We start from the raw sequence: 57,671 nt of genomic DNA on the forward strand, positions 1-57,671 counted from the left end.
GACGCTTCCTTCGGTCCCGTTTCACCGGGGCCCTCCGGGCGCTTCCCTTCGTGTTTCTTTGTCTTGCTGTCCTGCGTTTCCGACTCTATCAGACTTTTTCGTGTCCGATTCCCTGTCGAAGCGGGTCAAGCGGTTTTGCTGCTTTTCGCTTTCCAGGTCTTCGCTTTCGCGTTTTCCCTTTCGGCGAGTCCGACTCTATCAGGCCTTTTCCGTCTCCCTGACCACGTCCCTCGGGCATGCCAAAGAGAGGTTCAGGGTTAGGATTTGGGCTTGAAGGTTGCCGCCGACCCCCGACTCAAAGTCGCGTTGGGGTCAGGCAGGAGTACGACAGTACAGGCCGCCGGGGACCGAGGCAAATCGCTTGCGGTGCACCCCTAGGGCTGTCAACCGGGCGGTCTCGGGCGGAACCGGGACTTCATATGACTTACTCTGCTGAGCAGTACGCCGTCCCCACATCAGCCGCGGCGGCGACACCTGAATCTCCACCCCCTGGGAGGCTCCCCATGACCAACGTGACGTCCCCTCTTGCTGGACGCGCCATCGGACTCACCGCGGTTCCCGACCCGGTCTTCTCCGGCGCGATGGTCGGTCCCGGCACCGCCATCGACCCCGTACGTGAGCCCTCCGAGGCCGTGTCCCCGGTCGACGGCATCGTCGTCTCTCTTCACCCCCACGCGTTCGTCGTCGTCGACGCCGACGGGCACGGGGTGCTGACGCACCTCGGTATCGACACCGTCCAGCTCAACGGCGAGGGCTTCGAGCTTCTCGTCAACAAGGGGGACACGGTGACCCGGGGCCAGAGCATCGTGCGCTGGGACCCGGCCGGCGTCGAGGCGGCCGGCAAGTCACCCATCTGCCCGATCGTGGCCCTGGAGGCCACCGCCGAGTCGCTCTCCGATGTCCGTGAGGACGGGGACGTGAAGGTCGGCGACACGCTGTTCGGCTGGCAGTAACGCCTCGGGCGCAGTGACCAGCCAGTTGCACAACCACCGCGGTGACTCGGTCACCGCACAACCGGAGACGGGTGAAATGGAGACAACGCTGCGAGGCGTCGGCGTGAGCCACGGTGTGGCCATCGGCGAGGTTCGGCACATGGGAACGGCGGTGCTGGAGCCGCCCGCCAAATCGATTCCCGCCGAGGAGGCCGGTCGCGAACAGGGGCGTGCCCGGCAGGCGGTGGAGGCGGTCGCGGCCGATCTGATCGCGCGCGGCAATCTGGCCGGCGGCGAGGCACAGCACGTGCTCGAGGCGCAGGCCATGATGGCCCAGGACCCCGAGCTGATGTCCGATGTCGACCGGCGTATCGCGGTGGGCAGCACCGCTGAGCGCGCGGTGTACGACGCGTTCGCCGCGTACCGGGCGCTGCTCGCCAATGCCGGGGAGTACCTGGCGGGGCGGGTCGCGGACCTCGACGACGTACGGAACCGGATCGTGGCGCGGCTGCTCGGTGTGCCGATGCCCGGGGTTCCGGACAGCGACGAGCCGTACGTGCTCATCGCGCGCGATCTTGCGCCGGCGGACACGGCGCTGCTCGACCCGACTCTGGTGCTCGGCTTCGTCACCGAGGAGGGCGGGCCTACCAGCCACAGCGCCATCCTGGCGCGGGCGCTCGGCGTTCCCGCCGTGGTGGCTCTGCCGGGCGCCGGTGAGCTGGCCGAGGGCACGGTCGTGGCCGTGGACGGCAGCACCGGTGAGATCTTCGTCGATCCGAGCGCGGAGAAGCGGGCCGAGATGGAGGCCGCCGCTGCCGCTCGTAAGGCTGCGTTGTCCGCCTCGACCGGTCCGGGTGCCACGTCGGACGGGCACAAGGTGCCGCTGCTCGCCAATGTCGGCGGTCCGGCCGATGTGCCCGCGGCGGTCGAGGCGGGGGCCGAGGGTGTCGGGCTGTTCCGCACCGAGTTCCTCTTCCTGGACGACAGCAAGCAGGCTCCTTCCGAGGAGAAGCAGGTCGCGGCCTACCGTGCGGTGCTGGAGGCGTTCCCTGAGGGGCGTGTCGTCGTACGCGTACTGGACGCCGGCGCCGACAAGCCGCTGGACTTCCTGACGCCGGCCGACGAGCCGAACCCGGCGCTCGGTGTCCGGGGGCTGCGCAGCCTGCTGGACCACCCGGACGTGCTGCGTACCCAGCTCACCGCGCTGGCGAAGGCCGCCGAGGGTCTGCCGGTGTACCTGGAGGTCATGGCGCCCATGGTGGCCGACCGCATCGACGCCAAGGCGTTCGCGGACGCGTGCCGTGAGGCGGGGTTGCAGGCGAAGTTCGGCGCGATGGTGGAGATTCCGTCCGCCGCTCTGCGGGCACGGTCGATCCTCCAGGAGGTCGAGTTCCTTTCGCTGGGCACCAACGACCTGGCGCAGTACACCTTCGCGGCCGACCGTCAGGTGGGTGCGGTGTCGCGGCTCCAGGACCCGTGGCAGCCGGCGCTGCTGGATCTCGTCGCGCTGTCCGCCGAGGCGGCTCGTGCCGAGGGCAAGAGCTGTGGGGTCTGTGGTGAGGCTGCCGCGGATCCTCTGCTGGCCTGTGTGCTGACGGGTCTGGGTGTCACCTCGCTCTCCATGGGTGCCGCGTCCATTCCTTATGTGCGCGCCACACTGGCCAAGTACACGCTGGCCCAGTGCGAGCGTGCGGCCAACGCCGCGCGGTCGGCCGACTCCGCCGAAGAGGCGCGCAACGCGGCTCAGGCTGTGCTGTCCGGCGAGTAGCCGGTGTGAGTTGTTCGTCGGAGGGGCTTCCCGCCTGGTGGTGGGGAGCCCCTCCTGTCGTGTGCGCCGTCCTCGTCAGTGGTGCCTTTCCGCGGGGTCGGCTCCGATGTCGAATCCCGCGCTGTACTCCACGCCGGATTCCGGGGAGACGGGATCTCCGGTCTCGGCGTCGGTGCAGTAGGCGTTGAAGACCTCGCCGGCGGTGAGCGGGGCGAGGGCGCCGTACGCCAGTCGCCAGCCGTGGACGCGGTCCGGGCTGTCGGGGGTGCTGGTGCGGAGGACCACTCCCCCGGGCGACTCCAGGGCGATCGCCACCGCGAGCACCGTGGCGAACTCCGCTCCTTCCGAGGTGTCCAGGCGGACCGGGCCCGTGGTGTCGCGGTGGGTGTGGAGCACCGCCAGGAGCTGGTCGTTCTCCGTCGGGGTGGAGCAGACCAGATGGTGGGTGCCCGGTCCGGCCGCTTCCAGCAAGCGGGTCAGGAGGTGGGAGGCCCGGTCGAACGCGGCGCGTCCGATGTCCTGGCCGCAGTCCACGCAGGCGCCGAGGTCGGCGAGGAGAAGTGTGGCGTACTCCCACGTGGCCTGGCGGACCGCGCGGGAGACCAGGAGCGGGATGAGGTCGGTCAGGCGTTGGCCGGTGTAGGCGACGGTGGCTCCGGCGGCGGCGATCTCGGCGGTGAAGCGGCTGCGGCTCGTGCCGGTGTCCGCGTCGAGTCCGGACTCCGCGCAGAACTCCGCGTAGTCCTCGGGGTCGAAGAGGGCGATCGTGGTGTGCATGCCCTGGGCGGCCAGTGAGGTGAGCAGGCCTTCGACCTGGTGCAGGTAGGCGGCGTGGTCGTCGAAGGGGAAGGTGCGGTAACGGCGCATGGCCGCGAAGTCCTGGACGTCGACCAGGAGGCCGATGGTGCTGGGGGCTTCGCGGCGCAATGTGCGGCGGAGGGTGGTGTCCTGTTTGGTGCTGGGTTTGATGCGGTGCTTCGCGTTGTGTGCGGAGCCGTGTTCGGTGTTCTTCTGCTGCGCCATGTGTCCCCCTGTGCGCGGTGAATCCTTGCTCACTCAGCGTAGTCAGGGGGACTGACAATCGGTCAGCTACGGCGGCTCGCGGCCAGTTCGGCGTAGAAGTGGAGCAGGTCGAGGTTGTCGACCGAGCCCGGGTTGACCGCCTTGGCCAGCTCGGTGCCCTGGAGCAGGCGCTTGACCGGGACCTCGATGCGCTTGCCGGTGAGGGTGTGCGGGATGGCGGGGACCTCGATGACCTCGTCCGGTACGTGGCGCGGGGAGAGGTTCTCGCGGATGGTCGCCTTGATCGCGGCCCGCAGGTCGTCGTCGAGGGTGGCGCCTTCCGTGAGGTGGACGAAGAGCGGCATCCAGTAGCCGCCGTCCGGCTCTTCCAGGCCGATGACGAGGGACTCGCGGATCTCGGGAAGCCGTTCGACGGCCTCGTAGATGTCGGCGGAGCCCATGCGGACGCCCTGGCGGTTGAGGGTGGAGTCGGAGCGGCCGTGGATGATCACCGAGCCGTGGTCGGTGAGGGTGATCCAGTCGCCGTGGCGCCAGACGCCGGGGTACATGTCGAAGTAGCTGTCGTGGTAGCGGCTGCCGTCGGGGTCGTTCCAGAAGCGGATCGGCATGGAGGGGAGCGGGTTGGTGACGACCAGTTCGCCGACCTCGTCGGTGAGCGGTTTGCCGGACGGGTCCCAGGACTGGAGGTCGGTGCCGAGGCAGGGGGCCTGGAGTTCGCCGATGTGGACCGGGAGGGTGGGAACGGCTCCGGCGAAGCAGGAGCAGACGTCGGTGCCGCCGCTGACGGAGGCGATCCAGAGGTCCTCGGCCACCTCGTCGTGGAGCCAGCGGAAGCCGTCGGGCGGGAGCGGCGAGCCGGTGGTGGCCACGCACTGGACACGGGAGAGGTCGAAGTCGCGGCCGGGGTGGATGTCGGCCTTGCGGCAGGCCATGACATACGCGGCGGAGGTGCCGTAGAGGGTGGCGCCGGTCTGTTCGGCGATCCGCCACTGGGCGCTGACGTCCGGGTAGCCGGGGCTGCCGTCGTACAGGACGACGGTGGTGCCGGTGAGGAGGCCGGAGACGAGGAAGTTCCACATCATCCAGCCGGTGGAGGTGTACCAGAAGAAGCGGTCCTCGGGGCCGAGGTCGCAGTGCAGGCCGAGCTGCTTGAAGTGTTCGAGCAGGATGCCGCCCTGGGACTGGACGATGGCCTTGGGCAGGCCGGTGGTGCCGGAGGAGTAGAGGACCCAGAGCGGGTGGTCGAAGGGGACCTGTTCGAAGACGGGCTCGGTGTCGGCGGAGGTGAGGGCGGCCCAGGCGAGGGCGCCTTCGGGGGCGTCGGTGCCGAGCAGCGGGATGTGGACGACGGCGCGGAGGGTGGGCAGCTCGCGGCGGAGTTCGGCGACGGTCTCCGTACGGTCGTGCTCCTTGCCGCCGTAGCGGTAGCCGTCGACGGTGAAGAGGACGACGGGTTCGATCTGCTGGAACCGGTCGAGGACGCTGCGGGCGCCGAAGTCGGGGGCGCAGGAGGTCCAGACGCCGCCGACGGCCGCGGTGGCGAGGAAGGCGACGACGGCCTGCGGGATGTTGGGGAGGTAGCCGCTGACGCGGTCGCCGGGGGTGACGCCGAGGGCGCGGAGTTCGGCGGCGAGGGCGCCGACCTGGCGGCGGAGGTCGGACCAGCTGATGGGGACCTGGGTGTGCGTCTCGTCGACGTACAGGAGGGCGGGGCTGTCGGCGCGGGCCGGGTCCTCGGCGGTGCGCAGGGCGTGTTCCGCGTAGTTGAGGGTGGCGCCGGGGAACCAGGTGGCGCCGGGCATGGTGCGCTCGCCCAGGACGCTCTCGTACGGCGTCGAGAAGCGGATGTCGAACCACTCGGCGACGGCCTGCCAGAAGGTGTCGAGCTCGTCGACGGACCAGCGGTGCAGGGCCGCGTACCCGCCGTCGGCCGGGGCTCCGAAGCGGCTCGCGGCCCAGCTCTGGAAGCGGGTCACGGCCGCGGCCTCGATGCGCTCGGGGCTGGGCTGCCAGAGGGGGGCGTCGGGCGTGGCTGCGGTCATGGGGCGGCTCCCTGGCTGGACGGGTACGCGGGTGGCGTGTCGGCGCGCACGGGCTGGGGTGTGCGCGTGAGCGGCTGACACGGACGATGCCATGTGATCGTCTGCGGCACCAGGGTCACCCGGCGTGATGCGGGCTTCGATTCCTCGGCCGGGGTGTCGGCCGAGGCGAGTGAACGGGAGTTGAACGGGAGGTTCTGCGGTCCTGGCGGGTGGCATGGTGTGCGCCATGGACGGTCGTGACCTGGTGCGTCGGGTGAGGTTGGTCGGTTCGGTACGGGGGCTGCGCACGGTGCGCGCGGCCTGGCGGCGCCGGTCGGCGGATGCGCGTGCGCTGCCTCCGCGCGGTGCGGAGCGGGCCCGGGTGCCCGGGGCTCTGGTGGGGGCTGAGCCGGGTCCCGGCGGGGGTGTGGTGCGGTTCGCCCGTTCGGAGCTGCGGATCCGGGTGGCGGTGGGCGGGGCGGTGTTCTGGGCGTGGGACGGGGCGGATCCGCTGCCGTCGTACGCGCTGGCGGGTGAGGTGCCGGGGCCGGATCCGCGGGCGGTGCTGGAGCCGGGCAAGGACGGCGGCTGGCAGGTGGTCTCCGAGCGGCTGACCGTGGTGGTGTCGCGGACCGGTGCGGTGGAGCTGCGGACGCCGGGTGGGGTGCTGCTGCGCCGGGAGCTGCCGCCGCGCTGGTGGGAGCCGGTGGGCGGGGGTGCGGTGCGGTGGGTGCAGCGGTCGGAGGTGCCGGCGGACGCGCGGTTCTTCGGGCTCGGCGGGCGGGCGTCGGGGCCCCGGCTGCGGGACGGGGCGTACGGGCTGTGGAACACGGACCCGGGCGGGCGGTTCGGTCCGGGGGACGATCCGCTGTATCTGACGATGCCCGTGCAGGTGGTGGTGTCGGACGCCGGGACTCATCTGGCGTTCCACGACAACACCTGGGCGGGTCGGGTGGTGGTGCGTGAGGGCGAGGAGGGCGCGGGCTCGGGGCACGACCGGCCGGGGACGTGCGAGGTGCGGATGGACGGCGGGCCGCTGCGGTGCTGGGTGGTGGCGGGGACGCCGGCCCGGGTGCTGCGGGGGTGGACGGCACTGACGGGGGCGCCGGCGGTGCCGCCGTCGTGGGCGCTGGGGCCGCAGCACGCGCGGTGGGGGTTCGGGAGTGAGCGGGAGGTACGGCGGGTGGTGGCCGGGTACCGGGAGCGGGGGCTTCCGCTGTCGGTGCTGCATCTGGACATCGACCACTACGACGGGCACCGGGTGTTCACGGTGGACCGGGGGCGGTTCCCCTCGCTGCCCGGGCTGGCGAAGGAGTTGCGCGAGGAGGGCGTGCGGCTGGTGTCGATCGTGGATCCGGCGGTGAAGGCGGCGCCGGGTGACGCGGTGTTCGACGCGGGTGTGGCGCTCGGGGAGCGTGGGGCGTACGTCCGGGACGCGCGGGGGCGGGTGGTGGTGGGCGAGGTGTGGCCCGGGGCCTGCGCCTATCCGGATTTCACCGATCCGGTTGTGCGGGAATGGTGGGGATCTCTGTACGAGGAGCGGCTCGCGCAGGGCTTCTCGGGGGTCTGGCACGACATGAACGAGCCGGTGTCGTTCACCGCGTTCGGGGACCCGTCGCTGCCGCGTTCGGCCCGGCATGTGCTGGAGGGCGCGGGCGGCGACCATCGCGAGGCGCACAACGTGTACGGGCTGGCGATGGCGCGTGCCGGGTACGAGGGTCTGCTCCGGCTGCGTCCCGAGGAGCGGCCGTTCCTGTTCTCGCGGTCGGGGTGGGCGGGGATGCAGAGATACGGGGGCACCTGGTCCGGTGATGTGTCGACCGGGTGGCCGGGGCTGCGGGCCTCGCTCTCGCTGGTGCTGGGTCTCGGGCTGTGCGGGGTGCCGTACTCGGGTCCGGATGTGGGCGGGTTCGACGGGTTCCCGTCGCCGGAGCTGTATCTGCGGTGGTTCCAGCTGGGCGCGTACCTGCCGTTGTTCCGGACGCATTCGGCGATCGACGCGGGGCGCCGGGAGCCGTGGGAGTTCGGGCCCGAGGTGCTGGAGCACGCGCGGGCGGCGCTGGTGGAGCGGGAGCGGCTGCACCCGTACTTCGTGACACTGTCGCACGTGGCGCGGCTGTCGGGGGCGCCCTATGTGCGGCCGGTGTGGTGGGCAGCGCCGGGCGACCGGGCGTTGCGGGGGTGCGAGGACGCGTTCCTGCTGGGCGATGCGCTGCTGGTGGCGCCGGTGATGGAGGCCGGGGCGGACCGGCGGGTGGTGCGGCTGCCCCGGGGGCGCTGGTACGACACGGTGACCGGGCGGGCGTACGAGGGGCCGGGGCCGGTGGTGGTCGAGGCGCCGCTCTCCCGGATTCCGGTGCTGGCGCGGGCGGGGGCGGTCGTTCCGGTGCGGGACGCGGACGGGGAGCTGGAGCTGGAGGTGTGGGCGCCGGCTCCGGGGCGGACCGGGGGCGGTCTTGTGGTCCGGGACCCGGGTGACGGGTGGGCGGAGGCCGAGGTGGAGCGGTATGTGTCGCGGTGGGAGGGGGACCGCGTGGTGGTGGAGCGGGACGGTGGGTCCGGGGCGGGGGCGGTGGGGCTGCCGGTGCGGGTTCGGGGGGCGGTGGTGGAGGGGTAGGGGGCTTCGGCGGGGCGCGTTCGTCGGATCCCCCGGGGCGAAGCCGCCGGGGCGGATCCCTGGGGCGGATCCCCTGAGGCGGATCACTGTGCGCCTCAGCCGTAGCGGCCCGCGAACCAGGCGTTCGCCGCTTCCGTGTGCAGCGGGAAGGTCAGGGGGCGGGGTGCGTACAGGATCTCGTAACCCGAGGTCTCCTGGGTGGGGACGGAGGACGGCAGGCTCGCGAGGGGGCGTTGCGGGAGGAGGCCGAAGAGCAGGAGGTGGCCGGCGGTGTCGCTGAGGGCGTCGGCGAGGCGGACGTCCTGTTCGTCGGCCTCGATCCCGGTCTCCTCGTACAGTTCCCGGACGACCGCGTGGCGCCAGTCCTCGGCGTGGTCGACGAAACCGCCGGGCAGCGCTGTGCCGCCCTTCTGCGGCTGGATGGTGCGCGTGATGACGACGAGTCCGGTTGCGTCGGGGCCGGTCACGGGGAGCAGGGCCACGGCGACCGGGAGCGGGTTGCGGTAGGCGGTGGTGCCGCAGCGGGGGCAGGTGCGGGGCCAGGTGCCGGGAGTGGTCAGGGCGGGGTACGGGGCGCCGCAGGTGGAGCAGTGGGAGTCCCTGACGTACGGGGCCGGCTGCCGACGGGTCGTCGGGGCGGGGCTGTTGGTGGGCTCGGACACGGGCGGACTGTATCCGATCGTCCTTTCGCCGGGGCGGCGAAGCTGATAGACGGTGTGACCATGACAGGAATGCGTACCGCTCTCCGCGCCTTGGCCACCGCCGGAGCCGCTCTGCTCTTCGCCACGGCAGCCTCTCCTACGTCGGCGCAAGCCCGATCCGAACCTCACGCGCCCGATGGGTTCGTGGCGTTGCGTTCGGTGGATCCGACGATCATCCAGGAGATGCGCTACACCACGGCGCACACCTTTCTCGGCGAGCGCGTCGACGGTTACCGGCAGCCGGTCTGCATCCTGACCCGGCCCGCCGCCCGTGCTCTGCATCGGGCGCAGAAGCGGCTGCTGCGGCAGGGGTATTCGCTGAAGGTGTACGACTGTTACCGGCCGCAGCGGGCGGTGGACCACTTCGTGCGCTGGGCGAAGGATCTCGACGACCAGTCCATGAAGGGGGAGTTCTATCCGCTGGTCGACAAGAGCCGGTTGTTCGCGGACGGTTACATCGCGGAGAAGTCCGGGCACAGCAGGGGCAGCACGGTGGACCTGACGCTGGTCCGGCTCCCGGCTCTGCCGACCAGGCCGTACCGCCCGGGCGAGCGGCTGACGCCCTGCTTCGCGCCGAAGGGGGAGCGGTTCCCCGACAACTCGGTTGACATGGGCACCGGTTACGACTGTTTCGACACCCTGTCGCACACCGATGATCGCCGGATACAGGGGAAGCAGCGCGCCAACCGGCAGTTCCTGAAGCGGACATTGACCGAGGTGGGGTTCGTGAATCTGCCCGAGGAGTGGTGGCACTTCACGCACAAGCCCGAGCTGTTCCCGGACACCTATTTCGACTTCCCGGTCGACCGCGGGTCGGTGGCCGGGCGCTGAAGGAACGGGCGACCGGGACCACCCCCGTGGGCTCCGGCCGCCCGTTCTTCTTTTCGGACGCGAAAGGGGCGTGTTCGGTTGCCGGTCGGGCGGCTACGGTGCCCGTATGTCACAGCAGACGTTCGATTCGTACGAGGAATTCTGGCCGTACTACGTCGCGATGCACTCCCGGGCCGCCACCCGCTGGGTCCATCTGACCGGCACCCTCACCGGTCTCGCGATCACGGCATACGGGCTGGCGCGGGGGCGGAAGCGGTACCTGGCGGCGCTGCCGCTGATCGGGTACGGCACGGCCTGGCCGGCGCATTTCCTGATCGAGAGGAACAACCCGGCGACGTTCGGGCATCCGGCGTGGTCGTTGCGCGGGGACGCGCGGATGATCGGGATGATGCTGGCCGGGCGGGACGCGGAGCTGGCGGAGACCGCGGCGAAGTGGCTGGCCGAGAACGGCTGAGCCGCGTGCGGAGTCGCGTGCGGAGGGGCTCTCGTGGTCGCGTACGGAGGGGCTCTCGTGGTCGCTCCTCTCTCCGGGGGCCGCCGCCCCTCTCGCCGGGGGCCGCTGCCCGTGGCACACTTCTGACGTTCCGTCAGATTAAGTGCCGGGGAGGGGCTTTGCCGCGTACGCGCATACCCGTGGTGGCCGGTTGGTTCACCGAGGACACCGCGGAGGAGGAGTTCCGGCTGCTGGGCACCCGCTGCTCGGGGTGCCGGTCGGTCCACTTCCCCCGCGAGGACGGCCACTGCCGCAATCCGCGCTGCCCCGGCGGGGAGCTGAAGGTGGTGCCGCTGTCGAAGCGGGGCACGGTGTGGTCCTGCACCGACGGGCGCTACCGGCCCCCTCCCCCGTACGTCAGCGATCCCGAGGTGCCCTGGGTGCCGTACATCCTGGTCGCCGTGGAGCTGGCGGCCGAGCGCATGGTGGTGCTGGGGCAGGCCGCGCCCGGGGTGGGCGTGGACGATCTGCCCGTCGGCTCGGTGGTGGAGGTGGTGCCGGGCGTCCTGGACGAGGACCGGGCGGCCGGCACCGTACACGCGACGTGGAACTGGCGGCCCGTGGCGGCGGAGGCTCTGCCGTGAGCGGCGATGTGGCCGTCCTCGGGGCCGGAATGCACCCGTGGGGCAAGTGGGGGCGCGGCTTCGTCACGTACGGGCGGGCCGCCGCGCGCGCCGCTCTCGACGACGCTGGCATCGGGTGGCCCGAGGTGGGGTCGGTGGTCGGTGCGCAGACGGTCCGGGGCGGCTATCCGGGGTACGTGGCAGGGGCGACGTTCGCGCGGGCGCTGGGGTGGCAGGGGGCGCGGGTGACCTCCGTGTACGCCGCGTGCGCTTCGGGGGCGCAGGCGATCGACACCGCGCGGGCCCGGATCCTGGCGGGGATGGCGGACGTGGTCCTGGTGGTGGGGGCCGACTCGGCGCCCAAGGGGTTCTTCGCCCCGGCGGGCGGGGAGCGGCCGGACGACCCGGACTGGCTGCGGTTCCGGGTGCTCGGGGCGACGAACCCGGCGTACTTCGGGCTGTACGCGCGCCGCCGGATGGCCCTGTACGGGGATACGCCGGAGGACTTCGCGCTGGTCAAGGTGAAGAACGCGGCGGCGGGAGCGATGAACGCGTACGCCCGCTACCGGACTCCGGTGAGCGCGGCGGAAGTCGCCGCCTCGGCCGTCGTCGCCGATCCGCTGCGGCTGCTGGACATCTGCGCCACCTCCGACGGGGCCGCCGCGCTGGTGCTGTGCAGCATCGAGTTCGCGCGGCGGCGTGGGGTGGCCGATCCCGTGCGGATCCGGGCCGTTTCCACCGTGACGCCGACGTTCCCGCGGACCGTCCTCGACCTCCCGGACATCGGCACCGATTCGGCGGTGGCCGTGGAGCCGTCGCCGGAGAGCTTCCGGTCCTCGATCGCCCGGGCCGCGTACGAGGAGGCGGGGATCGGGCCGGAGGATCTGTCGCTGGCGGAGGTCTACGACCTGTCCACCGCACTGGAGTTGGAGTGGTACGAGGACATCGGGCTGTGCGGTCCGGGTGAGGGCGCGAAGCTCGTACGGGAAGGGGTCACCGCGCTGGGCGGCCGCGTCCCGGTCAACGTGAGCGGCGGTCTCGCCTCGTTCGGGGAGGCGGTGCCCGCGCAGGCGATCGCCCAAGTATGCGAGCTGACCTGGCAGTTGCGCGGTCGGGCCGGGGACCGTCAGGTGCCGGGGGCCCGGGTGGGCATCACGGCGAACCAGGGGCTGTTCGGGCACGGTTCGGCGGTGGTGGCCGTCCGCTGAGAACACCTTTTGCCTGGCCATGGCTTGACGGCTCGTCATGGCCGCAGAACACTCGCAGCCCGGTCCGCCGGACGCCGTACGGCCCGTACCCCTGTCGGCGGGGGTACGGGCCGTACGCGTACGACCGTAGGGCCGGCCGGGCCGGTAGGGCTGTGGGGCCGGTAGGGCTGTTGGGCCGCAGGGCTGTAGGGGCGTAGGGCTGTCAGGTGGCGATGGGCGCGCGGTCGCGGGCCGCGCGCTCCAGCGCGTGCTCGACGACCGCGATCAGGACGTCGCGTACGGAGGAGCGGTCCCGCGCGTCGCACAGCAGCACCGGGACCTCGGGGTCGAGATCGAGGGCCGCCTCCACGGTCTCGGCGGGGAACTGCCCTGCCCCGTCGAAGCAGTTGACGGCCACGGTGAACGGGATCCGACGGCGTTCGAAGTAGTCGACCGCGGCGAAGCAGTCCTCCAGGCGACGGGTGTCGGCGAGGACGACCGCTCCCAGGGCGCCTTGGGCCAGCTCGTCCCAGAGGAACCAGAAGCGGTCCTGGCCCGGCGTGCCGAAGAGGTAGAGGACCAGGTCCTCGCGGACCGTGATCCGGCCGAAGTCCATCGCGACCGTGGTGGTGGTCTTGGACTCGACCCCCTCCAGGTCGTCCACCGGGCGGCCCGCCTCGCTCAGGCGCTCCTCCGTACGCAGCGGTCTGATCTCGCTGACCGCGCCGACCGCGGTCGTCTTGCCGACGCCGAACCCTCCCGCCACCAGGATCTTCAGGGTGACGGGCTCGACGGGCCGCTGCTTGACGCGGTTAGAGCGCCCGAAGGCCATTGATTACCTCGCGAAGAATGTTCACGTCCGGCAGCTCGGCCGGGGGAACGGGACGGGTGACGTGCACCAGCTCGTCCTCGACGAGATCGCCGACGAGGACCCGTACCACCCCTACCGGGAGGTCGAGTTCGGCGGCGAGCTCGGCGATCGACTGGGGCGCGTCGCTGCAGAGTTCGACGATCGTGACGTGTTCGGGGGCGAGCGTCTGGTCCCGGCCTGGATCCTCGGCGGCCGGTTCGGGCACGACGAGGGCGATCAGGTCGAGCCGGTGCCGGGAGGCGCTGCTGGTGCGCCCCCGGGTCATGGCGTACGGGCGGACCACCGGGCCGGCCTCGGCGTCGTACCACCGGGAGGACTGGGGGTCGGCGGCGGTCGTGTCCGTGGATCCGGGATCCGTGCCCCGGGGGGTGTCAGCGCTCATGCCCTGACCTCACCCTCCGGCGGGCAGACCGGTCGTCCGTGGGGCGTTGGCCAGGTGGGCCCCCACGCGCTTGACCATCAGCGTCATCTCGTACGCCACCTGGCCCACGTCGGAGTCCGCGTCGGCCAGGACGGCGAGACAGCTTCCGTCCCCGGCCGCGGTCACGAAGAGGAACGCCTCGTCCAGTTCGACGACGGTCTGGCGGACCCGGCCCGCGTCGAAGTGGCGGCCCACGCCCTTGGCGAGGCTGTGGAACCCGGAGGCGACGGCGGCCAGATGCTCGCTGTCCTCCCGGGTCAGATCCTGCGAGGTGCCGGTGGCGAGCCCGTCGCTGGAGAGCACCAGCGCCTTGCGGATGCTGGCGACGCGCTGGACGAGTTCGTCGAGCAGCCAGTTCAGCTCGCCCGAGCCGTGGCGTGCGGGGTTGGGTGCTGCGGCGTTCGGTGCGGTCATCGACCGTCCCCTCCCGGAGTGGTTCCTGGTGCTGTTCCCTCGGAGCCGGTCGCGTCGTGGGTGTCCTCGGCGTTCTGCCGACGACCGCGCTGCCAGCCGCGCTGGAGTGAAGCCATGCGGTTGCGTACCTCGTCCGCGTCACGGTCGTAGTCGTCGACCGTGTCCACGGGCGCCCGGTGCGGAGTCCGGTCGGCGGACTCCTCGCGGAGCTGGTGGGCGAGGCTGGCCTGCCGGACCCGCCGGGGCAGGCCGCCCACGGTGTCGGGTGCGGGTGGGCCGTTCGGCGCCGGGGGGTTCTCGGGGCGCGCCTCGGTGGTGCGGGGTGGTGCTGGGGTGTGCGGCGGTTCTGGGGTGTGCGGTGGTGCGGTGGTGCGGGGTGGTGCGGTGGTGCGGGGTGGTGCGGTGGTGCTGAGCGGGTCGACGGTCCTGAGCGGTGTGGGGGTGCGCTCGGCGGCGCGGGCAGCCCAGGGGGTGGTGTGCGCGACCGGGCCGGTCGGGGTGCGGGGTGCGGTCGCGGGCGGCTCGGCGGCGTCCCGGTCGCGGTTCTGGTCGCGGTCCAGGTCCTGGCTCCGGTCCTGGCCCGGGTCCCGGACCTGGTCGTCCACCCGGCGGCCCCGGTCGGTGACCAGGGTCGGCGGGGTGCGGCGCGGCAGCGGTACCGGGCCCGCAGGGCGCATCGGGCGGACCTCGGCCGTGGAGCCGTCGCCGTGGTCGCGGGCCTGCTGGTGCTGGTGCTGGTCGCGGCCGGTGGTTCGGCGCCGGTCCCGGCCGTCGTCACCGCGCGGGCTCCGGTCGTCCTCGCGGCGCGGGTCCCGGCCGTCGTCGCGGCGCAGGTCGCGGGCGCGGAAGATGCCGCCGCGCTCGCTCTCGGTGTCCTCCAGGTCGGAGACGCCGTCGAGTACGGGCCCCAGGGCCGGGTCGAGCGCCGGATCGAGCGCCGGGTCCGAGGCGCGGTCCAGCCGGTCGCCGGTGAGGTCCAGGGGGCCGACCGGGGCTTCCAGCTCCACCGGGCCGTCGAGCACCGCCGGTCCGGTGAGCCCGGTGGGGACCGGGGAGAGGACGGCGGACCGGCCGCCCGCCCTGCGGTCGCCGCCCGGTGTGGTCCTGTCGGCGGGCGGGGCGTCGCCGTCGGTGCGGCCGCTGCCGATGGCCCGCTCGGCGCGGCGGTCGAGACGGAAGCCGGTGCCGTGGGTGTCGGGGGCCTCGGTGAGGAGGGCGGCCGGGATGAACACGACCGCGGTGGTGCCTCCGTACGGCGATTTCTGCAGGGAGACCCGGACGTTCTGGCGCTGGGCGAGCCGGCTGACCACGAAGAGGCCGAGGCGGTCGGTGTCGGAGAGCTCGAAGTCGGGGGTCTCGGCGAGCCTCAGGTTGGCGTCGAGGAGGACTTCCGGGGGCATGCCGAGGCCGCGGTCGTGGATTTCGAGGGTGAAGCCGTTGGAGACGCGTTCGCCGTGCACCTGGACCGCGGTGTGCGGGGGTGAGAAGACGGTGGCGTTCTCCAGGAGTTCGGCGATGAGGTGGGTGAGGTCGGCGACGGCGGGGCCGCCCACACCGATCCGGGGCAGCCGCCGGACCTCGATGCGTTCGTAGTCCTCGACCTCGGCGACGGCGGCCCGGACCACGTCCATGAGCTGGATGGGCTTGCGCCACTGGCGGGAGGGGGCGGCGCCGGAGAGGATCACGAGCCCTTCGGCGTGGCGCCGCATACGGGTGGTGAGGTGGTCGAGGCGGAACAGGTCGGCGAGCTCGTCGCTGTTCTCGGTGCGGCGCTCCATGGTGTCCAGCAGGGTCAACTGTCGGTGCAGCAGGACCTGGTTGCGGCGGGCGAGGTTGACGAAGACCTCGGAGACGCCGCGCCGCATGTCCGCCTGCTTGACGGCGGCCTCGACGGCGGCGCGCTGGAGGGTGTTGAGGGCCTGGCCGACCTGGCCGATCTCGTCGCGCTCGTAGGTGAGGTGCGGGGCCTCGGTCTCGACGTCGACCTGTTCGCCGGAGGCCAGCCGCCGCATGACGCTCGGCAGCCGGACGCCGGAGACCTCGTGGGCGTCCTTGCGGAGCCGGGAGAGGTCGCGGACGAGTTCACGGCCGATGCGGACGGAGACGAAGATCGAGATGATCAGGGCCAGGAAGCCGAGGACTCCGGCGATACCGGCCTGGGCGAGGACCCGGTGTCCGGCCGGTTCCGCACGGTCCTGGAAGCGGTCGCCCATCTTCGTGGAGTCGCCGGCCAGCCGGTCGAGGACGGGCACGGCCGCCGCCTGCCAGCGCTCGGTGTCGACGGCTCCGGGGCGCTTGGTGGGCCCGGCGGCGATCAGGGTGTCCTCGGCGGTACGCAGCGGTTCCGCGTCCGGGCTGCTCCAGTACTGCTGGACCCGGCGGCGTTCGGCGCCGGGCAGGTTTTCGAGGCTGACCTCGTAGAGCAGGTCGCGCTGGGCCACCAGGCCGGATATCTGGCGCAGTTCGGCGGTGGTGAAGCGGCCCGCGATGAGGCTGGAGGCGACCAGCGCGTCCTCGCGCGACAGCATCTCGCGGGCCCTGGATATCCCGACGAGCGCCCGCATCTGCTTGTCCAGCGACCCGTTGTCCGTGGTGTGGAGACCGTTGAGGAAGCGGTAAGCGGGGTCGACGAGGCCGTTGTAGAAGTCCATCGCCTTCGCCCGGCCGATGGTGCGCTTCTCGACGGATTCGCGCAGCGAGTCCAGGCCGTCGACGGCGCTCAGGATCGCGTCGAGGCGGGTGCGGGCCTCGGCGTCGAGCGCCTCGCGGACGTCGTTCTGCCGGGCGCTGTTCCTGACCTCGGCCACGATCCGGTCGGTGTCGGCGCGTTGGCTCAGCAGGAGCGGCAGGGCGTCGGAGGCGCGGGGGTCGGCCAGGAAGACCAGGGTCTGCCGGCGCTCGGCCTGCACGACCCGGACCGCTTCCTCCAGGGGCCCGGAGACCTTGTCCACGGTGGTGCTGACGCTCATCAGCTCGCTCGCCTGGCGGCCGGTGACATAGGTGGCGAGGACCCAGAGGCCCGTGAGGGAGACGAGCGGCACCAGCAGCAACGCCACGATCTTCCTGCGGATGGACTTCCCGCGAAAGCGCATGGCCTCCCCCAGATCGGCCCCGCACCGCGGGGGTGGTCTTCTCCCGGTCGTCCCTCGACCCTGCCCCGACGTTCGCCGTGCGTACACGGGCGCGCATCGGACGACGCGGGCGAGGGTCCGTCCTGCGTCAATAAACGGCGCGAGCCTACTACTGACACAGAGACAACTCGAAGACACGTCCGGATGATTTTCAGCCGTCCGGAAAGTATTTGATCATGAGTTGTCCCGGTATTCCCGGAGATGAAATTCGCGAAAGCGACAGAGGGTCCCCGCCGATCCCCCGAGTTCGGGCCCGGATCAGTTGGCTGGAATTATTCGTTCCGTAGCGTTCTGGGGCTCTGCGGCGGCTTTCAGCGGGAATCTTCGGAGCGGGTGGTTCGTCCATATGTACGGGGTAGACGCACGGCGGGGGCGCGCGCGGCGGTACGGAGTCCATCCGCCCGCGTAGAACCGGCGCAAGCCGGGCAGCCACCCTGCAGTCGGACAGTGGTGGGGAGTTGAAGGACCTTGAGCACGCAGGAGCGCGGGAGCGCCGGAGCACCGGTCGGCACCGCGAGCGCGGACGCGGCGTACGGGGCGCGGGTGCCGCGGCAGTTGTGGGTGGAGGAGCCGGCCAGGAAGCGGCGGATGCCTGATGCGGTGCGGACGGCCGCGGTGCGCGCCGTCCTCATCATGTCGCTGACGATCATCCAGGCGATGGTCGCCTTCCTGAGCACGTTGACCGGTTCCTGGCTGGCGTTCCCGATGGTGGTCAGCAGTGTGGCGAGCACGGTGGTCGCCACCTGGGCGGTGCTGGACGTCTGGGTCACCCGTCAGGTGTGGAACCAGCGCCACGGCGTGGTGTCCGAGCCCAGCAGCACCGCCCGGCAGATGCGCCGGGAGCGGCGGCGGGCCCAGCGGGCGGCACGAGCGGCCGAGCGGGACGAGGGGGGCGGCAGGATACGCGGCCGCCGGAACGCCGGCGATCTCTCCCGGGCGTGAGGCCTGCCCGCGGATCATCTCTTGCGGGCGTGAACCCTGCCCGCGGATCGACTCTCCTGGGCGTGAAACCCGCCCGCGGACCCGGTGCCTCATCGGGTCCGCGGGGGCCGGGCGTTACGCGTTCGGCTGCGGCTCGGCGGCCTGCTGCTGGGCGGCCTGCTGCTGGGTGCTTCGCTTGAACATGCGGGTCGCCGTGATCTCGCCGTGGACCGTCTCGCCGTCCGGGTCCTGCTGCGGCAGCCCGGGGCGCAGGTGCTCCTCCACACTGATGTATTTCAGCCCGGCCCTCAGGTCGGCGTCGTTGCGCAACCGGATGACGAGCGGGAATTCGGCGAGCGCCGTCGTGTCGAAGAGGCCGGTCGTGTAGAGCAGCTGCACACCGAGCGCGTCGGAGACCGCGCGCTGGAGCTCCAGCAGATACGTGGCGTTGGCGCGGCCGATCGGGTTGTCCAGGAACAACGTGCCCGCGTGCCGGTGGCGGTCGCGGCCCCGGTCGTTGCTGCGCAGCGCCGCCATCGTGCAGTAGAGGGCGATGGCGGCGGTGAGGAGCTGGCCGCCGGAGAAGACGTCGCCCATCTGCCCGACCGGGACCCGCTCGGCGCGGAGCACGGCGTCCGGCTTGAGGATCTCCACGGCGATGCCCTTGGGCCGCAGGGCCGCCTCGACTCCCCGCAGCAGCAGGGACATGCCGTCCCGGCGCAGGTCGGAGTTCTTCTTGAGGGCGGCGTGCGTCGCCTCGTCGATGACCTCGCCGAGGCGTTCGGTGAGGGTCGCCTGGTCGGGCTCCTCGAAGCGGATCCGGAGGAACTCCTGGCCCGACCACTCCCCCAGACCCTCCGGGAGTTGGGAGAGCCGCTGCGCGGAGCGGAGCGTGGCGAGGGCCGACTCGACCAGGCCGCGCAGCCGGTCGACGATGGAGTCGCGGTTGCGCTCCAACTGGACCAGCTCGTCGGTCAGGACACGCAGCCGGGGTGCGAAGGCGTCGGCCCACTTCTGGGCGTGCTCGGGCAGTGCGGATGCGGGCAGTTCGCGGATCTGCTGGCGGGCCGGGGTGCGGACCTGCTCGTAGCGGGTGGAGTTGGCATGCCGTACGAGGATGTCGCTCGCCTCCCGTACGGCGCTCTCGGCGGCCGAGAGGTCGGTGGAGCAGCCGCGCAGGGAGCGGCGGGCCTCGGCGGCGGACTGCCGGGCCTCCTCCAGGGTGGCGGGGTACGGGTCGGGGCCATCGGTGCCGTCCTCCGTACCGTGGTCGCGGAGCAGGTCGCGCAGGAGGGCGGCGGTCTCGTCGAAGCCGCCTGCCGAGTCCTCGGCGGTGCGGTGGGCGTGCAGCAGCTCGCTGTGGGCGGCGCGGGCGGTGTCCAGGGCGGCGGTGGCGGCGGCCAGTTCGCCGGTGGCCGTACGCAGGAGGGCCTGGGCCTGCTCGGCGTCGGCCGGGACCAGCTCGTCGGGCAGCTCGGTGTGGTGCGGCCGCTCGTCGTCGGGGGCGAGCCGCTCGGCCTCGCCTCGGTACCGGCCGAGCTGCTCGCTGGCGGTGGAGGCCCGCGTCTCCAGGAGCTGTACGTGGGACTCGGCGCGGGCCGCCGCCGCCTGGCGGGAGGGGCCGTCGGCTCCGTCGGTGCCTTCGAGGAGCTGGGCGGCGCGGGTGCGGACCTTGTTGGTGAGGCGGTCCAGCTCGGCGAGGGCGGCGCTCTCGTCGCTCTCGGCTCGGGCCTGTTCGGCGCGGAGGTCGGCGCCGACGCCGACCTTCTCGTACAGCTGGGAGGCGGCCCGGTAGGCCTCGCGGAGGGTGGGCAGCGCGGTGCGGGGCCGCGCTTCATCGGCCGCGGGCAGGACTTCGGGTACGCCGGCGATCTCCGCGCGCTCGGCCCGCAGGGCGCGGGCGGTGCGGCGGGCGTCGTCCCCGGCGCGCTGGGCGGCCCTGCGGTCCTCGTCGGCGGAGCGGGCCAGGTCGAGGCAGACGGCGGCGCGGGCCTCGGACTCGGCGGCCTCGTCGACCAGTTCGCGGAGCCGGACCTGCCAGCGGGCCCGCTCGCGCAGCCGGTGGGCGAGCCCGGCGAGCGCGTCGGCGACCCGGCGGGCGCGCTGGGCGGCCTCCTGGCGCTCCTCGCGGACCCGGGCGGTGTCGGCGGCGGCCTCGTCCGCCTCGGCGCGGGCGGTACGGGCCTCGGCGAGGACGGCTTCGGCGTGCTCGGCCACCGTACGGGCGGTGGCGGCGGCCTCGGCCAGCTCGGCGAGCATGCCGGGCGGGCAGTCGGCGCGCCAGGAGCCGATGCGGGAGGCGAGGGCACGGTCGCCGGAGAGGCGGGCGGCGAGCGCGCGGATGTCCTCGTCGCGGGCGGCGGCGCGGGAGCGCAGGGCGTGGCGCTCCTCGTCGGCGGCGTGCTCGTCGTGCATGGCCGGGTTCGGCGGGACGAGGAAGACGCCGTCGTGCTGGGCGTCGGACCCGGTGCCGGGGTCCGGGACGGGGGCCAGGAGGGCGGCCGCCGTACCGACAGCGACGGCCGAGCGGGGCAGCAGGGCGGCGGAGCCGAGGACGTCGCGGGCGCGGGTGTGGGCGTCGGGGTCGGTGATGACGACGCCGTCGACCAGCTCCGGGCGGGCGGCGAGCACGGCGGCGTGGTCGGCCGGGTCGACGGCCTGGGCGAGATAGCGCCAGCCGGGCAGGGCGGGGATGCCGTGCTCGCCCAGATACTCCACGGTGGCCAGGACGTCGGGGCCGGGCGGCAGCAGCCCGCCCTCGCCGAGGGCGCCGAGGATGCGGGCGTCGTCGGCCGCGGCGGTGCGCAGGTCGAAGAGGCGGCGCTCGGCGGCGGTGACGGACTGGTCGAGGAGGTCACGCAGCTCGTCGGCGCTGCGGTCGAACTCCTGGGCGGTGAGGGGTTGGTGGGGCGTCGAGGGCTGGTCGGCGACGGCGACCGTGCCTTCCGGGGCGGTCTCGGTGGCGGTGCCGTCGCTCTGCGGGCCGGTGCGTGCGGCTTCGCGCTGTGCCCCGCCCGGTGTCTCCTCGCCCGTTCCCCGGCGGGGGTGCGGGACGCCCATGCCGGTGGGCAGGCCGAGCAGGTCGGCGAGGCGGGGGTCGGCGGCGAGGGAATCGGCGGCCTTGAGCTCGTCCTCGTAACTCCGCTCCGTCGCCTTGGCTCCGTCGGCGGCGCGGGCGGCGGCCAGCTCGGCACGGCTCTCGGCGGCCGCCGCCTCCCGGGCCTGGTCGGCGGCCGTGCGGGCGGCCTCCCGGGCGGTGTCCCAGGCGGCGACGGCGGACTGTTCGGCGTCGCTGGCGGCCAGGGCGGCGCGGGCCGGGTCGGCGTCGGGTTCGGTGTTGTCGAGCCAGCCGGCCTGGACGGCCTCGCTGGTCTCCTGCTCGACCTCGGCGAGGCGCTGGCGCAGGTGGCCGGCCTCGCTGCGGGCGCGCTGGGCCTCGGTGGCGGCGACGGTGGCGTCGCGGTGGGCGCGCTCGCCGGTGGCCTGGAGGGTGTCGGAGCGCTCCTCCTGCTCGTTGGCGACGCGCTCACCGTCCTCGGCGGCGGTGTGCAGCGCCCGTACGAGGTCGGCGGCGGCGGTGGCGCGGGCGGCGAGCGCCGGGGCGGCATCGCGCTCGGCCTCGCGGATGGCGGCGGCGACCCTGGTGGAGCGGTCGGCGGCGGCGCGGTGGCGCAGGACGGCCTCGGCGGCCTGCCAGGCGGCGTGCAGGGTGCGGGCCTCGGCCAGCTCCTTGCGTCCGACGGCAGCGCTCTTCTCGGCGCCGGCCAGGGCCAGGGAGGCGTGCCGGTAGGCGAGTTCGGCGGCGATGAGGGAGCGGTGGCCGCGGGTGGACTCGGCCTCGGTCACGGTGTGGGCGGCGGCCGTGACCCGCTCGGCCAGCTCGGCGGTGCGGCCGCGCTCCTCGGCGGCGCGGGCGCTCAGTCGGCGGGCCAGGGTGCGGGTGCGGCGTTCGGCGCCTGCGTGGATGTCGCGGCTGCGGGCGCGGGTCTCGGTGGCCTCGACGATGCGGTTGAGCAGCTCGACGGAGCCTGCGGTGAAGTCGCGTTCGGCGGTGAGCTCGGCGCGGCGGCCCAGCTTGTTGCCGAAGCCGCTGACCAGGTCGGCGAGGCCGTCGGTGTCGCGGGTGTCGGTGACGGCGCGCAGCAGCAGGTCGGTGAAGTCGGAGTCCTTCTTGACCGCGAAGAGTCCGGCGGCCTCGCCCTCGTCGGCGTTCATCTCGCGCTGGTAGCGGAAAAGTTCGGGGTCGAGTCCCAGGTCGCCGAGGTGTTCGTTCCAGCGGTCGTGGATCTCTTCCCAGTGCACGTCGAGGTGCTGGTAGAACTTGCCCGCGTCCACCAGGGCGTCGCGGAACCCCTTCATGGTGCGGCGCCTGCCCCGGGCCCCGGAGACCCCTTCGGCGGGGCGCCCGACGGCGGTGGCCTCCGCGACGGGCAGGCTGTCCAGGCTGAGCCCGGGGCCGGGCCGGAAGGAGTACCAGGCCTCCGCGAACTTCCGGGGGTCGTTGGAGACCTGCCGCCCGCGCCACTCGCTGACCTTGCCGACGACGACGCACTCACCGGTCAGGGTGTGCTGCCACTCCAGGGCGACATGGCCGCAGTCGTCGGCGAGCAGGAACTTGCGGAGCACGCCGGAGCTGGCGCCGCCGAGGGTGTTGCGGTGGCCGGGGAGCATCACCGAGAAGATCAGCTTCAGCAGGACGGACTTGCCGCCGCCGTTCTCCAGGAAGAGCACGCCGGCCGGGGCGGGGCGGCGCGGCGGGCCGACCGGCTCGTCCTCGAAGAACTCCGCCTGGGCGGGGGCCGGGTCGGGGACGGGCTTCCCGACGCCGCGCAGGTCGAGGACGGTGTCGGCGTAGCGCGCACCGGCAGGCCCGATGGAGTAGAGGCGGACCCGGGACAACTCGTACATGGCGGCGGACTCTCGTCGTTCGGTGAGCGGGTGCGGAGCGGCAGGTGGTGCGGGCGGGGTCAGGAGGAGTGGAAGGGCAGGCCCGCGTCGGCCGCCAGCTCCAGGTCGTCGGGGTCGGACGGCGGCAGCAGGGTGGCGGTGCCGTCGGTGACAGGGACGACGCCGAGCTCCAGCAGCTCGGCCATGGCGGCGCTGCCCGCCATGTCGCGGACCTGGAGCTGGTAGCGGGCGGTGGTGCGGTAGGCGCCACCCGCGTCGTCGCCGGTGCGCTGGAGGAAGCCGGAGTCGGTGAGGAAGGCGACGGCCTTGCCGATGATGCCGGTGGTGGATCCGGCCAGGCGGCGGGCGTCCTTGGTGGCGCCGGTGGAGCTGCGGCGGGCGTAGATGCGCCAGCCGGATTCGAGGCCGGGGGTGTCGGTGGCGGGGTCGGTGTTGTCGCCCTGCTCCTCGGCGCGCTCCTCCAGACGCTTGCAGGCCTGGCGTACGAAGGCGTCGACGCCGTTGACCGTGATGCGGCCGATGTACGCGTCGTCGGCGAGGTCCTCGGGGCGGGGGAAGGCGAGGGCGGCGACGGCGAGGTGGGCGAGGCCGTGGAGGAAGCGGTCGGCGGCGTCGGAGGAGGCGCGGCGGGCGTAGTCGCCCATGCGGACGGCGAAGACGGAGTCCTCGCCCGCGGTGACGGCCATCCCGGCGCGCGGGGAGACCTCCAGGACGATGAGGCCGAGCCCGGTGGCGACGGCGTCGGCGAGCCGGGCGAAGGCGCTCTCCTCCCGGTAGCGGCGGAGCAGGTCGGCGTACTCGGCGTCGCGGGCGGGCAGCAGCTTGGGCTGGAGCCCGAAGGAGACCAGGCGGGCGGCGTCGGCGGCGTCGGCCGGGGTGACAGCCGGCGAGCCGGTGGGCGCGGCTCCCTGCGGGTGCGCGGAGTCACCGGCGTACGCGGTGGAGGAACCGGCGTACGCGGAGGGCTCGGTCCACGCGTCGGGGTGCTCGGCGTCGTGGTCGCTCACGGCTGGGACTCCTCGGTACGGAACAGGTGGGGGTGCACGTCGGTACGGAACAGGTGGGGGTGCACAGGACGTACGGGGCGGCCGGTCATGAGGCCTCCTTGCGGTCCGCGGCCATTCCGGCGGCGTCCAGAAGAGCCATGCCCACGATGAGGTCGGCGCCGCCGAACTCCGGGTCGTCCAGCTCGGTGCCGTCGTCCACCGCGAACAGCAGGCGCCGCTCGCCCTGGCGGTAGGCGGTGCCGACCGGCGGGCTGGCGGCGTGGACGGCGAGCAGGGCGACCAGGTAGGGCAGCTCGGGGTCGCCGCGGCGGGCCTCGGCGAGCAGTCCGGAGAGCCGGCGCGGGGCGTCGTGCTCCAGGTCGAGCAGGGCCATGGCGCTGCTCAGCTGGGCGTCGCTGAAGCGGCTGTCGTCCGGGGTGGCGATCAGGTCCGGCTCGGGCATCTCCATGCCGAGGTGCTCCCGCTCCAGCGGCGGGGTCAGGAGCATCTCGACCAGGTCCCCGACACGGACCGAGGTGGGGGTGCGCAGGCCGGTGCCGTGGGCGAAGAAGGCGTCGGTGGCCCGGGTGGACTGCTCGACCGGGAGCGGGAGGAGCGGGGCGAGGAGCTGACCGTACAGATCGAGGCCCGCGTGGGCGGTCGGGGTGGCGAACGCCTGCCGGTCCTGCTCGGCCCGGAAGAGCGGTCCGGCCTCCAGGAGCCGGGACTGGAGCTGGGTGTGGCGGCGGATGCAGTCCTTGACGATGTCGACGAGCTCGGCGGCCCGGCGCTTGTGCTCGGGCTCCTCGGCCTCGTCGCGCGCCTTGCGGATGTTGGTGAGGATCGCGTTCTCGTGGCGGTAGCGGTCGGCCACGTGGTCCAGGGCTTCGGCGATCATGTCGGGGACGGTGGTGAGCCAGTCGACCGCGCGGACGTTGCGCCGGGTGGCTTCCAGCGTGCGGCGCAGCGTCTCGGCGTACTGCACGGTGCGGTAGCGGGCCTGTTCGGCGGCGAGCTGGGCGTCGGCGAGGCGGCCCCGGCTGATCAGGACCTCCAGCTTGACCTCGGCGGCGATCTGGGCGCTGGTGACATCGGTGTCCAGGGCGCCGACGAGGACGTTGACCGCTTCGTCGGTGGCGCGGAGGTAGACCGTGCCGCCGTAGCCGGGGACCTCCTCGATCAGCTTGAAGTCGTAGTCCCGGCGGACGTAGACCCCGTCGGGGCCGAAGGTCCCGTAGACCGCGCGGAAGCCGCGGTCGACGCTGCCGACGTTGATCAGGTTCTCCAGGACCCAGCGCGCGACCCGTTCGTGCTCGGCGACGGGGCGGTCCGGGGCCTGGGCACCGACGCGGGGCAGCAGCCTGGCCACTATCTGGTCGTGGTCGGCCCCGGTGTCGAAGTCCATGTTGAGCGTGACGTGGTCGATGGCCGCGAGGGCGACCTCCGCCATGGCGTAGACCGTGTACTCCCCGGCCAGATTCGCCTTGCGCACATCGAGGTCGTGCAGCGGTGCCGTGCACGCGAGCGCGCGCAGCCGCCGCGAGAGCCCCTCGTCGGCGGCGGGGCCCGGGGCAGGCCTCGGCCCCGCGCTGAGCTGCGGCGCAGCGTTTTCCGTGTCGGCAGGCGAAGTCACGAGGGACAGATTAGGTCCTCGCACTGACAACGGTCGAAACGGCCTTTATGCGACCGGCGGCAGGCGGCCGCGTCACGGCTTCCGGCCGGCCCCGCGCGCCCCCGGTCACGCCCCCGCGGGCCCGTACCCCCCGCCGCCCGGCGTCCGCACCACCAGCACGTCACCGGCGTCCAGTTCGGCGGTGTCGCATCCCTCCAGCCGGTCCACACCGCCACCCGCCCGCTCGACGTACTGCTCCCCGAGCGCCCCCGGCTCCCCGCCCTCCGCCCCGTACGGCGGGACCCGGCGGTGCCCCGAGAGCAGCGCCACCGTGACCGGCTCCCGGAACCGGATCCGGCGCTCCACGCCCCCGCCGCCGTGCCACCGCCCCACTCCCCCGCTGCCTTCCCGGACGGCGAAGCTCTCCAGGAGTACGGGCAGCCGCCACTCCAGGATCTCGGGGTCGGTGAGCCGGGAGTTGGTCATATGGGTCTGCACGGCGTCGGTGCCGTCGAAGCCGTCGCCCGCCCCGGAGCCGCTGGCGACCGTCTCGTAGTACTGGACGCGGTCGTTGCCGAAGGTGAGGTTGTTCATGGTCCCGGACCCCTCGGCCTGGCCGCCGAGCGCTCCGTACAGGGCTCCGGTGACGGCCTGCGAGGTCTCCACGTTTCCCGCGACGGTCGCCGCCGGGTAGGTGGGGTCGAGCATCGAACCGGGCGGAATCCGCACGTCCAGCGGCTTCAGACAGCCGCTGTTGAGCGGGATGTCCTCACCGACCAGCGTGCGGAAGACGTACAGGACGGCCGCCATCACCACCGAGCGGGGTGCGTTGGTGTTGCCGGGCTGCTGCGGCGAGGTGCCGGTGAAGTCGAGGACGGCGCCACGGGTGTCGCGGTCGACGGTGAGCGCCACCTGGATGACGGCCCCGGCGTCGGTCTCGTAGCGGAAGGCGCCGTCGTGGAGGCGGGCGACGATCCGGCGTACGGACTCCTCCGCGTTGTCCTGGACGTGCCCCATATAGGCCCGCACGACATCGGCCCCGAACTGGTCGGTCATGCGGCGGAGTTCCGCGATGCCCTTCTCGTTGGCGGCGATCTGCGCACGGAGGTCGGCGAGGTTGGTGTCCGGGGAGCGGGAGGGGTACGGGGCGGAGGTGAGCAGGTCGCTGGTCTCGGCCTCGCGGAGGTGGCCGTCGCGGACCAGGAGCCAGTTGTCGAAGAGCACGCCCTCCTCGTGGATCGTCCGGCTGAAGGCGGGCATGGAGCCGGGGGTGGTGCCGCCGATCTCGGCGTGGTGGCCGCGCGAGGCCACCAGGAAGCGGAGTTCGTCCTCCTCGAAGACGGGGGTCACCACGGTGACGTCGGGGAGGTGCGTGCCCCCGTGGTACGGGTCGTTGATGGCGTACACGTCACCGGGGCGCAGGGTGCCCTCGTTGCGCCGGAGCACCTCCTTGATGGACTCCCCCATGGAGCCGAGGTGCACCGGGATGTGCGGGGCGTTGGCGATCAGGTTGCCGTCGGCGTCGAAGAGGGCGCAGGAGAAGTCGAGGCGCTCCTTGATGTTGACGGAGTGGGCGGTGTGCTCCAGGCGGACGCCCATCTGCTCGGCGATCGACATGAAGAGGCTGTTGAAGACCTCCAGCAACACCGGGTCCACGCGGGTGCCGACGGCCGTCCGTTCCGGCCGGGGGCGGGCCCGGGTGAGCACCAGGTGCCCGGTGTCGCTGCCGGTCGCCTGCCAGCCGGGGTCCACCACGGTCGTGGCGTCGTCCTCCGCGACGATGGCGGGTCCGGTGACGGTGTCGGTGGGGCGGAGGTCCTCGCGGCGGTGGAGGGGGGCCTGCTGCTCCCGGCCCCCGGCGTACATCGTCACGGTGGCGCGGGGCTGGAGCGCGCCCTCGCGCGGTGCGGGGTCACCGGGATCGGATCCGTGCTCCCCGGTGGTCCCTGTGGCCTCCACGGAGACCGTCTCGACGACGAGCGGCTTGTCCATCGTGAAGCCGAACCGGGTGCGGTGGGCGGCGGTGAACTCCTCGCTCATCGCGGCCACGGAGTCCAGGGCCACGGCGAGCGCCGCGTCCGTCCCCGCGTACCGCAGCAGGACCCGGGCCCGGGTGCCGATCGCGGAATCGGGCACTCCGTCGGCGCGCAGGTCGTCCCGCGTACGGTCGGCCAGCTCCGCGCAGAGCCGGTCGACCCGCTCCCGTACGGTCTCGTCGAGCTCCGCCTCCACGGACTGTTCGCGCATCGCGGTGGCGTCGGCCAGACCGATGCCGTACGCGGAGAGCACCCCGGCGAGCGGCGGTACGAGGACGGTGTCGATGGACAGCGCGTCGGCGACGGCGCAGACGTGCTGGCCGCCGGCGCCGCCGAAACCGGTGAGGGCGTAGCGGGTGATGTCGTAACCGCGCTGCACGGAGATCTTCTTGACGGCGTTGGCCATGCCGAGCACGGCGATCTCCAGGAAGCCCGCCGCCACTTCGGCCTCGGCCGGCCGGTCCCCGGTGGCGCGCCCGATCTCGTCGGCGAGGTCCGCGAACCGCGTCCGTACGAGGTCGGCGTCGAGCGGCAGGTCGCCTTCGGGGCCGAAGACGGCGGGGAAGTGGGCGGGCTGGATGCGGCCGAGCATGACGTTGGCGTCGGTGACGGTGAGCGGGCCGCCCCGGCGGTAGCAGGCGGGGCCCGGTTCGGCGCCGGCGGAGTCGGGCCCGACCCGGTAGCGGCGGCCGTCGAAGTGGAGCAGGGAGCCGCCGCCCGCCGCGACGGTGTGGATGCTCATCATCGGGGCGCGCATCCGCACCCCGGCGACCTGGGTGCCCAGCTCCCGTTCGAACTCTCCGGCGTAGTGCGACACGTCGGTGGAGGTGCCGCCCATGTCGAAGCCGATCACGCGGTCGTGCCCGGCCTGCTGCGACGTACGGACCATGCCGACGACGCCCCCGGCCGGGCCGGAGAGGACGGCGTCCTTGCCCCGGAACGCGGCGGCCTCGCGCAGTCCGCCGTTGGACTGCATGAACAGGAGCCGGATGCCCGCCAGCCGGGCGGCGACCTCGTCGACGTACCGGCGCAGCACGGGTGAGAGGTAGGCGTCGACGACGGTGGTGTCGCCGCGCGGGACGAACCTGATCAGCGGGCTGACCTCGTGGGAGCTGCTCACCTGGGTGAACCCGGCCTCGCGGGCCGCTTCGGCGACGGCCCGCTCGTGGTCGGGGTGGCGGTAGCCGTGCATCAGGACGACGGCGGCGCTGCGCAGCCCGTCGGCGTGGGCGGCGCGCAACTGCTCGCGTACGGAGTCGAGTTCCAGGGCTCGTACGGTGTGCCCTTCGGCGTCGATACGTTCGGGGACCTCGATCACGCGCTCGTGGACGGCCTCCGGGAGGACGATGCGCCGGTCGAAGAGGCGGGGGCGGTTCTGGTACGCGATCCGCAGCGCGTCCCGGAAGCCCTCCGTGACGAGCAGGACGGTCGGCTCGCCGCGCCGCTCCAGCAGGGCGTTGGTGGCGACGGTGGTGCCCATCCGGACGGCGGCGACCCGGTCGGCGGGCACCGGCTCACCGTCGCCGAGGCCGAGGAGCAGGCGGATTCCGGCCACGGCCGCGTCGTCGTAGCGGTCGGGGTCGTGCGAGAGGAGCTTGCGGGTGACCAGCCGGCCGTCGGGGCGGCGGCCCACGACGTCGGTGAAGGTGCCGCCCCGGTCGATCCAGAACTCCCAGCGTCCGGTCATGGCGCCATTGTGTTCCGGCGGGAGCCGACCCGCAGGGAGAGGAGGCCCACGGGGAGAGGAAGCCCACGGGGAGAGGAAGCCCGCAGGGTGAGGAAGCCCTCGTTCAGTCCAGGAAGAGCGCTGCCAGTCGGGGCAGCCGCCGGCGCATGGCGTCGGCGTCCTCCGCGTCCGCGTTCTCCCCGCCCGGCTCCCCGGTCCGTATGCGACCCCGGTCGGCCGCCTCCACCGCCTCGTGGAAGGCCTCGCCCCCGGCCCGCTCGTACGCCGCCTTCACCGGCCCGGTCAGCGACCCGTAGCCGATCCAGCCGCTCTCCCCACGGCTCATCCGGACCACGACGGGCAGCCCGGCCAGCGCGTCGGGGTCGGCCACCGCCCGGGTGAAGACCTCCCGCCCCAGCAGGACGAGCCCGTCGCGGAAGTCCATGAATCCGTCGTCGCCGCAGCCGCCCTCGATGAGGTACGCCGCGTTCCACAAGGGCCACCGGTAGGCGGCCGCGGTCACCTCGTACGCCGTCACGGCGAAGTCGACGATCTGCGCGGGCTCCAGGGCCGCGAGCACATCGGTCAGCGCGCCCGGCAGTGGGTCGTCGGGCGGGTCCCGGTCGTCCGCCCGGTCCCCGGCCGCCTCACGTGCCCGTCCGACGAGCCCCCACCACGTGTCGATGTCCATGGTGAGAAGCGTAGGAGGGGGGTCTGACAACGGAGGTCCGACAACGCCCCTCCCACCTCGGTTCGCGCGGTCAGAGCGCCGGTGCGTCCGGGCCGATCCGGCTCCGTACCGCCGTCTGCACCTCGGCCTCCTCGGCCGGGTCGGCGGCGAGCCGGCGCAGGCGTTCGGCGACGCGGATGTCCCCGGTCTCGGCGTGCAGGGCGGCCACCTCGCGGGTGGTCTCCTCGCAGTCCCACAGGCACTCCACCGCGAAGCCGGTGGCGAAGGTGGGGTCGGTGGCGGCGAGGGCCCGGGCGGCCCGGCCGCGCAGGTGCGAGGAGGACGTCTCGCGGTAGACGTGCCGCAGTACGGGGGCGGCGCAGGCGATGCCGAGGCGGCCGGTGCCGTCCACGAGGGTCCAGAGCCGGGGGGCGTCGGGCCCGTCGCCGCGTACGGCCTCCCGCAGCGCGCCGAGGACTTGGGGAGCGTCCTGGGCGGTGCCGCGGCAGGCGAGGATCCCGGCGGCGGAGGCGCCGAGGGCGTCGGGGCGCCGGGCCCAGCGGCGGGCGCGTTCCACGGCGTCCTCGCCGCACATCCGCTCGAAGGCGGCGACGGCCGCGTCGGCGACCGTGCGGGAGGGGCTGAGGGCGGCGGACTCGATGAGGTCGAGGACGGCTGGGTCGGCCGCCTCGGCCAGGTAGTGCAGGGCGGCGCAGCGGGCGCCGTCGGAGCCGTCGCGGGCGGCCTCGATGATCTGGGGACGGTCCTCGGGGCCTGCGACGGCGGAGAGGCAGCGGGCCGCGGGGACGTGCAGTTCGCTGCCGCGCTCCAGCGCCTGCTGGGCCCAGTCGAAGACGGCCTGGACGCTCCAGCCGGGGCGGGGACCCCCGGGGCGCATCTGGCGCTGCCAGCGGTCGAACGAGCCCTGTTCGGTGGCGGCCCGCACGCGGGCGCCGACCGCTTCGCGCGGGTCGTCGGCCCAGAGCCGCCAGGGGCGCGGCTCGAAGGAGTCGCGTACGGCGGCGGCGAGTTCGGCGGCGCCTTCCTCGGTGGCCGGAAAACGACCCAGGACGGGCAGGGCGAGGGAGCGCAGGCCCGCGTCGTCGTCGCGCAGGGCGAGCTCGTCCAGGGCCCAGGCCCAGTTGGCGCCGGTGGCCGCGTAGCGGCGGAGCAGCGCCAGGGCGTCGTCGCGTCCGTAGGAGGCGAGGTGGCCGAGGACGGAGAGCGCGAGGCCGGTACGGGAGTCGTCGGTGTCCGTGTGGTCGTCGGGGTCACCGAGGTGGCGCTCGATCTCCTCGATACCGCCGTCGAGATCCAGGTACAGGCGGGCGTAGTAGAGGGAGCGGTTCTCCACCTGCCAGTCGTGACGGGGGTCGCTCACGACACAGTGGTTGAGGGCCGCGAGGGCCTCGGGGCGCGGTGCGGCGAGCGCGTGGAGCGTGCCGTCGCCGCGGCCCCTCTGCAGCAGGCCGAGCAGGGTGCCGCTCGGCGCTATGAACGGATCGAACATGGGAGAAAGCCTCACATCAAGCTGTCGACGCAACCGGGACTGTGCAGTGCCCCGTGCCTCGTGGGCACGAGGGGGTGTCCGGCGGACACTCCTACGCCGCGCAGCGACATGATCGGCCGACCGTCGTCCTGTGCTTGGTGTAGACCATCTTTCTCTGCCTCTCGTCGGTGGCCCGAAACGGACCCGCGACGTCATGATGACCCAGCCATTTCGCCACCGCGACCACATTTACGACGGACCGGTCAGCGGACCCCTCGGCGGACATGCCCGCAGGCGCGCCCGCCCGCCCCTCAACGGGCACCGAAGCGTTCCAGCAGGTCGGCCTTGCCGAACATCTGGGCCGTGTCCCGCGCGGACGGTGTTCCGGCGGCGGGGTCGGCACCCGCGCTGAGCAGGGCGTCGATGACGGCGTCCTCGCCCTTGAAGACGGCTCCGGCCAGCGGGGTCTGGCCGCGGTCGTTGGCGCGGTCCGGGTCGGCGCCGCGGGCGACGAGGGCGGTGACGACTGCGGCGTGCCCGTGGTAGGCGGCGAGCATGAGCAGTGAGTCGCCCCGGTCGTTGGTGAGGTTCGCGGGGACGCCGGCGTCGACGTACGCGGCGAGCGCCTCGGTCTCGCCGGTGCGGGCCAGGCCGAAGACCTTGGTCGCCAGCTCGACCACCTCGGGATCGGGAGTTTCGCTCATCGCGCGGGCCGCCTTCCTTGACCGTGCGGCGGCTGTCACCGCCGCTGTCGACCGGGGGGTGTACGGCAGGGGGCCGTACGAGTGAATCGACAGGGTACTGCTCCGGGACGGACATGGCCGGGCCCGGATACGGCAAAAGATCACCGCGGGTGACTCATGCCCGGCACGGACTCCGAAATACCGCGCGCGGGCCACAGGTTCCGCTCCACCAGTCAAGTGAAAATGTAGCTTATTCACTCTATTGCACCTTTTATCGTATAGATACTTCGCGTGATCCTGGAAGGACTCATGGTGACTGTCCCCTCAACCAGGAGATCCGCTCATGATCCTTTCCATCTCGGGCGTGGTACTGCTCGCCATCGTCGTCTTCCTGTTCTTCAAGAAGGACGGGCTCAAGGCGTCCCACGCCATCGTCTGCGCGCTGTTCGGCTTCTACCTGGCCGGCACCGCGATCGCGCCGAGCATCACGGCAGGCGGGGCGAGCCTCGCCGGTCTGCTGGGCGGGATCAAGTTCTGACGCTCCGCGACCGCTCCCACCCCTTCAGGAGACAGCTGTGGCACGGCGACCACTCCCCCGCGTTCTGCGCAGCGGCAGCGCTTCGATCACTCGCAGCAGAGAGATCGCGCGCACGGCCGCCGACAGTGCCACCGATGTGCTCCATCCGCTGATCACGATCCTGCGTGGTCTGCGGCTGCTGGCCGTCTCCGGCCGGCAGAAGTGGGCCGCGACCCCCAAGGAACGGCGTGGTCCCAAGCTGTTCCTGGCCGCGGCCTGCGTGCTCGCCGTGGCGCTCGTGCCGTACGGGCCGATCCTGGCCCTGATCACGGTGATGGGCGCCGCCGCGTGGAAGGGGCGGGAGCGGACCCCCGTGAAGACCGGCCCTGACGAGGCGGAGTCCACCCGCCTGCGCGCGCTGTACGAGGCGCTCGTGCCGTACTTCTCGGTGCCCGAGGATCCCGACCCGCTGTTCGCCCACGGCGGCGACTGGGAGAAGGCCTTCGACGGGTACGCCTTCGACGCCGACGGGCGGATCTCCCGCCTCCAGATCTCCTACCCGGCGTACTTCACCGACGGCGAGGCCGCCGCCCGGGCCCGGATCGAGCAGCTGCTGCACGCGAAGTCGGGCCGCGCCCGCGAGTACCACTTCGCCTGGGACGAGGAGGCCAACCGCCTCGTCATGACCGTCCCGGCCCCACTGTCGACCTCGATCGCCGCCCAGCGCTTCGTGACCGCCCCCGGCGAGACGGTCCTCGGCTTCACCGACCCCGACGCGGTCCGGCGCACCGTCCCGGTCCGCGACGGCGACACGACCGTGGACGCCTCCCCCGTCGTCTGGCGGACCGGCAACCGCTCCACCGAACCCCACCTGCTGGCCGTCGGGCAGCCCGGCGTCGGCACCACCACCCTGGTCCGCTCCATCGCCCTCCAGGCCCTCCAGCAGGGCGATGTCCTCGTCGTCGACGGCAGCGGGACGGGCGAGTACGGCGCCCTCGCCGGCTGCCCCGGCGTCCTCGCCGTGGAGTCCGGCCTCAGCGGGGCGCTGGCCACCCTGGAGTGGGCCGCGCACGAGACGGAACGGCGGCTGATCTTCGCCAACCGGGCCCGGCAAGGGGGCCACCCCGTCCCCGAGGACGTCAAGCGCCCGCTCTGGATCCTGCTGGACCGCCCCGGCGTCCTCGGCCACCTCGCGGCGGCCGACGGCAGGCCCGACCCGCAGGAGCTGCTCCAGGTGCCGCTGCGGCACGGGCGGGCGGCGGGCGTCACCGTGGTCCTGGCCGACCAGTTCGACGCCCTGGAGACCCTCACCGAGACCGTACGGACCCACACCCGGGCCCGCGTCGTCCTCGGCCCCGCGTCCCGCGAGCAGATCACCGCCGTGCTGGGCGACGGGCCGAGCACCACCCCACCGCCGGAGGTCCCGGCGGGGCGGGGGTACGCGCGCCTGGGCACCGGGCCGGTCCTGCGCCTCCAGGTTCCGGCGACGCCGGACCCGTACGACGAGGACGCGAGCGAGGCCCACCGGCAGGCGGTGCTGGACGCGCTGCCGGGGCGGCCGGGCGCCGCCCCCCTGCCGGAGTCGCAGCCGGAGCCGGCCACCGCGCCTGACGGACCGGTCGAGGACACCGCCGAGGTGCCCGTGGCCGTGGAGGCCGCACCGACCGGGCAGCTCGCCAAGGCGCAGGCGGCGATCGCGGAGGGGTGAGCCGGGGGAGCCGAAGGGTGAGCCGGGGGCGCCCCTCAGGCCACGAAGCTGCGGGGCGCGTCCGCCCCCGCGCCCGCGCCGGAGCGCACCAGCTCCACCGCCGCCGCGAGCCGCACCGCCGCCTCCTCCGCGACCGGGCCGCCCACCGTGAACGGCAGCCGCACATAGCCCTCGAACGCCCCGTCGACCCCGAACCGCGGCCCCGAGGGCACCCGTACGCCGACGCGCTCACCCGCCACCGCCAGCCGGGAGCCGGAAAGGCCGCCCGTGCGCACCCAGAGGGTCAGCCCGCCGCGCGGCACCGCGAACTCCCACTCCGGCAGCTCCCGGCGCACCGCCGCCACCAGCTCGTCGCGGTTCTGACGTGCCTGGTCCCGGCGGATCTCCACCGCCTGCTCCCAGCCGCCGGTGCCCATCAGCCAGTTGATGGCGAGCTGTTCCAGGACCGGGGTGCCCATGTCCGCGTAGGCGCGGGCGGAGACCAGGGAGCGGATGACGTCGGGAGCCGCTCGCACCCAGCCGATCCGCATCCCGGCCCAGAACGCCTTGCTGGCCGAGCCGACGGTGAGCACCGTGCTGCCGGCCGGGTCGAAGGCGCAGACCCGGCGGGGCATGGCGATGCCGGGGTCCAGTCGGAGTTCGGTCATCGTCTCGTCGACGACCAGGACGGTGCCGGCGGAGCGGGCGGCGTCGACCAGGTCCCGCCGCTGCTGCTCGTCGGCGAGGGCGCCGGTCGGATTGTGGAAGTCGGCCACCACATAGGCGAGCCGGGGCGCCGAGTCCCGCAGCGCCTGGCGCCACCGGTTCATGTCCCAGCCGCCGATGCCCTCCTCCATCGCGACCGGGACGAGGCGGGCGCCCGTCTCGCGCATGAGCTGGAGGATGTTGGCGTACGAGGGGGACTCGACCGCGATCCGTTCGCCGCGGCCCGCGAAGAGGTGACAGATGGCATCGATGGCCCCCATCGCACCGGTCGTGACCATGATCTGTTCGGGCATCGTGGGGATGCCGAGCGCGGTGTAGCGGTCGGCGATCGTCCGCCGCAGCGCGGGCAGCCCGGCCGGGTAGTCGCCGTGGGTGTGCGCGTACGGCGGCAGCTCCTCCACCGCCCCCTGGAAGGCGCGGGTCAGCCAGGGCTCGGGGGCGGGCAGGGAGGCGCAGCCCAGGTCGATCATCGAGCCGAGCGACTCCGGGGGCAGCGGTTCCAGGCCCCGGGCGGGCAGCGGGTTCCCGGCCGGGACGGCGGTCCAACTGCCCGCGCCGCGCCGCGACTCCAGGAACCCCTCCGCGCGCAGCGCCTCGTAGGCGGCGGCGACGGTGGTGCGGCTGACGGAGAGGGCGAGGGCGAGCTCACGTTCGGCGGGCAGCCGGGCGGCGACCGGGACCCGGCCCTCCAGGACGAGGAGCCGTACGCCGTCGGCGAGCGCGCGGTAGGCGGGCGGCTTCCGGCCGGCCGGGCCGGTGGGCCGGGGCTGCTGGGCCTGGAGCTGCCGCGCGAGCTGAGCCGCCCCGACCGTCGAAGTCCACTGCGTCATAGAAATCAGTCCACCTTCCTCGAATTGGCCATGGTTGGCGGCCGATCCCCTGCCACAGGGTGACATGCAGCAGTCCACTACCACCACACCAGGGGGCAACACGTGTCCGACACCACCGCCCGGAGCGCCACCCACCTCACCCGGCGGCTGGTCCAGCTGTACGTCGGTCTGACGCTGTACGGGGCGAGTTCGGCGCTCCTCGTCCGCGCCGAACTCGGCCTGGAGCCGTGGGGCGTCCTGCACCAGGGCCTGACCGAGCTGACCGGCATCTCGATCGGCGTCGTCTCGATCATCGTCGGCGCGATCGTGCTGCTGTTGTGGATACCGCTGCGACAGCGCCCGGGGCTCGGCACCGTCTCCAACGTCTTCGTGGTCGGCCTGGCGATGGACGGGACGCTCGCCCTCGTCGGCGACCTCGACGGCTACGGGGTCCGGATCCCGGTGATGGTCCTGGGCATCGTGCTCAACGGGGTGGCGACCGGGCTCTACATCGCGGCCCGCTTCGGCCCCGGTCCGCGCGACGGGCTGATGACCGGGCTCCACAAGGTCACGGGCCGCTCCATCCGGCTGGTCCGTACGGCGATCGAGGTGGCCGTCGTCGTCACCGGCTTCCTGCTGGGCGGCTCGCTCGGGGCCGGTACGGTCCTGTACGCCCTGGCGATCGGCCCGCTGGCCCAGCTCTTCCTGCGGCTCTTCGCGCTCCCCGCGCCCGCCACGCCGGCCGTCACCCCGGCGCCGCCCGCCGGACCCGGCCCCGTTGCCACCCCTCCATCCGGGCAGGCCATACTGCCGCAGTGAAACCGAGCCGCCACCCCTATCTTGATCACGCGACACCTATTGCCTTCGCCCACCGCGGCGGTGCGGCGGACGGGGTGGAGAACACCGCGGCCGCCTTCCGCCGGGCGGCGACCGCGGGCTACCGCTACTTCGAGACCGACGTCCACACCACGGTGGACGGCCGTCTCGTCGCCTTCCACGACCCGACGCTGGACCGGGTCACCGACGCCACGGGCCGGATCTCCGCGCTGCCCTGGAGCGAGGTGCGCCGGGCCAGGGTCGGGGGCACCGAACCCCTCCCCCTCTTCGAGGAGCTGCTGGAGGAGTTTCCCGAGGCCCGCTGGAACGTGGACGTCAAGGCGGAACCGGCGCTGGAACCCCTCCTGGAGCTGATCCGCAGGACCGACGCCTGGGACCGGGTCTGCGTCGGCTCGTTCTCGGAGGCCCGGGTGGCCCGTGCGCACCGCCTGGCGGGCCCGCGCCTGGCCACCTCGTACGGCGTGCGCGGGGTCCTGGGGCTGCGGCTGCGCTCGTACGGGATCCCGGCGCGGCTGCGCACGGGCGCGGTCTGCGCGCAGGTCCCCGAGCGGCAGAGCGGCATCCCGGTGGTCGACGCCCGCTTCGTCCGTACCGCGCACGCACTGGGGCTCCAGGTGCACGTCTGGACGGTCAACGAACCCGAACGGATGGCGGCCCTCCTGGACCTCGGGGTGGATGGCATCATGACCGATCACATCGAGACGCTGCGTACGGTGCTGAGCGAGCGGGGAGCCTGGTCCTGACGCCGGGCCCGTCCGCGTCCGCACGCGAGAGACGAGGGGGCGCGGGTTGAGCACCGGAACCGCGGGAACGACAGATCCGGCCGGAAAACCGCCGGGCGACGGGTCGGCGGCGGCTCGCAGACGCGAACAGCACGGCTGGTACTTCTACGACTTCGCCTGCTCCGTCTACTCCACCAGTGTGCTGACCGTCTTCCTCGGTCCCTATCTGACGTCGATCGCCAAGGCCGCGGCCGATCCCGACGGTTTCGTGCACCCGCTGGGCATACCCGTGCGCGCGGGCTCGCTGTTCGCGTACTCCGTCTCGGCCTCCATCGTGGTGGCCGTGATCCTGATGCCGATCGTGGGCGCGGCGGCGGACCGTACAGGCCGCAAGAAGCCGCTGCTGGCGGCGGCCGCCTATACAGGTGCCGCGGCGACGGCGGGGATGTTCTTCCTGGACGGCCACCGTTATCTGCTGGGCGCGTTCCTGTTGATCGTGGCGAACGCGTCGATCTCCGTGTCGATGGTCCTGTACAACGCCTATCTGCCGCAGATCGCCGAGCCGGAGGAGCGGGACGCGGTCTCCTCACGCGGCTGGGCCTTCGGCTACACCTCGGGCGCCCTGGTCCTCGTCCTCAACCTGATCCTGTACACCGGCCACGAGTCCTTCGGCCTCGCGGAGTCCGACGCGGTACGGATCTGCCTGGCGTCGGCGGGTGTGTGGTGGGGCGCGTTCACCCTCGTACCGCTGCGCAGGCTGCGCGACCGGCGGGTGGCACCGGACGGCGAGGGGGCGGTCGGCTCCGGCTGGAAGCAGTTGATGGCAACCCTGAAGGACATGCGGCGCCATCCGCTGACGCTCTCGTTCCTGCTCGCGTACCTCGTCTACAACGACGGCATCCAGACAGTGATCTCCCAGGCCTCCCTGTACGGCTCCGAGGAGCTGGGCCTCGACCAGACGACCCTGATCGTCGCCGTCCTGCTGGTGCAGATCCTGGCAGTGGCGGGGGCGCTCGGCATGGGCCGGCTCGCCCGGGTGTACGGCGCCAAGCGCACCATCCTGGGCTCGCTCGTCGTATGGACCGCGATCCTCATCTCCGCCTATCTGCTGCCCGCCGACGCGCCCGTGTTCTTCTTCGTTCTCGCGGCGGCCATCGGACTCGTGCTGGGCGGCAGCCAGGCACTGTCCCGCTCGCTCTTCTCCCATCTGGTGCCGCGCGGGAAGGAGGCGGAGTACTTCTCGGCGTACGAGATGAGCGACCGCGGTCTGAGCTGGCTGGGGCCCCTGGTGTTCGGTCTGGCGTACCAGCTGACCGGCAGCTACCGGGAGGCGATCATCTCCCTGATCGTCTTCTTCGCCCTCGGCGCGGTGCTCCTCGCGCGGGTGCCGGTACGGCGGGCGATCACGGCCGCGGGCAATCCCGTACCGGAACGGATTTAGACGTTGAAGTCAAAGGCCGGTAGTGTACGTCTTTGGCCTGCCCGGAGGACCGTTACTGCGAGTAGAAACGGCCCAACCGTTGGGTGACAACGTCCACCAGAGGTGACAAACCGGGCAAGGGTGGGTACTCGACCCAAGACAAGCAGCGGCACGAACGGGCGACGCATGACCGGCGACGGGAATCTTTGCCAGCGACCGTACGTTGACCGGATGACGACGACAGCGACATTTTGTCCTGTGGGCGACAAGCCCGGGAGGCACGATTCATGAGTGAGCGAGCTCTTCGCGGCACGCGACTTGTGGTTACCAGCTACGAGACGGACCGCGGCATCGATCTGGCCCCGCGCCAGGCGGTGGAGTACGCATGCCAGAACGGACATCGATTCGAGATGCCGTTCTCGGTGGAGGCGGAGATTCCGCCGGAGTGGGAGTGCAAGGCGTGCGGCGCCCAGGCACTCCTGGTGGACGGGGACGGCCCCGAGGAGAAGAAGGGCAAGCCTGCGCGTACGCACTGGGACATGCTCATGGAGCGGCGTACGCGTGAGGAGCTCGAAGAGGTGCTGGCCGAGAGGCTGGCGGTTCTGCGCTCCGGAGCCATGAACATCGCCGTGCACCCGCGGGACAGCAGGAAGTCTGCCTGACCGCACAGCACCACCGCACTCCGCGTAACCATCGCATCGAGCGCGACAACAGCACAGCACCAGAGCCGCGGGCCGTGACACAGAACATGTGTCACGGCCCGCGGCTCTTGGCATGTCCGGCGCCCCTGCCCGTGTCCGGCCGGGGGTGACGGCGCCCCGGCCGGTGTCCGGCGTCAGGGCGTGAGCGGCGGGCGCGGGCCCCGGGGATCGTCGTCGGGGCCGGAGGGACCGGAAGGGCGGGAAGGGGGCTGCGTGTCGTCCTCGCGGATGACCTCGCCCTGGACGACCTTCCCGTCCGGCCGGTGCATTCGGGCCTGCTGGAAGGCGTCCGAGAGGCTGCCGGGGGACGCGGCCCGCATCCGGCGCTCCAGGGACTGCTCCGCCCGGCGGCTGATCAGGGCGCGGACCGGCGGGATGAGCAGGAGGAGACCGGCCGCGTCCGAGATGAGGCCGGGGATCAGGAGCAGCAGCCCGCCGAGCATCAGCAGCCCGTTGCCCCGGGAGGCCTTTCCGCCGGTGACCTGCGGGGCCTCCGTGGCGCCGGGCTGCCCCGGCATCTGCTGGAGGGTCTCGGTGAGGTTCTTGAAGGCGCGGCGCCCCGCGCGCTTGATCACCACGGTGCCGAGCACCGCTCCGGCGACCAGGATCAGCAGGAGGGTGAGACCGCCGGCGGCCGAGGCGACCACGGTCAGCAGCCAGACCTCCAGGACCAGCCAGGCGGCGAGGGCCAGGGGCAGGAATCTACGGGCGCGCGAGCGCCGGGGACGGATCGGGGGCGGAGTGCCGGTCGTCATGCCACCAGTGTGCCCGTACGGAGGTGGAAGCGGCGTAAGGGGGTGATCATGGACCGGCCCGTACGCGCCGGGAGGTCAGGGTTTCCTGCGGCCCAGGACCTTGTTGGCGCGGGAGGTGACGCCCCAGCCGGTGACCCGCCACAGCGCCTCGACGAGGATGTCCCGGCTCATCTTGGAGTCGCCGACCTCGCGGTCCACGAAGGTGATGGGGACCTCGACCACGTGGTAGCCGGCCTCGACCGAGCGGCGGGCCAGGTCGACCTGGAAGCAGTACCCCTGGGAGGCGACCTCGTCGAGTCCGAGGCCCTGGAGGGTCTCGGTCCGGAAGGCGCGGTAGCCGCCGGTGACGTCGCGGACCGAGAGGCCGAGGGCGAGGCGGGAGTAGAGGCTGCCGCCCCGGGAGATGACCTCGCGGCTCTTGGGCCAGTTGACGACCCGGCCGCCGGGCACCCAGCGGGAGCCGAGGACGAGGTCGGCGCCCTTGAGCGCGGTGAGCAGCCGGGGCAGTTCCTCGGGCTGGTGGGAGCCGTCGGCGTCCATCTCGACGAGGACGCCGTAGCCGTGCTCGGTGCCCCAGGCGAAGCCCGCGAGGTAGGCGGCGCCGAGCCCTTCCTTGCCCTGGCGGTGCAGGACGTGGACCTGCTCGTCGGCGGCCGCGATCTCGTCGGCCGCCTTGCCCGTGCCGTCGGGGCTGTTGTCGTCGGCCACCAGGATGTCGGCATCCGGCACGGCCGTGCGCACCCGGTCGACGATCGGCCTGATGTTCTCGACCTCGTTGTAGGTCGGAATGATCACCAGGACCTTGCCGAGCGGGCCGAACTGCCTCTGACCGCCGTCGTTCACTACTGCCCCTTAAAGTCCGTACACAGGGGGACACCATATCCAGCGCACCGCCCCGGGGCTCCTACGTGGTCGCACGGGCGCGTGGCACAGGCCGGGCAGATGGACGGAACTGCGGACAGAAGCACGTACGGATCCACAGGACGCGACACGTGCGGAACTGCGGATCGGGGCCCGGCGCCCTTCGGGCCGACCTGGGACCCGCTGGCTGCGGGTCGACCGAAAGCCGTTGTCTACTGAACGTCCGGGCCCCACCCGGGTCGCACCCTCCGTCCGGCTGAAACCTTCCCTCGCCCCCGAGGCGCGGGCGCTGAACCTGGCTGTCAGTGATGGTGGGCCGGTGCGGCACACCACCCCATGACCCAGCGGCGTTCGACGACTGCGTGGAGGTTTCACCGGTCGGACGTCCTGTGGTGGACCCGGCCGAACCTACCGGCCCGTGGGCGCGTTCTGTCAACACCCGTGCGACCTGGGCCTTTTGCCCAAATTGCCTGGTCAGTGCCCGGGATGCGCAGGTCGGGAACGCGTGCCCGAGCCATCGATCGGCGGTACGGAATCCTCCGACGTCACTCGTTCGGTCGCACGTAGACCGGGTGTCCGGCGACCACCGTCCGCAGACAGACCGGCAGTTCGGCGCCGGGGGTCAGATCCGGCAGCCCGGGCGTGCCGGAGCGGGGATCGGTGGACCACCGGGCGACCCGGTCGTCGGGGGCCTGGACCAGGAGCTCGGCGGTCCGCCAGACGGCGTAGTCGGCGGGTGCGCCCGGCACCAGGAGCCCGGCGTCGTCGCGGCCGATGGCCCGCCAGCCGCCCCGGGTGTGCGCGGTGAAGCCGGCCCGGACGGAGATGCGGTGGGCGGGGGTGCGGTGGTGGGCGGCGGCCCGGACGGTGCCCCAGGGGTCGAGCGGGGTGACGGGGCTGTCGGAGCCGAAGGCGAGCGGGACTCCGGCGCGCAGGAGGGCGGCGTACGGGTTCAGCGTGGCCGCCCGCTCCGCGCCGAGGCGCTGGGCGTACATGCCCTCGGGGCCGCCCCAGGCGGCGTCGAAGGCGGGCTGGACGGAGGCGGTGAGCCCCAGCTCGGCGAAGGCGGCGATGGTCTCGGGGGTGAGCATCTCGGCGTGCTCGACCCGGTGGCGGGCGGCGCGGATCCTGGCCAGGCCGAGCGTCTCGGCGGCGGCCCGTACGCCCTCCACGACGGCGGTGACGGCCGCGTCGCCGATGGCGTGGAAGCCCGCCTGGAGGCCGGCCTCGGTGCAGGCGGTGACATGGGCGGCGATCCGGGCGGCGTCCAGGTGGGCGGTGCCGGTCTGCGGGTCGTCGGCGTACGGCTCGTGCAGGCAGGCGGTGTGGGAGCCGAGGGAGCCGTCCACGAAGAGGTCGCCGGCCGCGCCGATGGCGCCGAGCTCACGGATGCGGCGGGCGCCCTTCTCGTCGGCGATCTCCTCGGCCCAGAGGCCGAAGACCCGGGGTCCGGGCCGCTCGGCGGCGAGGGCCAGGAGGGAGGTGAAGTCCTCCTCGTCGGAGATCTCGGGCCCGGCGCACTCGTGGAGGGTGCCGATGCCCAGGGAGGCGGCGTGGTCGAGCGCGGCGCGCTGGGCGGCGGAGCGCTGGGCCGGGGTGAGGGCGTTGTGCGCGGCGGCGCGTACCGCGTGGTGGGCGTCGCCGGTCAGCGGGGCGTCGGGGTGGTAGCCGGACTTCGCCGTGACGCCCGGGACGAGGTCCAGCAGGGCGGTGGTGACGACGGCGGAGTGCACGTCGATCCGGGGCAGGTACAGGGCGCGGCCGCCGGCCGCCTCGTCGAGCTCGGCGCGCGAGGGGTGGCGCTGTTCGGGCCAGCGGGCCGCGTCCCAGCCGTGGCCGAGCAGGACGTCGGTGCCGGCGTGCCGGTTCGCGAACGCACGGACGAGGCCGAGGGCTTCGGGGAGCGTACGGGCGCCGGAGAGGTCGAGCCCGGTGAGGGCCAGGCCGGTGGCGGTGGTGTGGACGTGGGCGTCGGTGAACGCCGGGGTGACCAGGGCGCCCTCCAGGTCGACGACCTCGTCGACGCCGCTCGCGAAGGCGTCGGCGGCCCCTTCGGAGCCCACCCAGGCGACGTGCCCGCGCTCCACCACCATCGCGGTGGCGAACGGGTCGGCCGGGCTGTGGACGTCTCCCCCGCGCAGCAGCAGGGTGCGGTGTTCGGGGGCGCTCTGGGGGGCGGTGCTCTCGGTCATGGGACCAGTCTCGCGCCTGCCGGGTTCCGGCAGGCCCGCGGCCCCCTCAGACGCGCGGCGGCCGCGCCTCGTACGGCGTGGACAGGACCACCGTCGTCCGGGTCGAGACGCCCGCCAGCGTACGGATCCGGGTGAGCAGGTGCTCCAGCTCCAGCGGGGTCGCCACGCGCACCTTGAGGATGTAGTTCTCGTCCCCGGCGACGCTGTGACAGGCCTCCAGCTCGGGTACCCCCGCGAGCCGTTCCGCGATGTCGTCGGGCGCGCTGGGGTCGAACGGCTTCACCGAGATGAACGCGGTGAGGGGCAGCCCGACGGCCTCGGGGTCGACGACGGCGGCATAGCCGCGGATCACCCCGCGCTGCTCGAGCCGGCGCACGCGCTGATGAACGGCCGAGGTGGACAGGCCGGTGGCCTTGCCCAGGTCGGTGTAGCTCATCCGCCCGTCCTTGACGAGCAACTCCACAATCTGACGGTCCAGCTCCTCCATGCGGATCAACCTATGGCCCCGGGTGCCTGTCGGCACAGTCGCGCGGGTCACGGAACGGCACCTGCGGGCGGCATGTGACGAACACCACAGACCTACGGGTCGGTATCAGGCCCCCTCGCGGTTATCGGCAGCGAGCGGAGGGAAGTGCTTGCTGTGGTCGTGGCCGTGGCGCTGTGCCGGCCCACCCGAGGGGGGAAGATCCCATGCAGAGCATCAAGCTCACCGGACGTACCGAACCGGAGCCTGTCGATCCCGACGAGGACGACGGCGCCGATGCGTACGACATGTTCGAGATGTTCCGGGTGGTCTGCCCGGACTGCGCCCAGCCGATCGCGCTGCTGGCCGACGAGGACGTCCTCCCGGAGCACGCCCGGTGCCCCACCCCGTGGAATCCGTTCGTGCTCACCGTCTGCTCCGGCACCGGCCGTCTCGCGGCGGACGCCCGGCCCGCCGACGAGACGCTGGAGCCCCAGGAGCAGGAGGCGGCGCTGCTGCTGACGCTCCCCCAGGGGCTCGACTGGCGGATGCAGCCCTTCTCGCACGCCGGCGGCCCCGGCTCCCGCCCGCTGCGGGTGGACCGGATGCGGCGCGAGGCCGCCTGAGCCGCCGCCCGCGGCCGTAGGGACGTTCGTCGGCGGGTGCTCACGGGCACCCGCCGTAACGGGCACCCGCCGAACTGGCACTCGGTTCGCGGCGGCAGTGACCCGGGCCCGCCCCGGGGCGTTGACCCCGTATGACGACGCTGCATTCACCAGTCGGCTCGGGGCGCCGCCGTCTCGCTCCCCCGGCGCCCGAAGAATCGGTTCCGCAGCCGCAGCCGCTGCCCCGGTCGACAGGGAACTCCCCGATGGCCTCCCCCGTCGACCCGCCCATCTACAGCGCCCTGCTGCGGGACTGGCGCGGCAGCGGCCGGACCGTGCCGGGCCACCGCGACCCGGAGTGGAACCAGGCCGCCGCGCTCCCGGCCTGGTCGGACCGGCCGCCAGGGGGTGTCGGACTCCCTCTGAGGGTCAGCGGGTCTCCGGACCCGCGAGGTGGCGTGCGATGACCATGCGCTGGATCTGATTGGTGCCTTCCACGATCTGGAGCACCTTGGCCTCGCGCATCAGCCGCTCGACCGGGAAGTCGAGGGTGTAGCCGTAGCCGCCGAGCACCTGGACGGCGTCGGTGGTCACGCGCATGGCCGCGTCCGTACAGAAGAGCTTCGCCATGGCCGCCGGGCGGGAGAAGGGCTCTCCCGCGTCGCGCAGCCGTGCCGCCTCCAGGTAGAGCGCCCGACCGGCCTCGATCTGGGTGGCCATGTCGGCGAGCATGAAGCGCAGCCCCTGGAAGTCCGCGATGGGGCGGCCGAACTGGCGCCGGTCGGTGGCGTACCGCACGGCCTCGTCCAGGGCCGCCTGGGCGACCCCGACGGCACAGGCGGCGATGCCGAGGCGGCCAGAGTCGAGCGCGGACAGGGCGATGGCGAAGCCCTGGCCCTCGGCGCCGATGCGGCGGTCGTCACCGACCCGTACGCCGTCGAAGTTGAGCTGGGCCGTGGGCGAGCCCTTCATCCCCATCTTCTTCTCGGGGAGCGCGGCGTTCAGGCCTTCGGCGTCGCCGGGGACGAGGAAGGCCGTGATGCCGCGGGGGCCGTCCACGCCGGTGCGGGCGAGCACGGTGTAGAAGTCGGCCACGCCGCCGTGGGTGATCCACGCCTTGGTGCCGGTGATGACCCAGTCGTCGCCGTCGCGTACGGCCTTGGTGCGCAGCGACGCGGCATCCGAGCCGGAGGCGGGCTCGGAGAGGCAGTAGGCGCCCAGCAGGCCGCCGGAGAGCATCGCCGGGAGGTGCGCGGCCTGCTGCTCCCCGGTGCCGTAACCGGCGAGCGCGTGGCAGGCCAGGGAGTGGACGCTGACGCCGAGGCCGACGGTGAGGCGGGCCGCGGCCAGCTCCTCCAGCACCTGGAGGTAGACCTCGTAGGGCTGGTCGCCGCCGCCGTGGGCGGAGCCGTAGGGAAGTCCGAGGAGGCCGGACTCGGAGAGGAGGGTGAAGACCTCGCGCGGGAAGTGGCCCGCGTCCTCCTCCTCCGCCGCCCGGGGGGTGATCTCCTTGGACACGATGTCGCGGACGAGCGCGACGAGCTGCCGGGACTCCTCGGTGGGCAGACGGCGTTCCACCGGCTGCGGGGCACGGTCGGACATGACGGCGCTCTCCTCCCTGTCGGGCGTTGCGACGGTCGCGCGCTCGGGGTGTGAGAGGCGCCGCCGGGTGATCTCCCGGAACGGAGCCGGGAAAAAGCAGACTGCCCAGCCGATCCTGCCCTCCCGGGTCCCAGGGGGCGCGGTCAGCGGCTGTAGCGGGTTGAGTATGCCCGATCGGATGCCTCCCGTCACGGGTGAAGAGCTGGTCAAAGGGGCTGGAGAGCTTCGCGAAGATCCGCGAATTGGTCCGGACCATTGACCCAACTGGTCTGATCCTTCTCGGGTCTCCCCCGCGAGGAGCCACGATGCTCACACCGCACCGTTCCCACGCCCGGCTCCGTGCGCTCGCCGCGGCCGCCTGTACGGCGGCGCTCGGCGCTACCCTGCTCGGCGTCGCGGGCATGTCTCCGGCCGGCGCGGCGCCCGTCGCACAGCCTTCCGCGGCCCCGCCGCCGAGACCACCCCCACAGCGGCCGGCGACAAGGTGATCGGACACTTCACCAACTGGGGCACGTACGACCGCGACTGCCACGTCAAGCACATCGTGACGTCAGGTTCGGCGGGGAAGCTCATCCGCGCAGCACGGTGTTCGTGCGGCGGCAACGTTCGCCGTCCGGGCGGGAGATCTTTCGCTTTTCGGACAGGAATCTTTTCGGCATACGTGCGGGAACTTTTTCGGCCACCTGGCCGACTACTGCCCCATGGGAAGAGACCTCGACGGAGGACCCCGGGTCGGAGCGCGCGAGGGGGCTGGCTACCTTGTCTCCATGCGTGCACGGGGCGGCTGGCCGACGCGAGCGGCCAGGGGCCTGCTCTGCGGCTCCGCCTGCCTGCTTCTCGGCGCCGTGAGCCATGTCGCGGCGGGCGGACGTCTGCCCGGGGCGGGGGTGCTCGCCCTCCTGTTCCTCGCGCTGAGCGCGCAGGGCGCCCTGCTCTTCGGCGGCCGGCGGCGGCGCCGCTTCGACGTCGTGACGTTGCTGCTGGGCTCCACGCAATTCGCTCTGCACGGCGCCTTCCACTTCCTCCCGGCGCCCGGCGGAGCCTCGCACTCCGCGATGCCCGCCGGGCACGAGCAGCACATGTCCGGGCCGGCCGACGGCCACGGTGACGAGCACGCCATGGACACCGGGATGGCCCTCGCCCATGCGGCGGCCACCCTCGGAACGGCCCTCTGTGTGATCTACGGGGAGCGGGTGCTGCGGCGCCTCGCGGCCCTGTTCGTCCCCCGCGTCGCCCTCCGGACCGCCCCGTCCCTCCCCTGCCTTCCCCGGACGCGCCCGGTGCCGCCGGTGGTCGCGCGGATCCGGTTCGGGGCGCTCCTCGCCCGGGCCTGCCACCGGCGTGGGCCGCCGGCGGCGGCTGTGGCCTGACGGTCCCCGCACCCAGCCGCGAGCGCCGGAGCTGATCCGGCGCCCTGAGGCGTACGTGCGGGAGCCGCCGGGTCGCGAACTCCACCGCGTCCCACCGCCCGGGCAGAACCGGCCCCCACCGGCAGGTCGCCGAGTCTCCCTCCGCCCTGCCCTCCGAGGAGCACGCATGTCTCGCAGAACCGAAGAAATACCGCAGAACGACCACGACCCCACCGGCACCGCGACAGGCGAGCCGGACGGCGACAGACCGAACGGCCTGACGAAACCGGCCGCCCCCACGACGGACGGCTTCGCGAAACCGGCCATCGCCACGACGGACGGCCTCGCGGAACCCGCCGCCACCACGGACGCCCTCGCGAAACCCGCCACCGCCACCATGACGGACGACCCCGCGAAACCGGCCGACGGTCCCGGCGCCATCACCGAACCCGACCCCGGCCGGCCCCGTTCCTGGGAGGCCGTACGCCACCTCCTGGTCCGGCTGCACTTCTACGCCGGTGTGCTCGTCGCCCCCTTCCTGCTGGTGGCCGCGCTGACCGGACTGGCCTACACCCTCACGCCCCAGCTCGACCAGCTCCTCTACGGCGACCAGTTGCGGGTCGAGCGGGTCGGGGACGGGCCCCGTCCGCTGGCCGAGCAGATAGCCGCCGCGCGGGCGGCGTACCCCGAGGGCACCGTGGCGTCGGTGGTCACCCCGCAGGGCCCCGAGGAGACCACGCGGGTGGTGCTCGCGGTGCCGGAGCTGGGCGAGAAGCAGCGCACGGTCTTCGTCGACCCGTACACCGCCGAGGTACGGGGTGAGCTGACGACCTGGTTCGGGTCGACGCCCCTCACCACCTGGCTCGACGACCTCCACCGCAATCTCAACCTCGGCGAGACGGGCCGCCTGTACTCCGAGGTCGCCGCGAGCTGGCTCGGGGTGACCGTCCTGGGCGGCCTCGTCCTGTGGCTCGGGCGCAGCCGGGGACAGCGTGCTAAGTCGGCCCGGGGCGCCCTGCTTCCGGACCGCAAGGCCCGAGGAGTGCGCCGGACGCGGAGCTGGCACGCGGCCACCGGGGTGTGGCTGGCGGTGGCGCTGCTCTTCCTCAGCGCCACCGGTCTCACCTGGTCGAACTACGCGGGTGAGCGGTTCGGGCGGCTGCTGGACGCGGCGAACGGCAACGCCCCGGCCCTCGACACCGCCCTCCCGGGTGCCGAGGCCCCCGTCGAGGACCACTCGGACCACGCCGGCCACGGCGGCGGCGAAGCGACGGCCGACGCCGACCCGGCCGACTTCGACGCGGCCCTCACGGCGGCAAGGAACGCGGGGCTCGGGGGCACGGTGGTGGTCACGCCCGCGGCGGACGCGGCGAGCGCGTGGACCGTGGCGCAGAACGACAACGTCTGGCCGGTGCACTACGACCGGGTGGCCGTGGACGTCGCCGGCGGCGAGATCACCTCACGCACCTACTGGGCCGACCACCCGGCCCTGTCCAAGCTCAGCAAGCTGGGCGTGCAGGGGCACATGGGCGTGTTGTTCGGGGTCGTCAACCAGATCGTGCTGGCACTGGTCGCCCTGGGCCTGACGGCCGTGATCGTCTGGGGCTACCGCATGTGGTGGCAGCGGCGCCCCACCCGCGCCGACCGCCGGGCGCCGGTCGGCAGGGCCCCGGAGCGCGGGGCCTGGCGGCGGCTCCCGCTCCCGGTCCTGATCCTGGGCATCCCGGCGGTCGCCGCCCTGGGCTGGGCGCTGCCCGTCCTGGGGGTGACCCTGGCCGGGTTCCTGGTGGTCGACGTGGTGGCGGGGGCGGTCCGCCGACAGCGACGTACCGCCTGAGTGTCCGGTACGAGGCGCTCGTCCGGGACCACCCGGCCGAGCGCCTCACCTCGGCTCTACTTGCGACCGACGCCCGCGTACATCGCGACGTCCGGCACCGGCGCCTCGGGCCGCCACGCGGAGCAGGACACCACCCCGGGCTCCAGCAGCTCCAGGCCGTCGAAGTAGCGCGCGACGGCGGCGGGGGTCCGTTGGGTGAGCTTCGGGGTGCCGTGCTCGTTCCAGAAGGCCACCGCCTCGTCGACGTCCGGCATGTCGGGGTGGGTGACCGTGTGGGACAGGACGAGGTGGCTGCCGGGGGCGAGCGCGTCCAGGAGCCGGCGGACGAGGGCGTACGACTCCTCGTCGTCCTCGATGAAGATGACGACGCCGAGCAGCATCAGCGCGACCGGCTGCGAGAGGTCGAGCGTCTTCGCGGCGGTGGCCAGGATCGTGTCGATGTCCCGCAGATCGGCGTCCAGGTAGTCGGTGCGCCCTTCGGGCGTCCCGACCAGCAGGGCACGCGCGTGCGCCAGGACGAGCGGGTCGTTGTCCACGTACACGACCCGCGCGTCGGGGGTGACTCGCTGGGCGACCTCGTGCGTGTTGTCGGCGCTCGGCAGCCCCGTCCCGATGTCCAGGAACTGCCGGATGCCCTCCTGCCCGGCCAGGTGACGGACCGCCCGTCCCAGGAACAGCCGGTCCGCCTTCGCGTACTCGCCGATGCCGGGGTGCAGCGCCCGGATCCGGTCTCCGGCCTCCCGGTCGACGGGGGAGTTGTCCTTCCCGCCGGTCCAGTAGTTCCAGATCCGGGCGGTGTGCGGCCGGGTCGTGTCGATGCGCGATTCGATGTCGGTCACCGCGTCAATTTATCGCACTGCCCCATCAACTCCCCTGCGCCACAAGCTCTTTGACGGAGTCACAGCAGGTCGAGCGACCGCAGCGCGCGGCGCTGCCCCGGCGTCGGCCCGGACGGCCAGTACACGTAGCAGACCCCGCCCGTACCGCTCCGCACCTGCCCGCTCGCGTTGTAGCGCTTGGTGCGCAGCCAGATGTTCTCCCAGTCGCGCCGCGGATAGACGCGCCGTACCGCCTCGTTGTCCGGGGAAGCGGGGTCGTTGGCGATCACGTCACCCGCCGGGGTGAACCCGACCACGGCCATCAGGTGGCCCGCCGTCCCGTAGCCCGCCCCGGGCAGCTCCTCCGCCAGGAAGGACTGCGAGGTGATGACGGGGATTCCGGCGTGGACCAGCCGCTCCAGGTCGGTGAGCGAGCCGAGGCGGGTGACGACCGCGTTCAGGTCCCGGTAGGTGGCGGCGTAGGCGGCGTTGAAGGGCCAGTTGCCGCAGCCGCCGTACTGATAGTCGTACGTATAGCGGGCGGCGTGGCAGACCTGGGGGTCGGGCAGGCCCGGCCGGACCCAGGCGAGGTCCTCGGCGGTGGGTTTGCGGCCCCAGTACTCGACGATCATCTGCGAGGAGGTGGGGCTGCACCAGGCCTCGCCGCCGTTGTCGTACTCGGGGTACTGGCCGATGTGGACGTTCTGCGAGTAGCGCGGGACCCGCAGTTCGCGGGCGTGGGCGGGGGTGGTCGCCGGGACCGTGAAGCGGTCGGGGACGGCGGAGGCCATCGCGCCGACGCGCCAGACCGTGGGGGTGAGGCGGGTGCCCGGGGTGCGGTACAGGGTGAGGCGGAGGCGGTACGAGGCGAACCGTACGCCGCTCGCCGCGTCGTCCACCGAGAGGGTGTCGGTCCAGACCGAGCTGTACGGGTCCCCCTGGGCGTCCACCGAGGTGCGGCGGATGTCGCCGTCGCCGGAGGCCCAGCGGCCCATCACGAACCAGGGGGTCGCCGTGCCGTCCGCGTAGGTGGCGCTCAGCTCGATGGCGATCCAGGTGCCCGCGGGCGTACGGGCGTTCCAGGAGGTGATCAGTTCGGTGGCGGGGACGGCGGAGCGGTGGAGCGGCGAGGTCCAGGTGGCGTACTCCCAGGCGGCCGTGCTGCCCGTGTGCGGGTCGGTGTAGTCGGTGCGGCCGGCGGGCGTGGCGATGGCCAGGCCGGGGCGGACGCCGGCGAGCACCCGGGTGCCGTCGCCGGAGCCCCGGCGCCAGTCGGTGTACGTGTGCCAGAAACGGTTGTCCACGAGGGGTGCGGCTGCCTGGGGTGCGGAGAGCTTGGACGTGGGTGCGGCTGCCGCGGGGGTGGCTGACACGGCGGCGGCGGCCGCTGCGGGAGTTGCTGACGCGGCGGCGGCCGCTGTGGCGAGTGCGGCGGTCAGGACGGTCCTGCGTGAGGTCGGACTGGTCATGGGCGAGACCCCCGGTCATGGGTGGGAGTGGGGCTGCGGATGCCGATCGGTGGGCCAACTATCCCGTCTCCCGCCTCGGTCGGGCCAGTGATTCGCCCTGTGCCGCGCCACCAATATGGGTCTGGACCACTGGCGTGACCTGCGGCGGGCCGGGCTCGTCGGCTTCCGGCCCGTACCCTGGGGCCATGAACGACCTGGCCCGCCACGCCGACGCCCTGCGCTCGCTCCCAGCCTCCTGCGGGCCGGTCCGGCTCGTCGCGGTGGACGGGCACGCGGGGTCGGGCAAGAGCACGTACGCCGCCCGGCTGGCGGAGGCCCTGGGGGGTGCGCCGGTGCTCCATCTGGACGATCTCGCCACCCACGAGGAGTTGTTCGGCTGGGTCGGGCGGCTGCGGGACCAGGTTCTCCTGCCCCTCTCACGCGGCGAGCCCGCCCGGTACGCCCCGTACGACTGGACCGAGCGGCGCTTCGGCCCGGCGCGGACCCTGGAGCCGGCCCCGGTGGTCCTGGTCGAGGGCGTCGGGGCGGGCCGCCGGGAGGTGCGGCCCTGGCTGGCGGTGCTGTGCTGGATGGAGCTGGAGCGGACGGCGTCCTGGGGGCGCGGGAGGGCGCGGGACGGCGCGGGGGTGACGGAGTTCTGGGACGGGTGGACCGCAGCCGAGGAGGCGCACTTCGCCGGGGACCCTTCGCGCCCATACGCCGATCTGCTGGTACGTCAGTTGCCCAAGGGGTACGCGTGGCAGGAGGGGCCCGGTACGACAGCGGGAGCGAACCGTTTCGTCACCGACGGTAGGCAGCGCACTCCCCCGTACTGAGCAGTCGGAAATCAGTCCGGAAGTGCCTCAACTCGGCTTGACCGAGGGGCCGTACTGGTCTTACGTTCTCATTGTGCGGCTTTTCGGAGCCCCCGCAGACGCGAAGCCCCCGGTTGTTCCCCCGTGATCGGGGGCTTCGTCCTGTGCGCGCACCGCCGCCCGGCGACCACACAGAGCGATCCGCTCACTTTCGGTCACCGCCCGCCTGGTCCACCGTTGACCGGCCCGCTCCCCCGTGCGCAGGTACGATGCCCCTCGGTGCGGTCAATTCCCTTCCTCCGCGCAGTGATTCGGCACGCTCAGATGGGCATGCTGTGCGGGCGGGACATCCTGGGGGAACGGTTGGCGTGGGGGACCTGATGGACATCGGCACACCGGGCGCACAAGCCCCCGCCGACCTCGCCTGGCTGCGTGGCATGGACGCCTACACGATGGGCGCCTACCCGCAGGCGGAGGAGGAGTTCAGAGCTGCGGTACGGATCGATCCCGGCATGGCGGACGGCTGGCTCGGCCTCCACGCGCTGCGCATCGACACCGCCACCGCGCTCTTACGCATGTACCGGCACCGCGACCGCTTCGGCGAACAGCGGGCCCGGCACCGCCGCCCGCTCAACTCCTGGTACTGGCTGGGCTGGTGGGTGCAGCCGCTGCTGGAGAGCCCACGCGATCTGCTGCTCGCCCACGCCTCGCACTGGCTGGACGGACGCCATGTGCCGGAGCTGGACCGGGCGTTGGCGGGTCTGCCGCCGGTGGACGCCGACCCGCAGGTGCGGTTCCTGCACGCCTGCCGCTCGTATCTGGTCAAGGACTGGGAGCAGTTGGTCCGTTACACCGAGCAGCTCGTCGACGACCCGATGCTCGGCATAGAGGCCGGCCTCTTCGGGGGCATGGCCCGGGTCCGGCTGGAGATGTACGGGCAGGCCGAACCGCTGCTCGCCGCCGCCCTGATGCGCTGTCGCAGCGAGCAGCCCCAGCGCAAGGAGCTGCGCTACTGGCTGGCGCGGGCCCATGAGGGCACCGGGCGCGGCGCGGCGGCGCTGCCGCTGTACCGGGCGGTGCACCGGGTCGACCCGGCGTTCATGGACACCTCGGCCCGTCTCGCGGCGCTCGTGGAGGGCGACGGGTACGACGAGTCCGCCGACCTGGCCGCCGTGATGCTGACCGGCTTCGGCTCGGGCGGTGCGGGAGGGGCGGGGGCGGAGGCGCTCCCGGACGGCGACGCGACACTGGGGACGGATCTGGTGGACGGCCGCGAGTCGTGGCCGATGAGCGAGGCCGGGCTGCTCGGTGACAGCGACGGCGCCGCGGACGGCCCGGCGCCGTCTCCGACCGGCCCTGCCGAGGGCGTACGGCGGACGAAGACGCGGAAGCCGCCGGCGTTCCCGGCCGGGCCGAGCGATCCGGTCCTGCTGGCCGAGGCGCTGGCCCAACTGGAGCGCATGGTCGGCCTGGAGCCGGTGAAGCGGCAGGTGAAGGCGCTCTCCGCGCAGCTCAACATGGCCCGGCTGCGGGCCGAGCAGGGGCTCCCGGTCCAGCCGCCGAAGCGGCACTTCGTCTTCTCGGGCCCCTCCGGCACCGGCAAGACGACGGTCGCCCGCATCCTGGGCCGGGTCTTCTACGCGCTGGGGCTGCTCGGCGGCGACCATCTGATCGAGGCCCAACGGTCCGACCTGGTGGGCGAGTTCCTGGGCCAGACGGCGGTGAAGGCCAACGAGCTGATCGACTCGGCGCTCGGCGGGGTGCTCTTCGTCGACGAGGCGTACAGCCTGGCCAACTCCGGTTACAGCAAGGGCGACGCGTACGGCGACGAGGCCCTCCAGGTCCTGCTGAAGCGGGCGGAGGACAACCGGGACCACCTCGTCGTCATCCTCGCGGGCTACCCGGAAGGCATGGACCGGCTGCTCGCCACCAACCCCGGGCTCTCCTCCCGGTTCACCAGCCGGGTCGACTTCCCCAGCTACCGCCCGCTCGAACTCACCGCGATCGGCAGCGTGCTGGCCGCCGAGAACGACGACGTGTGGGACGAGGAGGCGGTCGACGAGCTGCGCTCCATCAGCGGCCATGTGGTGGACCAGGGCTGGATCGACGAGCTGGGCAACGGCCGCTTCCTGCGCACGCTGTACGAGAAGAGCTGCGCCTACCGCGATCTGCGGCTCTCCGGGTATCCGGGGACGCCGAGCCGGGAGGACCTGTCCACGCTCCGGCTGCCGGACCTGATGCAGGCGTACGGCGAGGTGCTGTCCGGGCGCGGACCGGTGGGGCGGGGGAAGCAGGAGCCGGGCGGGGTGTGAGGCCTCGGGAGCGGCCCGTACGGGGGTGGGCCGGGCAGGGTCATTCCCGCTCTGCCCACCCCCGTACCCCTCAGGAGACCAGCGCCCGGTCCTCCGGCCCCGCGACGTCCACCGTGCGCAGGGGCACCGGCACCACCCGGTGGGCCGGGTCGCGGACCTCGCCCACCAGCGTCTCCAGGACGTCCTCCATCGCCACCAGGCCGAGGATGCGGCCCGAGCCGTCCGCGACCTGGGCCAGGTGCGTCGCGGCGCGGCGCATCACCGTCAGGGCGTCGTCGAGCGGGAGTTCGGCCCGTACGGTGGTCATCGGGCGCCAGAGCTGCTGCGGGACCGGGCGGTCGGCGTCCTCCAGGTCCAGGACGTCCTTGACGTGCAGGTAGCCCATGAAAGGGCCATCGCCGCCCTCCGCGCGGACGGGGAAGCGGGAGAAGCCGGTCCGTACCGTCAGCTCCTCGATCCGGCGCGGGGTCACCGACGGGTCCACGGTCACCAGGCCGCCCCGCTCCAGCAGGACGTCGCTGACCGGGCGGCTGCCCAGGCCCAAGGCATCCTCCAGGCGTTCCTGGGCGTCCGGGCCGAGCAGCCCGGCCTGGCCGGAGTCCTCGACCAGGCGGTTGAGCTGCTCGCTGGTGAAGACGGCCTCCACCTCGTCCTTCGGTTCGACGCCGAAGAGCCGCAGCACCGCACCCGCGCAGGCGCCCAGTGCGGTGGTGACCGGACGGCACAGCCGGGCGAAGGCGACCAGGCCGGGGCTGAGCCGGAGCGCGGTGCGCTCGGGAGCGGCCATGGCGAGGTTCTTCGGGACCATCTCGCCGATGACCAGGTGCAGGGCGACGACGAGGGCGAGGGCCAGCGCGAAGCCGAGCGGGTGGATGAGCCCTTCGGGGAGGTGGGCCAGGTGGAAGACCGGCTCCAGGAGGCGGGCCACGGTCGGCTCGGCGACGGCTCCGAGGGTGAGCGAGCAGACGGTGATGCCGAACTGGGCGGCGGCCATCATCCGCGGCAGGTTCTCCAGCCCGTACAGGACGGTCCGGGCCCGGCTCGACCCTTGTGCGGCCAGCGGTTCGATCTGGCTGCGGCGGACGGAGACGAGGGCGAACTCGGCGCCGACGAAGAAGCCGTTCGCCAGCACGAGGAAGGCGGCGAGGAGGAGTTGGAGCAGGCTCATCGCACGGCCTCCAGCAGGGCGGGTGCGGGCTCCGGCAGGGCGGGGGCGGGCTCCGGCAGGGCGGGTACGGGCTGCGGCAGGGCGGGTACGGGCTCCGGCAGGGCGGGAGCGGATGAGTCCGGCGTGCCGTGTGCCGATGCCTTCAGCGGGGCTCGTACGGGCTCCTGCGGGCCGGGGATCCGAGTGAAGCGGACCCGCTCCGCGCGGTTGTGGCCGACCCGGCGGACGGTGATCCGCCAGCCGGGGAGTTCGGCCTGGTCACCGGGGGCGGGGATGCGGCCCAGCAGGTCGGCGACGAGCCCGGCGACGGTCTCGTACGGCCCCTCCGGCAGCTCCAGGCCCGCCCGGCTCAGGGTGTGGACCCGGCAACTGCCCTCGGCGTCCCAGGCCGGGCGGCCGTCCTCACCGGTGGCGGGGGTGAGGTCGGGGCGGTCGGAGCCCACCGCGTCGTGCTCGTCACGGACCTCGCCGACGAGCTCCTCGATGATGTCCTCCAGGGTGACGACCCCGGCGGTGCCGCCGTACTCGTCGACCACGACGGCTATCGGCTGCTCGTGGCGCAGCCGCCGCAGCAGCCGCTCCACGGGCAGGGTCCCGGGCACCAGGAGCGGGGCGAGCGCGATCCGGCCGGCCGGAGTGCGCAGCCGCTCGTGGGCGGGGACGGCGAGGGCGTCCTTGAGATGGACCATGCCGACGACCTCGTCGATCCGGTCCCGGTAGACCGGGAAGCGGGAGAGGCCGGTGGCGCGGGTGAGGTTGAGGACGTCCTGGGCGGTCGCGGAGGAGTGCAGGGCGCTGACCTGCACCCGGGGGGTCATGACGTGCTGGGCGGTGAGCCCGGCCAGCGACAGGGTCCGTACGAAGAGGTCGGCGGTGTCCTGTTCCAGGGCGCCGGCCTCGGCGGAGTGGCGGGCCAGGGAGACCAGTTCGCCGGGGGTGCGGGCGGAGGCCAGCTCGTCGGTGGGCTCGACGCCGATGAGCCGCACCAGCCGGTTGGCCAGCGTGTTCAGCGCGGTGATGACGGGGCGCAGGAGGGTGGCGAAGCGGGCCTGTGGTCCGGCGACGAAGCGGGCGACCTGGAGCGGCCGGGAGACCGCCCAGTTCTTGGGGACGAGTTCGCCGACGACCATCTGGACGGCGGAGGCCAGCAGCATCCCGATGACGATGCCGACGCCGGGGACCGCGCCCGCGGGCAGCCCGGTGGCGGTGAGGGGTCCGGTGAGCAACTGGGCGAGGGCCGGTTCGGCGAGCATGCCGACGACCAGGGAGGTGATGGTGATGCCGAGCTGGGTGCCGGAGAGCTGGAAGGAGAGTTCGCGCAGGGCGTGGACGACGGTACGGGCCCGTCGGTCGCCTTCGGCGGCCGCGCGTTCGGCGTCGGGCCGGTCCACGGTGACGAGGCCGAACTCGGCCGCCACGAAGAACCCGTTGGCGAGGATGAGGAGGAAGGCCGCCGCGAGGAGCAGCAGAGGGGTGGTCATGAGGCCGCCGCCTCCGGGGAAGGGGCGGCGCAGGTATTACCGGACGATCCGTCCATTGCTGGAGGGAGTCACTCCTTGGGTCGCAGGAAGGCCCCGCGGGCCCCGGGCAGGGGGCCGTGGATCGGGCGGGGCGGGGCGCACGGGGCGCCGCCGCCCACCAGAGTAGACAACAGGGCCCCGCGCGGCGCGGGTGCTCCGCCGGTCAGGGGGTGTCGTCGCCGGCGGCCGAGCGGGACTCGGTGAGGGCGCGCAGGGCGCGGGCGTCGCGGATGGCCTGCTCCTTCGCCATGCCGGGCTGGATGCCGAGGGCGGGCATGCTGGTGCCGTCACTGAGGTCGAGGAAGACCCAGGGGTCGCCGGACCGCAGGTTGACGCGGAGGATCTCCTCCCAGGCCAGCCTGCGGGTCCGGGTGATGTTGACGACGGTGACCCCGGTGTCGTCGGCGGTGACCCGGGGCCTGCTGAGCAGGGCCAGGACGCCGAGGAAGAGCGCGGCGACGAAGATGAAGGTGATCCGCTCCCCCGGGTTGAGCCGCTCCAGCATCAGGGCGATGACCGTGATGACGAGGAACATCGCCAGGCCCACGCTCAGCAGGACCACC

At 73.1% G+C, this 57,671-nt stretch carries 44 protein-coding genes and 1 pseudogene (1 of these 45 running past the window's edge); 20 read left to right on the top strand and 25 right to left on the bottom strand.

Features of this window, described 5'->3' with window-relative positions:
* Positions 1-503 precede the first annotated feature (503 nt).
* Together ACFWRT_RS31695 and ptsP are read left to right on the top strand one after the other, a co-directional pair.
* Complete coding sequence (locus tag ACFWRT_RS31695) at positions 504-953, top strand: PTS sugar transporter subunit IIA (RefSeq protein ID WP_018512548.1); 450 nt, start codon at positions 504-506, stop codon at positions 951-953.
* A gap of 76 nt (positions 954-1,029) precedes the next feature.
* Positions 1,030-2,700, top strand: a complete 1,671-nt coding sequence (gene ptsP, locus ACFWRT_RS31700) for a phosphoenolpyruvate--protein phosphotransferase (protein ID WP_380953215.1) — start codon at positions 1,030-1,032, stop codon at positions 2,698-2,700.
* A 75-nt stretch (positions 2,701-2,775) separates the two neighbouring features.
* Here the strand turns inward: ptsP and ACFWRT_RS31705 are convergent, their stop codons facing one another.
* Positions 2,776-3,723, bottom strand: a complete 948-nt coding sequence (locus ACFWRT_RS31705; protein WP_380953214.1) for a hypothetical protein — start codon at positions 3,721-3,723, stop codon at positions 2,776-2,778.
* A gap of 62 nt (positions 3,724-3,785) precedes the next feature.
* Entirely contained in the window at positions 3,786-5,765 is a 1,980-nt protein-coding gene (locus ACFWRT_RS31710) for an acetoacetate--CoA ligase (protein ID WP_380953213.1), read from the bottom strand.
* 226 nt (positions 5,766-5,991) lie between these two features.
* Here ACFWRT_RS31710 and ACFWRT_RS31715 point away from each other — a divergent pair, with 226 nt between their 5' ends.
* Complete coding sequence (locus ACFWRT_RS31715) at positions 5,992-8,361, top strand: glycoside hydrolase family 31 protein (protein ID WP_380953212.1); 2,370 nt, start codon at positions 5,992-5,994, stop codon at positions 8,359-8,361.
* Between the two features lie 95 nt (positions 8,362-8,456).
* Here the strand turns inward: ACFWRT_RS31715 and ACFWRT_RS31720 are convergent, their stop codons facing one another.
* A complete protein-coding gene (locus ACFWRT_RS31720) occupies positions 8,457-9,023 on the bottom strand; it encodes an NUDIX domain-containing protein (RefSeq protein ID WP_380953211.1) in 567 nt (188 codons plus the stop codon).
* A gap of 60 nt (positions 9,024-9,083) precedes the next feature.
* On the opposite strand from ACFWRT_RS31720, the gene ACFWRT_RS31725 reads away from it, so the two are divergent.
* The 4 genes from ACFWRT_RS31725 to ACFWRT_RS31740 all read left to right on the top strand — a co-directional run bounded on the left by ACFWRT_RS31725 (position 9,084) and on the right by ACFWRT_RS31740 (position 12,157).
* Positions 9,084-9,893 (top strand): M15 family metallopeptidase, encoded by an 810-nt coding sequence (locus tag ACFWRT_RS31725; RefSeq protein ID WP_380953210.1) that lies wholly within the window; start codon positions 9,084-9,086, stop codon positions 9,891-9,893.
* A 106-nt stretch (positions 9,894-9,999) separates the two neighbouring features.
* Positions 10,000-10,347: an Mpo1-like protein gene (locus tag ACFWRT_RS31730; RefSeq protein WP_380953209.1), complete on the top strand. Its 348-nt coding sequence runs from the start codon at positions 10,000-10,002 to the stop codon at positions 10,345-10,347.
* Between the two features lie 158 nt (positions 10,348-10,505).
* Entirely contained in the window at positions 10,506-10,970 is a 465-nt protein-coding gene (locus ACFWRT_RS31735) for a Zn-ribbon domain-containing OB-fold protein (protein ID WP_380953208.1), read from the top strand.
* Positions 10,967-12,157: a lipid-transfer protein gene (locus ACFWRT_RS31740; RefSeq protein ID WP_380953207.1), complete on the top strand. Its 1,191-nt coding sequence runs from the start codon at positions 10,967-10,969 to the stop codon at positions 12,155-12,157. Before ACFWRT_RS31735 ends, ACFWRT_RS31740 begins: the two co-directional genes overlap by 4 nt.
* Before the next feature lie 202 nt (positions 12,158-12,359).
* On the opposite strand, the gene ACFWRT_RS31745 is transcribed toward ACFWRT_RS31740, so the two are convergent.
* The 4 genes from ACFWRT_RS31745 to ACFWRT_RS31760 are packed head-to-tail and all read right to left on the bottom strand — an operon-like array spanning position 12,360 to position 16,934.
* Entirely contained in the window at positions 12,360-12,968 is a 609-nt protein-coding gene (locus ACFWRT_RS31745) for a GTP-binding protein (RefSeq protein ID WP_380953206.1), read from the bottom strand.
* Complete coding sequence (locus tag ACFWRT_RS31750) at positions 12,949-13,389, bottom strand: DUF742 domain-containing protein (RefSeq protein ID WP_380953205.1); 441 nt, start codon at positions 13,387-13,389, stop codon at positions 12,949-12,951. Before ACFWRT_RS31750 ends, ACFWRT_RS31745 begins: the two co-directional genes overlap by 20 nt.
* A gap of 9 nt (positions 13,390-13,398) precedes the next feature.
* Positions 13,399-13,842: a roadblock/LC7 domain-containing protein gene (locus ACFWRT_RS31755; RefSeq protein WP_015607287.1), complete on the bottom strand. Its 444-nt coding sequence runs from the start codon at positions 13,840-13,842 to the stop codon at positions 13,399-13,401.
* Positions 13,839-16,934 carry a sensor histidine kinase gene (locus ACFWRT_RS31760; protein ID WP_380953204.1) on the bottom strand — a complete coding sequence of 1,032 codons (3,096 nt, stop codon included), beginning with the start codon at positions 16,932-16,934 and terminating at the stop codon, positions 13,839-13,841. The genes ACFWRT_RS31755 and ACFWRT_RS31760 overlap by 4 nt, the downstream gene beginning before the upstream one ends.
* 627 nt (positions 16,935-17,561) lie before the next feature.
* Here ACFWRT_RS31760 and ACFWRT_RS31765 point away from each other — a divergent pair.
* The gene (locus ACFWRT_RS31765) at positions 17,562-17,915 is read left to right on the top strand and encodes a hypothetical protein (protein WP_380953218.1); all 354 of its coding nucleotides are present in this window, start codon (positions 17,562-17,564) and stop codon (positions 17,913-17,915) included.
* 114 nt (positions 17,916-18,029) lie between these two features.
* On the opposite strand, the gene ACFWRT_RS31770 is transcribed toward ACFWRT_RS31765, so the two are convergent.
* From ACFWRT_RS31770 to ACFWRT_RS31800, 7 genes are all read right to left on the bottom strand, one after another.
* Positions 18,030-22,802: a hypothetical protein gene (locus tag ACFWRT_RS31770; RefSeq protein WP_380953203.1), complete on the bottom strand. Its 4,773-nt coding sequence runs from the start codon at positions 22,800-22,802 to the stop codon at positions 18,030-18,032.
* A gap of 59 nt (positions 22,803-22,861) precedes the next feature.
* Complete coding sequence (locus tag ACFWRT_RS31775) at positions 22,862-23,809, bottom strand: hypothetical protein (protein WP_380953202.1); 948 nt, start codon at positions 23,807-23,809, stop codon at positions 22,862-22,864.
* 85 nt (positions 23,810-23,894) lie between these two features.
* Positions 23,895-25,421 carry a hypothetical protein gene (locus ACFWRT_RS31780; RefSeq protein ID WP_380953201.1) on the bottom strand — a complete coding sequence of 509 codons (1,527 nt, stop codon included), beginning with the start codon at positions 25,419-25,421 and terminating at the stop codon, positions 23,895-23,897.
* Between the two features lie 105 nt (positions 25,422-25,526).
* Positions 25,527-29,123, bottom strand: coding sequence for a hydantoinase B/oxoprolinase family protein (locus ACFWRT_RS31785; RefSeq protein WP_380953200.1), 3,597 nt, complete (start codon positions 29,121-29,123; stop codon positions 25,527-25,529).
* A 103-nt stretch (positions 29,124-29,226) separates the two neighbouring features.
* Entirely contained in the window at positions 29,227-29,793 is a 567-nt protein-coding gene (locus ACFWRT_RS31790) for a DUF4240 domain-containing protein (protein ID WP_380953199.1), read from the bottom strand.
* Between the two features lie 70 nt (positions 29,794-29,863).
* Positions 29,864-31,282, bottom strand: a complete 1,419-nt coding sequence (locus ACFWRT_RS31795; protein WP_380953198.1) for a HEAT repeat domain-containing protein — start codon at positions 31,280-31,282, stop codon at positions 29,864-29,866.
* Between the two features lie 290 nt (positions 31,283-31,572).
* Complete coding sequence (locus tag ACFWRT_RS31800) at positions 31,573-31,965, bottom strand: ankyrin repeat domain-containing protein (RefSeq protein WP_380953197.1); 393 nt, start codon at positions 31,963-31,965, stop codon at positions 31,573-31,575.
* Positions 31,966-32,287: 322 nt separating this feature from the next.
* Here ACFWRT_RS31800 and ACFWRT_RS31805 point away from each other — a divergent pair, with 322 nt between their 5' ends.
* On the top strand, positions 32,288-32,482 hold the full coding sequence (locus tag ACFWRT_RS31805) for a hypothetical protein (RefSeq protein WP_003970432.1): 195 nt from the start codon (positions 32,288-32,290) through the stop codon (positions 32,480-32,482).
* Between the two features lie 37 nt (positions 32,483-32,519).
* Positions 32,520-34,169, top strand: a complete 1,650-nt coding sequence (locus ACFWRT_RS31810) for a hypothetical protein (protein ID WP_380953196.1) — start codon at positions 32,520-32,522, stop codon at positions 34,167-34,169.
* Between the two features lie 35 nt (positions 34,170-34,204).
* Here ACFWRT_RS31810 and ACFWRT_RS31815 read toward each other — a convergent pair whose 3' ends face one another.
* Entirely contained in the window at positions 34,205-35,704 is a 1,500-nt protein-coding gene (locus ACFWRT_RS31815) for an SCO1417 family PLP biosynthesis transcription factor (protein WP_380953195.1), read from the bottom strand.
* A 102-nt stretch (positions 35,705-35,806) separates the two neighbouring features.
* On the opposite strand from ACFWRT_RS31815, the gene yczE reads away from it, so the two are divergent.
* From yczE to ACFWRT_RS31835, 4 genes are all read left to right on the top strand, one after another.
* Positions 35,807-36,502 carry a membrane protein YczE gene (gene yczE / locus ACFWRT_RS31820; RefSeq protein WP_380953194.1) on the top strand — a complete coding sequence of 232 codons (696 nt, stop codon included), beginning with the start codon at positions 35,807-35,809 and terminating at the stop codon, positions 36,500-36,502.
* Positions 36,499-37,263 (top strand): glycerophosphodiester phosphodiesterase family protein, encoded by a 765-nt coding sequence (locus tag ACFWRT_RS31825; RefSeq protein WP_380953193.1) that lies wholly within the window; start codon positions 36,499-36,501, stop codon positions 37,261-37,263. Before yczE ends, ACFWRT_RS31825 begins: the two co-directional genes overlap by 4 nt.
* Positions 37,264-37,309: 46 nt before the next feature.
* Positions 37,310-38,683: an MFS transporter gene (locus ACFWRT_RS31830; RefSeq protein ID WP_380953192.1), complete on the top strand. Its 1,374-nt coding sequence runs from the start codon at positions 37,310-37,312 to the stop codon at positions 38,681-38,683.
* A 266-nt stretch (positions 38,684-38,949) separates the two neighbouring features.
* Positions 38,950-39,324: an RNA polymerase-binding protein RbpA gene (locus ACFWRT_RS31835; RefSeq protein ID WP_003959706.1), complete on the top strand. Its 375-nt coding sequence runs from the start codon at positions 38,950-38,952 to the stop codon at positions 39,322-39,324.
* Between the two features lie 173 nt (positions 39,325-39,497).
* On the opposite strand, the gene fxsA is transcribed toward ACFWRT_RS31835, so the two are convergent.
* From fxsA to ACFWRT_RS31855, 4 genes are all read right to left on the bottom strand, one after another.
* On the bottom strand, positions 39,498-40,118 hold the full coding sequence (gene fxsA / locus ACFWRT_RS31840; RefSeq protein WP_380953191.1) for an FxsA family membrane protein: 621 nt from the start codon (positions 40,116-40,118) through the stop codon (positions 39,498-39,500).
* A gap of 75 nt (positions 40,119-40,193) precedes the next feature.
* The gene (locus ACFWRT_RS31845) at positions 40,194-40,961 is read right to left on the bottom strand and encodes a polyprenol monophosphomannose synthase (RefSeq protein ID WP_380953190.1); all 768 of its coding nucleotides are present in this window, start codon (positions 40,959-40,961) and stop codon (positions 40,194-40,196) included.
* Positions 40,962-41,524: 563 nt separating this feature from the next.
* Positions 41,525-43,171, bottom strand: a complete 1,647-nt coding sequence (locus ACFWRT_RS31850) for an amidohydrolase (RefSeq protein WP_380953189.1) — start codon at positions 43,169-43,171, stop codon at positions 41,525-41,527.
* A 46-nt stretch (positions 43,172-43,217) separates the two neighbouring features.
* Positions 43,218-43,658, bottom strand: a complete 441-nt coding sequence (locus ACFWRT_RS31855) for an Lrp/AsnC family transcriptional regulator (RefSeq protein WP_015607305.1) — start codon at positions 43,656-43,658, stop codon at positions 43,218-43,220.
* A gap of 203 nt (positions 43,659-43,861) precedes the next feature.
* Here ACFWRT_RS31855 and ACFWRT_RS31860 point away from each other — a divergent pair, with 203 nt between their 5' ends.
* The gene (locus ACFWRT_RS31860) at positions 43,862-44,260 is read left to right on the top strand and encodes a hypothetical protein (RefSeq protein ID WP_380953188.1); all 399 of its coding nucleotides are present in this window, start codon (positions 43,862-43,864) and stop codon (positions 44,258-44,260) included.
* Positions 44,261-44,668: 408 nt separating this feature from the next.
* Here the strand turns inward: ACFWRT_RS31860 and ACFWRT_RS31865 are convergent, their stop codons facing one another.
* On the bottom strand, positions 44,669-45,841 hold the full coding sequence (locus ACFWRT_RS31865; protein WP_380953187.1) for an acyl-CoA dehydrogenase family protein: 1,173 nt from the start codon (positions 45,839-45,841) through the stop codon (positions 44,669-44,671).
* A gap of 305 nt (positions 45,842-46,146) precedes the next feature.
* Here ACFWRT_RS31865 and ACFWRT_RS31870 point away from each other — a divergent pair.
* The 3 genes and pseudogenes from ACFWRT_RS31870 to ACFWRT_RS31880 all read left to right on the top strand — a co-directional run.
* Positions 46,147-46,412, top strand: a pseudogene (locus ACFWRT_RS31870) (chitinase); the annotation flags it as partial.
* Positions 46,413-46,728: 316 nt separating this feature from the next.
* The gene (locus ACFWRT_RS31875) at positions 46,729-47,211 is read left to right on the top strand and encodes a hypothetical protein (RefSeq protein WP_380953217.1); all 483 of its coding nucleotides are present in this window, start codon (positions 46,729-46,731) and stop codon (positions 47,209-47,211) included.
* Between the two features lie 166 nt (positions 47,212-47,377).
* On the top strand, positions 47,378-49,027 hold the full coding sequence (locus ACFWRT_RS31880; protein WP_380953186.1) for a PepSY-associated TM helix domain-containing protein: 1,650 nt from the start codon (positions 47,378-47,380) through the stop codon (positions 49,025-49,027).
* A 56-nt stretch (positions 49,028-49,083) separates the two neighbouring features.
* Here ACFWRT_RS31880 and ACFWRT_RS31885 read toward each other — a convergent pair whose 3' ends face one another.
* Complete coding sequence (locus ACFWRT_RS31885) at positions 49,084-49,866, bottom strand: SAM-dependent methyltransferase (protein ID WP_380953185.1); 783 nt, start codon at positions 49,864-49,866, stop codon at positions 49,084-49,086.
* A 59-nt stretch (positions 49,867-49,925) separates the two neighbouring features.
* A complete protein-coding gene (locus tag ACFWRT_RS31890; protein ID WP_380953184.1) occupies positions 49,926-51,314 on the bottom strand; it encodes a peptidase C39 family protein in 1,389 nt (462 codons plus the stop codon).
* A 185-nt stretch (positions 51,315-51,499) separates the two neighbouring features.
* Here ACFWRT_RS31890 and ACFWRT_RS31895 point away from each other — a divergent pair, with 185 nt between their 5' ends.
* Both ACFWRT_RS31895 and ACFWRT_RS31900 read left to right on the top strand, forming a co-directional pair.
* Positions 51,500-52,129: a uridine kinase family protein gene (locus ACFWRT_RS31895; protein WP_380953183.1), complete on the top strand. Its 630-nt coding sequence runs from the start codon at positions 51,500-51,502 to the stop codon at positions 52,127-52,129.
* Positions 52,130-52,488: 359 nt separating this feature from the next.
* On the top strand, positions 52,489-54,420 hold the full coding sequence (locus ACFWRT_RS31900) for an AAA family ATPase (RefSeq protein ID WP_380953216.1): 1,932 nt from the start codon (positions 52,489-52,491) through the stop codon (positions 54,418-54,420).
* 70 nt (positions 54,421-54,490) lie between these two features.
* On the opposite strand, the gene ACFWRT_RS31905 is transcribed toward ACFWRT_RS31900, so the two are convergent.
* The 3 genes from ACFWRT_RS31905 to ACFWRT_RS31915 all read right to left on the bottom strand — a co-directional run.
* On the bottom strand, positions 54,491-55,588 hold the full coding sequence (locus tag ACFWRT_RS31905; protein WP_380953182.1) for a hemolysin family protein: 1,098 nt from the start codon (positions 55,586-55,588) through the stop codon (positions 54,491-54,493).
* Positions 55,585-57,069 (bottom strand): hemolysin family protein, encoded by a 1,485-nt coding sequence (locus ACFWRT_RS31910; protein ID WP_380953181.1) that lies wholly within the window; start codon positions 57,067-57,069, stop codon positions 55,585-55,587. The genes ACFWRT_RS31905 and ACFWRT_RS31910 overlap by 4 nt, the downstream gene beginning before the upstream one ends.
* 202 nt (positions 57,070-57,271) lie before the next feature.
* On the bottom strand, positions 57,272-57,671 hold the 3' portion of the coding sequence (locus tag ACFWRT_RS31915; RefSeq protein WP_018512497.1) for a PH domain-containing protein. The gene runs 62 nt beyond the window's last position; 400 of the gene's 462 nt are visible here — the last part of the coding sequence; the start codon falls outside the window, past its right edge — the gene reads right to left on this strand; its stop codon occupies positions 57,272-57,274.

The sequence above is a fragment of the Streptomyces cyaneofuscatus genome, from assembly GCF_042718795.1.
Lineage (GTDB): Bacteria > Actinomycetota > Actinomycetes > Streptomycetales > Streptomycetaceae > Streptomyces > Streptomyces cyaneofuscatus_A.

Bases quoted from the DNA above. Each gene is read 5' to 3' on its own strand.
- ACFWRT_RS31695 (WP_018512548.1), top strand. From the start codon at position 504: ATGACCAACGTGACGTCCCCTCTTGCTGGACGCGCCATCGGACTCACC.
- ptsP (WP_380953215.1), top strand. From the start codon at position 1,030: ATGGAGACAACGCTGCGAGGCGTCGGCGTGAGCCACGGTGTGGCCATC.
- ACFWRT_RS31705 (WP_380953214.1), bottom strand. From the start codon at position 3,723: ATGGCGCAGCAGAAGAACACCGAACACGGCTCCGCACACAACGCGAAG.
- ACFWRT_RS31710 (WP_380953213.1), bottom strand. From the start codon at position 5,765: ATGACCGCAGCCACGCCCGACGCCCCCCTCTGGCAGCCCAGCCCCGAG.
- ACFWRT_RS31715 (WP_380953212.1), top strand. From the start codon at position 5,992: ATGGACGGTCGTGACCTGGTGCGTCGGGTGAGGTTGGTCGGTTCGGTA.
- ACFWRT_RS31725 (WP_380953210.1), top strand. From the start codon at position 9,084: ATGACAGGAATGCGTACCGCTCTCCGCGCCTTGGCCACCGCCGGAGCC.
- ACFWRT_RS31730 (WP_380953209.1), top strand. From the start codon at position 10,000: ATGTCACAGCAGACGTTCGATTCGTACGAGGAATTCTGGCCGTACTAC.
- ACFWRT_RS31745 (WP_380953206.1), bottom strand. From the start codon at position 12,968: ATGGCCTTCGGGCGCTCTAACCGCGTCAAGCAGCGGCCCGTCGAGCCC.
- ACFWRT_RS31750 (WP_380953205.1), bottom strand. From the start codon at position 13,389: ATGAGCGCTGACACCCCCCGGGGCACGGATCCCGGATCCACGGACACG.
- ACFWRT_RS31755 (WP_015607287.1), bottom strand. From the start codon at position 13,842: ATGACCGCACCGAACGCCGCAGCACCCAACCCCGCACGCCACGGCTCG.
- ACFWRT_RS31760 (WP_380953204.1), bottom strand. From the start codon at position 16,934: ATGCGCTTTCGCGGGAAGTCCATCCGCAGGAAGATCGTGGCGTTGCTG.
- ACFWRT_RS31765 (WP_380953218.1), top strand. From the start codon at position 17,562: ATGCCTGATGCGGTGCGGACGGCCGCGGTGCGCGCCGTCCTCATCATG.
- ACFWRT_RS31770 (WP_380953203.1), bottom strand. From the start codon at position 22,802: ATGTACGAGTTGTCCCGGGTCCGCCTCTACTCCATCGGGCCTGCCGGT.
- ACFWRT_RS31785 (WP_380953200.1), bottom strand. From the start codon at position 29,123: ATGACCGGACGCTGGGAGTTCTGGATCGACCGGGGCGGCACCTTCACC.
- ACFWRT_RS31790 (WP_380953199.1), bottom strand. From the start codon at position 29,793: ATGGACATCGACACGTGGTGGGGGCTCGTCGGACGGGCACGTGAGGCG.
- ACFWRT_RS31795 (WP_380953198.1), bottom strand. From the start codon at position 31,282: ATGTTCGATCCGTTCATAGCGCCGAGCGGCACCCTGCTCGGCCTGCTG.
- ACFWRT_RS31800 (WP_380953197.1), bottom strand. From the start codon at position 31,965: ATGAGCGAAACTCCCGATCCCGAGGTGGTCGAGCTGGCGACCAAGGTC.
- ACFWRT_RS31805 (WP_003970432.1), top strand. From the start codon at position 32,288: ATGATCCTTTCCATCTCGGGCGTGGTACTGCTCGCCATCGTCGTCTTC.
- ACFWRT_RS31815 (WP_380953195.1), bottom strand. From the start codon at position 35,704: ATGACGCAGTGGACTTCGACGGTCGGGGCGGCTCAGCTCGCGCGGCAG.
- ACFWRT_RS31835 (WP_003959706.1), top strand. From the start codon at position 38,950: ATGAGTGAGCGAGCTCTTCGCGGCACGCGACTTGTGGTTACCAGCTAC.
- fxsA (WP_380953191.1), bottom strand. From the start codon at position 40,118: ATGACGACCGGCACTCCGCCCCCGATCCGTCCCCGGCGCTCGCGCGCC.
- ACFWRT_RS31850 (WP_380953189.1), bottom strand. From the start codon at position 43,171: ATGACCGAGAGCACCGCCCCCCAGAGCGCCCCCGAACACCGCACCCTG.
- ACFWRT_RS31855 (WP_015607305.1), bottom strand. From the start codon at position 43,658: ATGGAGGAGCTGGACCGTCAGATTGTGGAGTTGCTCGTCAAGGACGGG.
- ACFWRT_RS31860 (WP_380953188.1), top strand. From the start codon at position 43,862: ATGCAGAGCATCAAGCTCACCGGACGTACCGAACCGGAGCCTGTCGAT.
- ACFWRT_RS31865 (WP_380953187.1), bottom strand. From the start codon at position 45,841: ATGTCCGACCGTGCCCCGCAGCCGGTGGAACGCCGTCTGCCCACCGAG.
- ACFWRT_RS31880 (WP_380953186.1), top strand. From the start codon at position 47,378: ATGTCTCGCAGAACCGAAGAAATACCGCAGAACGACCACGACCCCACC.
- ACFWRT_RS31890 (WP_380953184.1), bottom strand. From the start codon at position 51,314: ATGACCAGTCCGACCTCACGCAGGACCGTCCTGACCGCCGCACTCGCC.
- ACFWRT_RS31895 (WP_380953183.1), top strand. From the start codon at position 51,500: ATGAACGACCTGGCCCGCCACGCCGACGCCCTGCGCTCGCTCCCAGCC.
- ACFWRT_RS31900 (WP_380953216.1), top strand. From the start codon at position 52,489: ATGGACATCGGCACACCGGGCGCACAAGCCCCCGCCGACCTCGCCTGG.
- ACFWRT_RS31905 (WP_380953182.1), bottom strand. From the start codon at position 55,588: ATGAGCCTGCTCCAACTCCTCCTCGCCGCCTTCCTCGTGCTGGCGAAC.
- ACFWRT_RS31910 (WP_380953181.1), bottom strand. From the start codon at position 57,069: ATGACCACCCCTCTGCTGCTCCTCGCGGCGGCCTTCCTCCTCATCCTC.